Source organism: Pseudomonas sp. S3_B11, assembly GCF_054667715.1.
This window is the reverse complement of the sequence record NZ_CP162749.1, coordinates 2,691,597-2,749,267: the sequence shown is the minus strand read 5'-3', so window position 1 is coordinate 2,749,267 and position 57,671 is coordinate 2,691,597. Positions and strand designations below refer to the sequence as shown.

Annotated in this window: 46 protein-coding genes and 1 pseudogene (1 of these 47 only partly in view); 36 read left to right on the top strand and 11 right to left on the bottom strand. The window is 61.7% G+C overall.

The annotated features are described in order from the left end of the window. Positions 1–26: 26 nt before the first annotated feature. The 3 genes from AB4O22_RS12545 to AB4O22_RS12535 all read left to right on the top strand — a co-directional run bounded on the left by AB4O22_RS12545 (position 27) and on the right by AB4O22_RS12535 (position 2,936). Positions 27–1,214 (top strand): XylR family transcriptional regulator, encoded by a 1,188-nt coding sequence (locus AB4O22_RS12545; protein ID WP_003201321.1) that lies wholly within the window; start codon positions 27–29, stop codon positions 1,212–1,214. 96 nt (positions 1,215–1,310) lie between these two features. Continuing rightward, positions 1,311–2,438, top strand: a complete 1,128-nt coding sequence (locus AB4O22_RS12540; protein WP_003201323.1) for a saccharopine dehydrogenase family protein — start codon at positions 1,311–1,313, stop codon at positions 2,436–2,438. A gap of 3 nt (positions 2,439–2,441) precedes the next feature. Next, positions 2,442–2,936 (top strand): DUF2269 family protein, encoded by a 495-nt coding sequence (locus tag AB4O22_RS12535; protein ID WP_003201326.1) that lies wholly within the window; start codon positions 2,442–2,444, stop codon positions 2,934–2,936. Here the strand turns inward: AB4O22_RS12535 and AB4O22_RS12530 are convergent. Continuing rightward, positions 2,933–3,418, bottom strand: coding sequence for a thiol-disulfide oxidoreductase DCC family protein (locus AB4O22_RS12530; protein WP_149632318.1), 486 nt, complete (start codon positions 3,416–3,418; stop codon positions 2,933–2,935). The two genes, AB4O22_RS12535 and AB4O22_RS12530, sit on opposite strands and share 4 nt — an antisense overlap. 112 nt (positions 3,419–3,530) lie before the next feature. On the opposite strand from AB4O22_RS12530, the gene AB4O22_RS12525 reads away from it, so the two are divergent. Next, entirely contained in the window at positions 3,531–4,442 is a 912-nt protein-coding gene (locus AB4O22_RS12525; protein WP_223472642.1) for a hypothetical protein, read from the top strand. A gap of 157 nt (positions 4,443–4,599) precedes the next feature. Here AB4O22_RS12525 and AB4O22_RS12520 read toward each other — a convergent pair whose 3' ends face one another. Both AB4O22_RS12520 and AB4O22_RS12515 read right to left on the bottom strand, forming a co-directional pair. Next, positions 4,600–5,988 (bottom strand): hypothetical protein, encoded by a 1,389-nt coding sequence (locus AB4O22_RS12520; RefSeq protein WP_223472643.1) that lies wholly within the window; start codon positions 5,986–5,988, stop codon positions 4,600–4,602. 283 nt (positions 5,989–6,271) lie between these two features. Then, positions 6,272–6,508: a hypothetical protein gene (locus AB4O22_RS12515; RefSeq protein WP_003201330.1), complete on the bottom strand. Its 237-nt coding sequence runs from the start codon at positions 6,506–6,508 to the stop codon at positions 6,272–6,274. A gap of 149 nt (positions 6,509–6,657) precedes the next feature. On the opposite strand from AB4O22_RS12515, the gene AB4O22_RS12510 reads away from it, so the two are divergent. The 5 genes and pseudogenes from AB4O22_RS12510 to AB4O22_RS12490 all read left to right on the top strand — a co-directional run bounded on the left by AB4O22_RS12510 (position 6,658) and on the right by AB4O22_RS12490 (position 10,207). Beyond that, complete coding sequence (locus AB4O22_RS12510; protein WP_223472644.1) at positions 6,658–6,999, top strand: hypothetical protein; 342 nt, start codon at positions 6,658–6,660, stop codon at positions 6,997–6,999. Between the two features lie 182 nt (positions 7,000–7,181). Then, positions 7,182–7,532, top strand: a pseudogene (locus tag AB4O22_RS12505) (aldo/keto reductase); the annotation flags it as partial. 111 nt (positions 7,533–7,643) lie between these two features. Continuing rightward, positions 7,644–8,438, top strand: a complete 795-nt coding sequence (locus tag AB4O22_RS12500; protein WP_003201338.1) for a DeoR/GlpR family DNA-binding transcription regulator — start codon at positions 7,644–7,646, stop codon at positions 8,436–8,438. Between the two features lie 131 nt (positions 8,439–8,569). Next, positions 8,570–9,496 (top strand): Gfo/Idh/MocA family protein, encoded by a 927-nt coding sequence (locus AB4O22_RS12495; protein WP_003201340.1) that lies wholly within the window; start codon positions 8,570–8,572, stop codon positions 9,494–9,496. A 15-nt stretch (positions 9,497–9,511) separates the two neighbouring features. Beyond that, the gene (locus tag AB4O22_RS12490) at positions 9,512–10,207 is read left to right on the top strand and encodes a tRNA (adenine(22)-N(1))-methyltransferase (RefSeq protein ID WP_013693223.1); all 696 of its coding nucleotides are present in this window, start codon (positions 9,512–9,514) and stop codon (positions 10,205–10,207) included. Positions 10,208–10,254: 47 nt separating this feature from the next. Here AB4O22_RS12490 and AB4O22_RS12485 read toward each other — a convergent pair whose 3' ends face one another. Then, positions 10,255–10,632: a hypothetical protein gene (locus AB4O22_RS12485; RefSeq protein ID WP_003201346.1), complete on the bottom strand. Its 378-nt coding sequence runs from the start codon at positions 10,630–10,632 to the stop codon at positions 10,255–10,257. Positions 10,633–10,746: 114 nt separating this feature from the next. Between AB4O22_RS12485 and AB4O22_RS12480 the strand changes: the two genes are divergently transcribed. Beyond that, positions 10,747–11,373, top strand: coding sequence for a hypothetical protein (locus AB4O22_RS12480; RefSeq protein ID WP_003201348.1), 627 nt, complete (start codon positions 10,747–10,749; stop codon positions 11,371–11,373). A 25-nt stretch (positions 11,374–11,398) separates the two neighbouring features. On the opposite strand, the gene AB4O22_RS12475 is transcribed toward AB4O22_RS12480, so the two are convergent. Continuing rightward, positions 11,399–11,764, bottom strand: coding sequence for a CPBP family intramembrane glutamic endopeptidase (locus tag AB4O22_RS12475; protein WP_223528722.1), 366 nt, complete (start codon positions 11,762–11,764; stop codon positions 11,399–11,401). Positions 11,765–11,866: 102 nt separating this feature from the next. Here AB4O22_RS12475 and AB4O22_RS12470 point away from each other — a divergent pair, with 102 nt between their 5' ends. Then, entirely contained in the window at positions 11,867–12,079 is a 213-nt protein-coding gene (locus AB4O22_RS12470; RefSeq protein ID WP_223524342.1) for a hypothetical protein, read from the top strand. Between the two features lie 135 nt (positions 12,080–12,214). On the opposite strand, the gene AB4O22_RS12465 is transcribed toward AB4O22_RS12470, so the two are convergent. Further along, positions 12,215–12,985: a class I SAM-dependent methyltransferase gene (locus AB4O22_RS12465; RefSeq protein WP_003201352.1), complete on the bottom strand. Its 771-nt coding sequence runs from the start codon at positions 12,983–12,985 to the stop codon at positions 12,215–12,217. A gap of 187 nt (positions 12,986–13,172) precedes the next feature. Continuing rightward, positions 13,173–14,417 carry an acyl-CoA dehydrogenase family protein gene (locus AB4O22_RS12460; RefSeq protein WP_028237226.1) on the bottom strand — a complete coding sequence of 415 codons (1,245 nt, stop codon included), beginning with the start codon at positions 14,415–14,417 and terminating at the stop codon, positions 13,173–13,175. Positions 14,418–14,794: 377 nt separating this feature from the next. On the opposite strand from AB4O22_RS12460, the gene msuE reads away from it, so the two are divergent. The 8 genes from msuE (at position 14,795) to AB4O22_RS12420 (ending at position 22,718) form a co-directional block, all read left to right on the top strand. Next, a complete protein-coding gene (gene msuE / locus AB4O22_RS12455; RefSeq protein WP_013693227.1) occupies positions 14,795–15,358 on the top strand; it encodes an FMN reductase in 564 nt (187 codons plus the stop codon). 40 nt (positions 15,359–15,398) lie between these two features. After that, positions 15,399–16,496, top strand: coding sequence for a dimethylsulfone monooxygenase SfnG (gene sfnG / locus AB4O22_RS12450; protein WP_003201358.1), 1,098 nt, complete (start codon positions 15,399–15,401; stop codon positions 16,494–16,496). 14 nt (positions 16,497–16,510) lie between these two features. After that, the gene (locus AB4O22_RS12445; RefSeq protein ID WP_431093296.1) at positions 16,511–17,671 is read left to right on the top strand and encodes an AMP-binding protein; all 1,161 of its coding nucleotides are present in this window, start codon (positions 16,511–16,513) and stop codon (positions 17,669–17,671) included. Positions 17,672–17,684: 13 nt separating this feature from the next. Then, entirely contained in the window at positions 17,685–18,467 is a 783-nt protein-coding gene (locus AB4O22_RS12440) for an ABC transporter ATP-binding protein (RefSeq protein WP_003201361.1), read from the top strand. A 67-nt stretch (positions 18,468–18,534) separates the two neighbouring features. Continuing rightward, positions 18,535–19,416: a branched-chain amino acid ABC transporter permease gene (locus AB4O22_RS12435; protein WP_003201363.1), complete on the top strand. Its 882-nt coding sequence runs from the start codon at positions 18,535–18,537 to the stop codon at positions 19,414–19,416. Between the two features lie 11 nt (positions 19,417–19,427). Beyond that, complete coding sequence (locus AB4O22_RS12430; protein ID WP_460097817.1) at positions 19,428–20,495, top strand: branched-chain amino acid ABC transporter permease; 1,068 nt, start codon at positions 19,428–19,430, stop codon at positions 20,493–20,495. Between the two features lie 72 nt (positions 20,496–20,567). Then, positions 20,568–21,893: an ABC transporter substrate-binding protein gene (locus AB4O22_RS12425; RefSeq protein WP_003201366.1), complete on the top strand. Its 1,326-nt coding sequence runs from the start codon at positions 20,568–20,570 to the stop codon at positions 21,891–21,893. 57 nt (positions 21,894–21,950) lie between these two features. After that, positions 21,951–22,718 carry an ABC transporter ATP-binding protein gene (locus AB4O22_RS12420; RefSeq protein WP_027911749.1) on the top strand — a complete coding sequence of 256 codons (768 nt, stop codon included), beginning with the start codon at positions 21,951–21,953 and terminating at the stop codon, positions 22,716–22,718. 62 nt (positions 22,719–22,780) lie between these two features. Here the strand turns inward: AB4O22_RS12420 and AB4O22_RS12415 are convergent, their stop codons facing one another. Further along, positions 22,781–23,884, bottom strand: coding sequence for a sigma-54 interaction domain-containing protein (locus AB4O22_RS12415; RefSeq protein ID WP_003201370.1), 1,104 nt, complete (start codon positions 23,882–23,884; stop codon positions 22,781–22,783). 305 nt (positions 23,885–24,189) lie between these two features. On the opposite strand from AB4O22_RS12415, the gene AB4O22_RS12410 reads away from it, so the two are divergent. From AB4O22_RS12410 to AB4O22_RS12400, 3 genes are all read left to right on the top strand, one after another. Beyond that, positions 24,190–25,452, top strand: a complete 1,263-nt coding sequence (locus AB4O22_RS12410; protein WP_223471947.1) for a serine hydrolase domain-containing protein — start codon at positions 24,190–24,192, stop codon at positions 25,450–25,452. Positions 25,453–25,570: 118 nt separating this feature from the next. Beyond that, a complete protein-coding gene (locus AB4O22_RS12405; protein WP_223471946.1) occupies positions 25,571–26,908 on the top strand; it encodes an alginate export family protein in 1,338 nt (445 codons plus the stop codon). A gap of 39 nt (positions 26,909–26,947) precedes the next feature. Then, the gene (locus AB4O22_RS12400; RefSeq protein ID WP_460096400.1) at positions 26,948–28,051 is read left to right on the top strand and encodes a polyamine ABC transporter substrate-binding protein; all 1,104 of its coding nucleotides are present in this window, start codon (positions 26,948–26,950) and stop codon (positions 28,049–28,051) included. A gap of 51 nt (positions 28,052–28,102) precedes the next feature. Here AB4O22_RS12400 and AB4O22_RS12395 read toward each other — a convergent pair whose 3' ends face one another. Beyond that, on the bottom strand, positions 28,103–28,714 hold the full coding sequence (locus AB4O22_RS12395) for a TetR/AcrR family transcriptional regulator (protein WP_223471944.1): 612 nt from the start codon (positions 28,712–28,714) through the stop codon (positions 28,103–28,105). 459 nt (positions 28,715–29,173) lie between these two features. On the opposite strand from AB4O22_RS12395, the gene gabP reads away from it, so the two are divergent. The 4 genes from gabP to AB4O22_RS12375 all read left to right on the top strand — a co-directional run bounded on the left by gabP (position 29,174) and on the right by AB4O22_RS12375 (position 35,319). Beyond that, a complete protein-coding gene (gene gabP, locus AB4O22_RS12390) occupies positions 29,174–30,574 on the top strand; it encodes a GABA permease (protein WP_003201391.1) in 1,401 nt (466 codons plus the stop codon). Between the two features lie 308 nt (positions 30,575–30,882). Next, entirely contained in the window at positions 30,883–32,604 is a 1,722-nt protein-coding gene (locus tag AB4O22_RS12385; protein ID WP_003201392.1) for a type I secretion system permease/ATPase, read from the top strand. Continuing rightward, entirely contained in the window at positions 32,597–33,967 is a 1,371-nt protein-coding gene (locus AB4O22_RS12380) for an HlyD family type I secretion periplasmic adaptor subunit (RefSeq protein WP_003201394.1), read from the top strand. The genes AB4O22_RS12385 and AB4O22_RS12380 overlap by 8 nt, the downstream gene beginning before the upstream one ends. A 2-nt stretch (positions 33,968–33,969) precedes the next feature. Continuing rightward, on the top strand, positions 33,970–35,319 hold the full coding sequence (locus AB4O22_RS12375) for a TolC family outer membrane protein (RefSeq protein ID WP_043042843.1): 1,350 nt from the start codon (positions 33,970–33,972) through the stop codon (positions 35,317–35,319). Between the two features lie 799 nt (positions 35,320–36,118). Here the strand turns inward: AB4O22_RS12375 and AB4O22_RS12370 are convergent. Continuing rightward, positions 36,119–41,731, bottom strand: coding sequence for a putative Ig domain-containing protein (locus AB4O22_RS12370; RefSeq protein ID WP_460096399.1), 5,613 nt, complete (start codon positions 41,729–41,731; stop codon positions 36,119–36,121). 402 nt (positions 41,732–42,133) lie between these two features. Here AB4O22_RS12370 and AB4O22_RS12365 point away from each other — a divergent pair, with 402 nt between their 5' ends. The 3 genes from AB4O22_RS12365 to hemN all read left to right on the top strand — a co-directional run bounded on the left by AB4O22_RS12365 (position 42,134) and on the right by hemN (position 45,431). Continuing rightward, complete coding sequence (locus AB4O22_RS12365; protein WP_100263992.1) at positions 42,134–42,577, top strand: CopD family copper resistance protein; 444 nt, start codon at positions 42,134–42,136, stop codon at positions 42,575–42,577. Positions 42,578–42,672: 95 nt separating this feature from the next. Beyond that, on the top strand, positions 42,673–44,046 hold the full coding sequence (locus tag AB4O22_RS12360) for an oxygen-independent coproporphyrinogen III oxidase (RefSeq protein WP_013693244.1): 1,374 nt from the start codon (positions 42,673–42,675) through the stop codon (positions 44,044–44,046). Beyond that, positions 44,043–45,431 carry an oxygen-independent coproporphyrinogen III oxidase gene (hemN, locus tag AB4O22_RS12355; RefSeq protein ID WP_460096398.1) on the top strand — a complete coding sequence of 463 codons (1,389 nt, stop codon included), beginning with the start codon at positions 44,043–44,045 and terminating at the stop codon, positions 45,429–45,431. The genes AB4O22_RS12360 and hemN overlap by 4 nt, the downstream gene beginning before the upstream one ends. Before the next feature lie 199 nt (positions 45,432–45,630). Here hemN and AB4O22_RS12350 read toward each other — a convergent pair whose 3' ends face one another. Then, complete coding sequence (locus AB4O22_RS12350) at positions 45,631–48,288, bottom strand: excinuclease ABC subunit UvrA (protein WP_460096397.1); 2,658 nt, start codon at positions 48,286–48,288, stop codon at positions 45,631–45,633. 195 nt (positions 48,289–48,483) lie between these two features. Here AB4O22_RS12350 and AB4O22_RS12345 point away from each other — a divergent pair, with 195 nt between their 5' ends. From AB4O22_RS12345 to AB4O22_RS12315, 7 genes are all read left to right on the top strand, one after another. Continuing rightward, positions 48,484–49,962: a hypothetical protein gene (locus tag AB4O22_RS12345; protein WP_460096396.1), complete on the top strand. Its 1,479-nt coding sequence runs from the start codon at positions 48,484–48,486 to the stop codon at positions 49,960–49,962. Between the two features lie 263 nt (positions 49,963–50,225). Continuing rightward, the gene (nosR, locus tag AB4O22_RS12340; RefSeq protein ID WP_223471940.1) at positions 50,226–52,394 is read left to right on the top strand and encodes a transcriptional regulator NosR; all 2,169 of its coding nucleotides are present in this window, start codon (positions 50,226–50,228) and stop codon (positions 52,392–52,394) included. Between the two features lie 53 nt (positions 52,395–52,447). Next, the gene (gene nosZ, locus AB4O22_RS12335; protein ID WP_003201412.1) at positions 52,448–54,367 is read left to right on the top strand and encodes a TAT-dependent nitrous-oxide reductase; all 1,920 of its coding nucleotides are present in this window, start codon (positions 52,448–52,450) and stop codon (positions 54,365–54,367) included. 26 nt (positions 54,368–54,393) lie between these two features. Beyond that, on the top strand, positions 54,394–55,713 hold the full coding sequence (locus tag AB4O22_RS12330) for a nitrous oxide reductase family maturation protein NosD (RefSeq protein WP_003201414.1): 1,320 nt from the start codon (positions 54,394–54,396) through the stop codon (positions 55,711–55,713). Next, complete coding sequence (locus AB4O22_RS12325; protein ID WP_460096394.1) at positions 55,710–56,627, top strand: ABC transporter ATP-binding protein; 918 nt, start codon at positions 55,710–55,712, stop codon at positions 56,625–56,627. The genes AB4O22_RS12330 and AB4O22_RS12325 overlap by 4 nt, the downstream gene beginning before the upstream one ends. Beyond that, positions 56,624–57,454 (top strand): ABC transporter permease, encoded by an 831-nt coding sequence (locus AB4O22_RS12320; RefSeq protein WP_003201419.1) that lies wholly within the window; start codon positions 56,624–56,626, stop codon positions 57,452–57,454. Before AB4O22_RS12325 ends, AB4O22_RS12320 begins: the two co-directional genes overlap by 4 nt. A gap of 30 nt (positions 57,455–57,484) precedes the next feature. Next, positions 57,485–57,671 carry the beginning of a nitrous oxide reductase accessory protein NosL gene (locus AB4O22_RS12315; protein ID WP_013693250.1) on the top strand. Its footprint extends 341 nt past the window's final position, so only the first 187 of its 528 coding nucleotides appear in the window; its start codon is at positions 57,485–57,487; the stop codon falls past the right edge of the window.

Genomic DNA, 57,671 nt, shown 5'->3' with positions numbered 1-57,671 from the left:
GTGTGCATCGGCCCAGGGTTAAACCAATGAAAACCGTCCCGCCCGTTCACCGCATTGCACTGTTGTTCAACGGCAGCAAGATCTACGACCGCGGCATCATCAGCGGCATCGGCAACTACCTGAGCAGCACGCGCGCGTCCTGGGACTTGTTCCTCGAGGAAGATTTTCTCTGTCGCTTGAAAGGGATCGAGCGCTGGCAGGGCGACGGGATCATCGCCGACTTCGACGACCCGCTGATCGGCGAGGCGCTGGCCGGGATCAAGCTGCCGGTGGTGGCGGTGGGCGGCTCTTATCAGGATGAACGCGCCTACCCCAAGGGCATTCCCTATGTCGCCACCGACAATGATGCGTTGATGACGTTGGCCTACGAGCACCTGATCGAGGCCGGGCTAACCCGTTTTGCCTGTTTCAGCCTGCCTGAAGCACAAGCCAATCGCTGGGCCCAGGAACGGGAAAAAGCCTTTCGCCGGCTGGTGCAGCGCGATGGCCTGCACGCCGAGGTCTATCGCGGCATGGGCACCAGCGCACCGCTGTGGGACAGCGCCGTCGAACAACAGATCGCCTGGCTGCAAAGCCTGCCCAAACCCATCGGCATCATCGCCGTCAGCGACGCCCGCGCCCGGCAGTTGCTGCAAGCTTGCCTGACCGCCGGGATCGCCGTGCCCGAGCAGGTGGCGTTGATCGGCATCGACAACGACCCCCTGACCCGCAGCCTGACGCGGGTGCCGCTGAGCTCGGTGATCCAGGGCACCGAAACCATGGGCCGCACCGCCGCACGCCTGCTCCATCAAATGCTGCACGGCATGCCGTCCACCGGCACACAGATTCTGATACCGCCGGATGCGATCAATGTGCAGGTGTCGAGCCTGCATCAACCGTTGGGCAACCCTTATGTCATGCAGGCACTGCTCTTCATCCGCCAATACGCCTGCCAGGGCATCAAGACGGCCCAGGTGGCGGCCTATGTGGGAGTGTCGCGCTCATCGCTGGAATCGCACTTTCGCAAGGAGCGCGGATGTAGCGTCCACGACGAAATCCTGCGCTTCAAACTGGCCGCCGCCGCCAACGGATTGGAAAACACCAACTCGCCGATTGCCGACATCGCCCAGAATTGCGGCTTCAAATCGGCGCAATACCTGCACACCGTGTTTCGCCGCGAGTTCGGCTGCACCCCTCGGGAGTATCAACAGGGAACTAATGCGGCCACTCACTGACCTCCTGCCGAACCGCTCTTGTGGCGAGGGGGTACACCACCGAGTCGTCCTTGTGGCAAGGTTGCTGGCTTTATCGAATATTCAGGGAAGGATGGAATGACGCTCAGGGTGATGGTGGTCGGCGGGTATGGAAACTTCGGCAGTATCGTTTCCAGGCACCTGGTGGTGATGCCAGGTGTACAGCTAGTGATTTCGGGGCGTGACGCCCAAAAACTGCAGCTCAAAGTCGAGGAGTTGAACGCTCAATCGGGCACGGTGTGTGAAAGTTGGTGCGGCGACGCCATGGGAGCGGGCTTCAAATCCATCCTTGGATTGATGAACATCCAATGGGTCATCCATACCGGTGGCCCATTCCAAGGGCAATCCTATGCCGTGGCCGAAAGTTGCATCGACGCGGGTGTGAACTACTGTGACCTGTCCGATTCCAGAGACTTCGTCACCGGCATTGGCGCACTCGACGCCCGGGCAAAACAAGCAGGCGTGGCGATCCTCAGTGGTTGCAGCTCAGTGCCGACGCTCTCGGCCGCACTCATTGATCAGCAGCGGCATCGCTTTAAACGTATCGACACGATCGAACATGGTATTTCCTCTTCGGCCAAGATGCCGGGGTTGTCCACCGTCGAAGGCGTTCTGGCCTATGCAGGCAAGCCGATCAAGCAACTCAGGAATGGCCGAGTGCATGAGGTCCTGGGATGGCAGGATCTGACACTTCGCAGAATGCGCCATATGGGAACCCGGGTATTGGCCAATGTCGACGTGCCGGACATGGATATCTTCGCCAGCCGCTACGGTGCCCAGACCCTGACCTTCAAGGCCGGCTCAGGCTTGAAGCTCGGCGGCATTGCCAACTACCTGCTGGCCCAGGCAATGAGGATGGGGGTGGTGCGTGACCATGTTACTTGGGCCGCCAGGCTTCATCGGTGGGGGCTCTGGTTCGAACGATTTGGCGATGGCAAAAGCGCAATGTACATCGACGTCCATGGCATGGGGGCCAATGGCGAACCGTTGTCGATGAACGTGCAGCTCACCGCCATGAACGACAAGGGCCCGGAGATTCCCAGCTGTGCAGCCGTTGCCTTGGCGGCAAAAGTCGCCCAAGGGTATCTCCCCGAATCCGGTGCTCGGGCCTGCGTGGGTGAAATCACCGTTGACGAATACATGGCTGCCATCAACGACCCCGAAAACTTGAGCCTGTCCGTTCACTTCTCTGACGAGCAGGGCTGACAGATGCTCTATCTTTGCCTGAAGTACCTCCACATCATTGCTGCCATTTTCCTGTTCGGCTTCGGCATGGGGTCCTACCTCTACCTGATCGCGGCCAGCCGCACCGCCAACCCTCAGATCATTGCCCACGTGGCCAGGACGGTCGTCCAGTTCGACACTTGGATTACCACGCCGGCGGGCTTTATTCAGATTGGGACGGGCTATCTGTTAATGAGACTGGCCGGACTTCCCCTGACCACGGAATGGATAATGACGTCGTTGATCATTTTCTTTTGCGTGGGGGCGCTGTGGCTTCCTGTGCTGGTGCTCCAGAAGCGTTTATACGTGATGGCTTCGAGCGCGCTTGGGGACGGGCGGGTGCTCGGTGATCGATACTCATCCGTGTATCAAAAGTGGTTCTGGATGGGGGTTTTTGGCTTTTTGGGGATGTTTGTCATTGTGCTGATCATGGTGACGAAGATGACGCCACCTCAGTGGATCGAGCTACTGAAGGGCTAAGTACCGATCCGTTCCACCGGATGGCTCCCAGGCGTTGGAGCCGTCAAGAAACGCCGCTCATGATCCGGGCTCGGTAAAAGGCACACGTCGTATTTGCCAAACAGCCGATAACGATTCAGGGCAATGCGATCATAAGCCCAATCCCGAAGCTTGCGGGGGACGTAGCGCAGCAGTTTCACCGGGCGCCAGGGCCAGGGCAGCAGGGCTACGACTTCAAAAATTGCATCCGAACGCACCCAGTAATGCTGATCGCGAACCACGGCCATGGTGTCGAACTGCTGCAAGGGCAGGCCCGCCCAGGCAAGCAAGGCTTGTCCTTCGGGCGACTGTACGGAGGCCAACCGCACGCGGCGGGCGTGGTCATGGCGGATCAGGAACGTCGCCCAGCCATTGCACAGTTTGCAAACGCCGTCGAACAGGACCACTGTCTCGCCTGGCTTGAGCAAGGGCGCGGGTGAGGGACGAGTTTGGGAGATCGGCATGAATGGGTGTCTACATGGCGCCTGGTTATCCGGATAATACGCCTGTTCCAGCGTCAAGGGGCGACCCGGAGGGTTGCTCGACCATGATGACTTCAAGGGCATGATCCGATCCATGAGTGATGACACCTACAGCCTGTATATACGCTTCCAGACCCCCGATCCTGACATCGGCCCACGGGAGCGGGTGCCGATGCTGGAGCAGGAGCTGGCCTGGGCGCGGGAGCACGCAACCATGCATCGCTTCAGCTGGATCATGGTGCTGGTGCCGCCTCTGTGCCTGGGGCCGGTGCTGCCGGGCATCGCGTTTTCGCTGGGGCTGCTGGTCTATCAAGGGTTATCCGCCCCAGGCGTCAACCTTGACCGGATCGTCGAGGCCTCCCTTGACTGGCTTGTACTCGCTACCTTGCTGTTCATGGCTGCCTGGGTCCTGCATAACTACTTGCGCGATAAGCGCGACCCGACCAAGCGTTATTGGCAATCGATGCCCGATCAAGGACTGGTCGAGCTCGAACACCATACCCTGGTCTCCGGCATCAGCCTGTGGTCCAACGACTATGACCCGGACTGCAACACCCTCATGCAATGGACCGACGGCAAGTTGAAGTGCGTGCAAGACAGCGGTGTATCGCAATGGATTCTGGCCAAGACCGCGGCGGGGCACTGGCTGGTGCTCAAGGAGCAATTTTCGGGCGACTTCAGCTACGGACGGGAAGGGCAAATGCCTGCACCGGACAAGCTGTTGCAACCTCGCCAGCAACTGGCGATCGCTTTCGCCCCTGGCACAAACCTGCAACTGGGCCGGCGTTTCGATGGGCCGCCGATGCCATTGGTGGATACGCCGTACTGGCTGTCTGCCGATGAGCTCAAGCGCCTTGTCGAGGCCGCCCATCACTGGAATTTTCTACCGCCGAACCGCTATGGGGTGATCAATGACCAGGATGCCGCGTGGGTGCAACGGCTGGTGGACCGGGCGCAAGCCAGCGTCGGGCCGCGGCCGGCGCGCTGCACTTCGGCGGTGGTTTAGATGAGGGTTGGAGGGGGAAACGTGTTCCGTCATCTTCGATGCACCCCACCACTGCTCCAAAGCAAGCATGGGCGGGGCGCCTCGATCTGAGGAAGGAAGCCGCCCCAAAGTCCAGACCATGCTGGTGTGGACGAGGCGGGTCGCTAAGGATTGCCCGTTATTCCGCAGCCTTGAGTTTTTTGACTTGGACCAGCAGCATGGACCTTTCGGCGGTTTCTACGAACAGGTCATAGGCCTCCAGGTAGAGGTAGGTGCTACTGGACTTCAGTCCATTGTCTGCGCTGCACGTCACATTACGCGCCAGCCCCTGCAGCGAGGCGACGTGTTGTGCGGCAGGAGCGGATTCACCTACCGAGCATTCGAACTTCTGCACGAAAGGTTTGCCCGTGCTGGGAGTCAACGTTTTGCTGTAGCCCAGAGCATTTCCAGGCTTGAGATTTTGCCAATCCCCAACCAGATCGATGTTCGTCAGGCGACTTGCTTGGGCGGGCTTGCCATCGAGCCCTGTGTCGCTCGTCGTGGCCAGCTCGATCAACCCGCGCCAGCGGACGCTCACCTGTGGGCTGCCCAATGCGCCAGTTGCCTGCTCGCGCCATATGCCGCGAGCGGGACCTGGTTGCAGGTACAAATCCATTGGCGTGTCTTTGATCACAGCACTTGGCGCCATTGGAGAGGTCGCGTCGTACGTGAGTTGCAAATGGCTGAGGGTGTTGGTCGGTTGTCCTTGAGGCAGTGCGCTCACCTGCGCCAACAGCGCTGCCGCTACCTGCGGCGTCGGCAGGTTTGGCGGTAGCTTTTTCCGGAGCGGGCCGGGCGTGGCGAGTTTCGTCAAGTGGGAGGGCTCGGCACACACCGCGTCAATCAGCCGAGTGCGTTGCGCTGCGTCGAATGCACTGTCGAGTGGCTGGCCGGGTGGCGGCAGCAGGCCTTGGTCGCTTAAACGATAAGTCAGGCGGGTGCTGGCTTGGCGGGTTGCGCAATTGATTTCTACACGCTCGAACTGGCGATCATAGGGCTTGTTTTCGTTTTCATCCAGGCGCAGGCGCGCATAGTCGATGCCTGCCCAGATCGAGCGTTGGGCGCTGTTCAGGCCCAGGGTGCCCGGATCCAGCAATACGGTGTCCTCGCCGTCGGCGGGTAGTTGCCGCCAACCGCTGTCCTGGACCGTTTGGCACATTTGCCGAGCCATGGCTTGTGCCGTCTGGTTTGGGTCCGCAGGCAGTACAAAAGGACTGCTCCAGCCCTTTGCCTGACGATAGTCCATGGCTAATGTCAGTGAACTGCAGTTGGCGAAAAGCCGAGCCTGGGTCTCCGGCTCGATGCCTGCGGCGGGCACGTTGACCAACAGCACCGCGCTCGACCCAAGTCGCAGAGTGGTATCCAACGGCAATGGCTGGGATTGCACACGGGTCGTCATGGCACCGTTTTGTGCCTGGTGCTCGGCAATGATGCGCTTACGGTATTCGGCCATTTCGTTGCCAGGCAGCGCACAACCGGCGAGGGCCAGAACGAATACGGTACCCGTGAGGCGTGTCAGGGAGTTCACAGCAAACAGCTCCTTAGCGCGCCCGGGGTTCATTACGATAAGGCGCGCGCTTTAATAATCGGCACAAGAACCGACTGTTTTTGACTGGGCCTGGCGCCGGTCGGGGAGGGTTTCACTCCGGCAGCCTTCCATCAGTCTTGTCCTTTGGTTTGATCACGGCAGGGTGTGGGGTTTATCAAGGCCCGCCCGACGCAACCGTGTTTACGGCGCGCAGACTAAGAGGTTCAGTGGGATTTGGCTAGCCAGAGATGAAGGCCACCCAGAGTCGGGGATCAGCGTGCCACTAAAGCCACGTATTCACCACCCGCCGATCCAGCTCTTCCCAATCCGCCATGCCCAGTACCCGAGTGGTGTTCAACCCGCGCAAATATCCGCGCAGTTGATTGGCCGTGGCGCGCCTGAGCTCCGGGTCGGGTTCGGTGCTGCTCAACAGCACGCTTTCGTACTGGATCAGGTAATCAGCCACCCGCTCACGGAAGTCGGGCAATACCGCGTCGCGAATCAGATCAAACGTTCTCATGGCTATACCTCATCAATCTTTCTCGGCTTGCAACTATTGCTAGGAGTAATAGTGACCATTACGAAATGCAAGTTCTGCTTTGCCGGCAATCATTGGAAAATCAGCGCCATCGAACACGCAGCCCATTTTTTATTTTCAGGACCCCGCCCATGCGCCCTTTATTTTTGCTTCCCCTGGCGTTTTCCCCGTTGTTGCTGGCCGGTTGTGCCTCGGCACCGAACGATCCGACGCTGACCTTGCAGACCAGCAAGACACCGGCCCAATACGCTGAATGCGTCATACCGAAATTGCAAGGCAGTGCCTTGAACCCGATGGTCTCGCAGACCCAGCGCAGCTACCGCATCGTGGTGCCGAGCAAAGTCTCGGCGGACAACGTGCTGGAAGCCTACAAGGCCGGCAGCGGCGGCAAGGTGTTCATCTACGAGCGACATTTGCTGGCTTCCAACCTCCTGCCTTCGAGTTTTGAACGCGCCGCGCAGGAATGCATCTGACCGGCCCGTAAACGTCTTTCACTGTGCTCCTTTGGTTGGCCGCAACCAACCAATTTCCTTGCCCCGCACCGTATTCGGTCGCGGGGCTTTTTTTGTCTGCCGGTTTCAGGTTGGTCAATCATCTGCCCGGATGAACTCGATGAACGCTTTCAGGGCCGGTGGTACGTGACGCCGGCTGGGAGGGCCTGCTTTCCGGGAGCATGACGCGCGAGCGCATCGCCCAATTGCCCGATGACGATTGGCGCAAGGCCCGCAGCGCGGACTTCCAGGAGCCGCGCTTGAGTGCGAACCTGGCGCTGGTCGAGGTTTTGGCCGGTATCGGTGAACGGCACAGGGTGAGCGCGGCGGCAGTCGCCATCGCCTGGGTACTGCGCAAGCCGGTGGTGACCGGCGCCATCGTCGGTGCCCGCCGTTCCGCGCAGGTCGATGGGCTGATTGCCGGCGCACAGCTGCGCCTCAGTGCCGAGGAAATCGATGAGATTCAACCTTTCCTGCCCTTGGGTATGGGCACGAATGTCCCTGGGGCCGCTTGATCTTTAACGTTTGACAGCCCGCTTGACGAGCGGGTTTGACGCCTCGCTGCATAAGCGGCACTATTTGCTCGTTTGTGATCATTAGTGCTCGTTTATGCAGGTTGTACTGTCATGACTTCTCCTCACGAAGCGTTCCCCGGCGAACGCCAGCAATTGATCAGCCAGCGTCTTGCCCGGTATGGCCGGGTGATCGCGGCCGACTTGGCCAGCGAATTCAATGTGTCCGAGCATTCGATACGGCGTGACCTGGGCGCGTTGGCAGCGGCGGGGGTGTGCAAGCGCGTTTATGGCGGCGCGATACTCTTGCCCGCTCCCGAAGGGCCGATGGAGGTACGCGTGCGCAAAGACCCGGCGCGCAAGGGCAGTCTCGGCCAAGCGGCCGCTGCACTGCTGCGCGCGGGCCAGCACGTCTTCATCGACGCCGGGTCGACCAATCTGGCCGTGGCCTGCGCCATCGATCCGCAACTGCAGCTGACCCTCACCACCAATTCGCCGCTGATTGCGGTTCAGTTGATGAAGCTGCCCCGCGCTGAGGTCATCCTGCTGGGTGGCCGCTTGAGTCCTAACGCGGGTGGTGTGATCGGGCTGACGGCTGTCCAGCAATTGCGTCAGTTCAGTTTTGACGTGTGCTTCCTCGGTGCCTGCGCCATCGATCCGGACAATGGCGTCACGGCGTTCGGCCTGGATGACGCGGAGTTCAAGCGCGCGGTGGTCGCGGCAAGCGGGCAGGTGATCGCGGCGGTGACCAATGAGAAACTCTCCAGCGTTGCCCACTATCAGGTGGCCGCCTGCGAAGAGGTCGCCACCCTGGTGGTGGAGCACGATGCGCCGCGTGAGCGACTCGAACCCTTCTTCGGCCGGGTGACCAACGTCGTGACTGCAGCCAGTGAGCTACGGCACAGCTGAGGTCTTTGCGGCACTGCTGTTACCCAATTGCGCAGGACCATCGTATAGATACTGCACGGCCCCCATTGTCCGCCGGGCGATTTGCGTCTAGTTTGCTGGCCGATCACAAGTACAAAAATCAGGAGTCATCGATGCAACCGATTCGTCTCGGGCTGGTGGGCTACGGCAAGATTGCCCAGGATCAACACGTTCCAGCCATCCACGCCAACCCCGCGTTCCAACTGGTGGCTGTCGCCACGCAAGGGCTGCCTTGCGCCGGGGTGGATAACTTCCGGTCCCTGGGCGAACTGCTCGAAAACGGTCCGCAGGTCGATGCCATTGCGTTTTGCACACCGCCACAAGGTCGATTTGCCCTGGTGCAACAGGCGCTGGCGGCTGGCAAACACGTGCTGGTGGAAAAACCGCCGTGCGCCACGCTGGGAGAAGCCATGGCGTTGGTGGAGCAGGTCCGCGAGCAAGGCGTCAGCGGCCTGTTCGCCTGGCATTCGCGTTACGCGCCGGGCATCGCAGCCGCCCGTGACTGGCTGGCGAGTCGCACCTTGCAGAGCGTGCAGATCGACTGGAAGGAAGACGTGCGCAAGTGGCACCCCGGCCAGGCGTGGATCTGGCAACCCGGTGGCCTGGGCGTCTTCGATCCGGGTATCAATGCCTTGTCGATTGTGACCCATCTGCTGGCGTTGCCGCTGTTCGTGGAGTCCGCCGAGTTGCGCGTGCCGGACAACTGCCAGTCGCCGATTGCCGCCAGCATCAAGATGGCCGACGCGCGCCACCTCGATGTTCGTGCGGAGTTCGATTTCGACCATGGGCATGACGAGCTCTGGAGCATCGAGATTCGCTGCGCCGAAGGCGTCCTGCGTCTGGACAATGGCGGTGCGCTGTTGAGCATCGACGGCGTGGGCCAGGCTGTTTCCGAGGAAGGCGAGTACGCGGCGGTGTATCGACATTTTCAACAACTGATTGCCGACAAAACCAGCGACATGGACCTGCAGCCGCTGCGGTTGGTCGCGGACAGCTTTTTTGTCGGCAGTCGGACGGCGGTTGAGCCGTTCTACGATTAATCCAGGGAACTGCAGTTGAACGAACAGACCTTGTCCATGCGCCTGGAGCGCGTGGCGGCGCATATGCCGGCAGGTGCGCGCCTGGCCGACATCGGCTCGGATCACGCTTACCTGCCGGTGGCCTTGCTGCGCCGTGGCGCCATCGCGATGGCGGTGGCTGGCGAGGTGGCGCTGACGCCGTTTCGCGCCGCCGAACGCACCGTTGGGGAGAATGGCCTGGAACAGCAGATCAGCGTGCGCCTGGCCAATGGCCTGGCGGCGATCGAGCCGGAAGACGGGATCACGGCGATCAGCCTCTGTGGCATGGGCGGCGAGACGATCCGCGACATCCTGGACAGCGGCAAAGCGCGGTTGAGCGGCCAGGAGCGCCTGATCCTGCAACCCAACGGCGGCGAGCAACCGCTGCGCCAATGGCTGATGGAGAACGACTACCGCATCCTCTGCGAGGAAGTGCTGCGGGAAAACCGTTTCTACTACGAGATCATCGTCGCCGAGCGCGCCGGGCCGGTGACGTACACCGCCGAGGAGCTGTACTTCGGCCCGCTGCAGCTGCAAGCCCGCACCCCGATCTTCCTGGCCAAGTGGCAGCGCCTGCTGTGCCAGAAGCAAAAGACCCTCACCAGCTTCGCCAAGGCGCGGCAAGCCGTGCCGGAAGAGAAGCTGCAAGACATAGCCCGGCAGGCCCGTTGGATCACTGAGCTGTTGGCTTGAGTTGCATTGAGGTCATCAGCTAAATGCCACGGTCCCCAGGTGACTGATTATCGACCCACCACCGGGTAGTGCTTGATACGACACGCATAGGAGTTGCCGTCGCCTTTACAAACGCCATCGAGGTAGCGGTAGTCCACCCGTACCGACTGCCCTTTGCCGGGCCATTGTCGGCGGGGCAGCGTGGCTTGGTAGTCTGGGGTTTCCGGGGTGAAGGTGAGCGATGAGCCTTGCGCGGGGCACTCCACCGAGGCGGATTTCGGCCTGGCTTTCACGATCTGCGCCTGAAGCTGTGGGTAGGGTTGTTTCAAGACCTCGACGATACGCAGCTCCAGGTGGCAGATCTGCCACGTCGAGGCCTGGACGGGCCCACTCAGGAAGGCGAGCGTCAAGGCAGACAGTCCGAGGCACGCTGCGTGAGAGTTCATGGTTGCCCTTGTTTGAGGTACTGACGTTTGCGAAATCATAGCGTGGCATTGTAGCCAGCAGGAGGGTGATGGCACTATGCCAAAAATCTTCAGGCCGATACAAGGAAGTGACCCATGCCCGGAATCCCTGACGTCGCATCCGCGTTTCGCGACTTCATGCAATCGTGGAAGGAGGACCGCAAATACCTGCCGTCATCCATCAGTGCCCTGGCCAACGGTTTCGAGGGCTGGCTGAAATTCGAGTTCTATTTCTGGTTGATCCACGCCCGTGGGCTTCGTGGCCCCGACCGCGAGCTGGCCGATGTGGGTGTCGAGTACAAGGTGGCGCTTGATCAGCGTTGGTCGCAGATGGATATCGTCTCCAAGCAATGCGACCTGTGGATCCGCGACCAGGATGAAAAGCGCTTTCACTTCATTGAACTCAAGACCCCCTTCGCCAATGCCAACCAGGGCAAGATGTTCGACAGTGCGGCCAGAGACTATTGGTACATGACCCGCTTGAAAGCCCAGGCGGAAAAGGTGGCCACGGGCAGCGTCATTATCTTTGGCGTGAACTTTGATCAGGCGCGCTGGGAAAAGCATCTCCAGTACGTCGAGGAATATGCCGGCTACGTCGAGCATTCATCCAAGGCCTCCGACACCGTGCCAGGCGTGGAGGGGCTGAGGTGGGCGGTCCTGACCATGCATTACTCACCGCTGGGCGAGCTTCCTCTGCCGCAAGTCGAGGTTCAGGCGCCATAAAGGGCTCTGGCCTGGCACCGCTGGCTTAGCCGTAAAGCCCCATCAGCGAGAAAGACTTATCAGTGGTCAGTGCAACCATTTCGGCCAGCGAATGCAGGAGCACCGGAACCAGCAGGCCACCGCTGACCACTCTTGCGATAGCGAATATGCCCCCACAGGCGAAGATCAGCACGACGGTGATCCAGTTCCCGTATTGGATGTGCATGGCGGCGAAGATGGCCGACGTAACGATGACCGCGATCCATGTCCAGGCACGGCTGTTCTCGTAGGGGAACAGTCGGAGCATGTAATGGCGGAAAAACAACTCTTCGGCGATGGGTGGCAGCACGATCAGCGAGGCGATCTTGATCGTGGCCTGCCAGCTGTTGAGCCCGTCCAGAAGCTCGGCCATGAACACTTCTCGTGGCAACCCCAGCACGAGGGTGGCAACCCCGAAAAACAGGTAGGCGCCAACGATGCCAAGCGCACCCCACCGCAGGGGGGTGCCTATGTAATGACCACGCCATTGAGTGCGCGCATCGGCGCGGTACTGCAGGGCGAAGAGAGCGAGGAGAACGAGCGCGGTGATACCCGAGGTGGTCGTGAACGTCAGGTAGGCCTGCATGTCTGCGGGTATGAACAGGACTTCGGGCACTGCTGCCAGGAAGACTACCAGGGTCGCAAGTACAAACATCCCGAGCCGGGGAAAGAGGCGGTAGGGCGGTAAAGTGGCGGCGGGAGCAAACTCAGGGGCGGCACAAAGATTCGTCACAGTCACTCCATGAGTGCAAGGAAAAAGGCATGATGCCAGTGTTTTGGGGGCGTCAGGTACGAGTTCCTGCCGGGTTGATGGCGTCGTGATTCAATCCAGGCGGCGACATGAATAAGCGTGGGTCTGATAAGGGAACTCAATGTGCTTGCGCCCGCGCAGCGCCGGATGGGTCTGAATCAAGGCCCGTAGTTGATCCGCTACCTGTTTTTTCTCTGCGTCAGGCAGCGCTGCGATGAAGCTCACGGACAGAAAGCGATCCAGGATGACCGTCTCGGGGCTGCCTGCGTGGCTGTAACTAAAACAGGTCAGTTCGGGCTCCGAGAAGTAACGTCCGTTGAAGGGGCGTCGCCAGTTTCCGGTATGAAAGCGTGGGGTATCGCCTTCGAAGGGGGTGATGATTTTGGTGATGTCGGCCACCCAGTCCACTGACTCATCACGCACGTTCCAGATCAGACCGAGCCGGCCGCCCGGTTTGAGTACTCGGTGAATCTCTTGGAGCGCGGTTTCATTCGCGAACCAGTGGAAGGCTTGAGCACATACGAGCGCCTGCGCCGCCCCTGCCTCGAGGGGAATGGATTCGGCCGTTCCCTCCAGAATCCTGGTGTTCGGCAGATGCTTGGCAAACTCGATTCGCATCGCCTCGACCGGTTCGATGGCGATGGTATTGATCGTCATTGAGTCCAGCAGGCGAGTGAACTTACCGGTACCGGCTCCTAATTCAATGACTGTCGATCCTGGGCTGATTTCCAGTGCACTGCTGAGCCAGGCCTGTATTTCGCTTGGGTAGTCTGGGCGCCCTTGGGTATAGGTGCGGGCTTCTGCTGAGTATCCTATCTGAGCGGCCTTATGGATAACTGTCATCTTCAGCGACCCTTCGGGTGGATGGGGGTAGATCGATTATGCGGTGTGTTTGGGTCGTCAGCTAGTTGATCCTTTTTGTGCTTGGTCTTGTCTGTTTGTATTGGGGTAAGTCGCTTGTTGGGTTTTTTTGGGGGAGGGGGTGTATATCCGTTCCTGCGGTAACGGATATACACACCAACCCACCTACTCAACGCTGCTTGGACCCCCCGCCAATCTGCCAGACATACGGCGGTTCCGTACCATTGATTTCCCAATCACCAATAATGCGCTCCTTGTAGATCAACGGATTGTGCGAAGCGGCGGTTCGGGCATTGCGCCAGTGACGGTCGAGGGCCTTGCTGGTGCTGGTGGCCGAGGCACCAAGGGCATTGAACAGGTCGCTGGTGGCGCGTAGCACCAGGTCGGAGATGACCACCTGGGCCTGGGCCGATTCCAGTTCAGCGGCGATGTTGGCGGTGTGTTCGGTCTCGGTGTTCTGACTGAAGCGGCTTTCGTAGGCGCGTTGGGAGGCGCTTGCGGCTCGCAGGGCAGTGGCTTCGGCGGCATAGACCTGGGCCGAGGCCCTGCCGACCACTTGCTGCACCTGCACGTCCTGGCTCACTTCGCTGGCATTGCCGGTGCTGAAGACCCGCGTGCGTTTGCGCACTTGCTCGGTAATGTCATGAACCGCAGCGCGGCCGGCACCGGTCAGCACGGCCAGCAAGACCAGTTGATAAAACGCGGTCTGGTATTTGAAGCGGGTGGAGAAGTCGATGAGGTTCTGCGCCTCGACCAACGCATTCTCGAACAGCGACGTGCCGCTGCCGGTAGTGCGTTGGCCAAAACCGTCCCAGTCATCGCTTTGCTTGACGCCCGACTGGTGCACGCGCACGGCGGCAATCACGTCGGCGCCGTTGTCGTCGCGTTGGGCATACACGTCGATCCAGTCGGCGAAGATACTGCCGGTGCTGTAGTACTTGGTGCCGTTGACGACCCATTGATCACCCAGGCGGGAAACCCGGGTGCCGACGTCGCCGATTTTCACGGCGCCGACTTCCGTCCAGGCATTGCCCACCAGTTCACCCTCGACGAAGCGCTTGAACCAGATGTCTTGTGGGCTGCTGGCGTGGGCGTTGAGGCGGTCCTCGACAAATGCAAAGTGCCCGCGAAGCGCCTGGGGCAGGTTGGAATCGGCTTCAGCCAGTTCGATCAGCAGTTGCAACAGTTGCGGCAACGACGCCCCGGCGCCGCCATATTCGACCGGTACGCGAATGGCACCAAAGCCTGCTTCCTTCAGCCATTTCACCTGTTCAAAGGGCAAGCTGCGCGTCTGCTCACGCTCCAGGGCGCCGGCCTGGATGCGTGTAAAGATCGGCCGAAAACGTTCGGCCAAGGGCTCATAGTCGGTGCCGGTGGAAAGGATCGGCGGCAGGTGTTGTTGCTGTGCGGTCATGGTGATGTTCCTTCTTATGACGAATAGGTGGGCAGGGGGAGAAACCTGCCGGTGCCAGTGGCTATTGCACAGTCCATGCCCGAGGCCCAACGCCTGTAAATACGGGGCTTGTACAGCGTTCATCAGGGAAAGGGCTGCCCTCGCTGCGAACAATCTGTTGCGCAAGTGTGTGCCCGGCAACAGTTGCTGCCACAAACATCGACGCAGCGAATGTTCGTCAGGCAACAGTGGATCAACAGCTTGTCCGTCAAGCGACAGTGACATGATCCGGCTAAGATCCTAAGTAGTTGATTAATAAATGAATATTTAACTGGCACGGTTGCTGCTCTACACCTTGTGCAGACGCTGAGGTGGCGTCTCCAGGCATGGGGTAAGCGATGAGCAAGCAATTCAAAGTGGTGGCGGTGTCAGGCAGCGTGCAGCACCCGTCACGCACGCTGGTCCTGCTCCAGGCATTGGTGGACAGGCTCGGGCAGCAACTGCCGATCGAGCTGCGTTTGATCGAACTGGCCAAGGTCGGTCCACAGTTCGCCGGGGTCTTGCGTCGCGAGGCGTTGCCGGCTGCCGTGCAGGATGACCTGCTGGCCATTGAGTCGGCTGATCTGTTGATCGCCGCCAGCCCGGTGTATCGGGCCTCGTATACCGGTCTGTTCAAGCATCTGTTCGATTTCGTTCATCACGAAGCCCTCAAGAATGTACCGGTACTGCTGGCCGCGACGGGGGGCTCGGATCGCCATGCCTTGATCATCGATCACCAACTGCGACCCCTGTTCGGCTTCTTCCAGGCCCTGAGCCTGCCGGTGGGGGTCTATGCCAGCGAAACCGATTTCACCCAATACCGGATCTCCAGCGCACAGGTATTGGAGCGTATCGAACGCGCCGTCGAGTCGGCGTTGCTGAGCCTGGTACCGAGCGTTCGACGCGACGCCAGTGCCGCTTGATCAATTTCTTCCTTTCAAAACGAGCCGTGGAGTACATGCAATGAGCCAGGACACGATCAAATTTGCCTACTGGGTGCCCAACGTCAGTGGCGGGCTGGTGGTCAGCAAAATCGAGCAACGCACCGACTGGGGCATCGACTACAACCGCAAGCTGGCCCAGATCGCTGAAGCGGCCGGCTTCGACTACGCCCTGTCCCAAGTGCGCTTTACCGCCGGTTACGGCGCCGAATACCAGCATGAGTCCGTGGCGTTCAGTCATGCCTTGCTGGCCGCCACCACGCGCCTGAAAGTCATTGCAGCGGTTCTGCCGGGGCCGTGGACGCCGTCGGTGTTGGCCAAGCAGGTCGCAACCATCGATCACCTGACAGGCGGCCGGGTGGCGGTCAACATCGTGTCGGGCTGGTTCAAGGGCGAGTTCACCGCCATTGGCGAGCCATGGTTGGAGCACGATGAGCGCTATCGCCGTTCCGAAGAATTTATCACCGCGCTGAAGGGCATCTGGACCACCGACAACTTCACCTTGCGCGGTGACTTCTACCGCTTCCACGACTACACCCTCAAGCCAAAACCACTGCAGCAGCACCCGGAGATTTTCCAGGGCGGCAGCTCGCGGGCGGCACGGGACATGGCCGCCCGGGTATCGGACTGGTACTTCACCAATGGCAATACCGTGGAAGGCGTCAAGGCGCAGATCGATGACCTCCAGGCAAAAGCCGCAGCCAATAATCACAAGGTCAAGGTCGGTGTAAACGCCTTTGTCATTGCTCGAGACACCGAAGAAGAGGCGCGGGCGGTCCTTGCCCAGATCATCGACCAGGCCGACCCCGAGGCCGTCAATGCCTTCGGCGATGCGGCGAAACAGGCCGGCAAATCAAGCCCGGAAGGCGAGGGCAACTGGGCCAAGTCCAGCTTCGAGGACCTGGTGCAGTACAACGATGGCTTCAAGACCAACCTGATCGGCACACCGCAGCAGATCGCCGAACGCATCGTCGCGCTCAAGGCCGTGGGTGTGGATCTGGTGCTAGCCGGCTTTCTGCACTTCCAGGAAGAGGTCGAGTATTTCGGCCGCAAGGTGCTGCCGCTGGTGCGTGAGCTGGAGCAACGCAAAGTGGCAGCCAAAACGGCGGCAGTCGCTTAGGCGCGGGAGGCAGTATGGGCACGTTCACCGACACTCTCGACACGGCACCGGCCAGCTTGCCCCAGTGGTTGCGGCAACAGGCGCATTGGCATGGCGCGGATGTCGCGTTGCGCCATAAGCACCTGGGTGTCTGGCAGGAGCGGAGCTGGGCGCAAGTGGCCGATGAGGTGCGCCGTTTGGCGAGTGCCCTGCAAGCCCGCGGTTTTTCAGCGGGCGCGACCCTGACGATCATCAGCCGACCCAGACCACAGGCGCTGCTTGCAGCCTTGGCCGCGCAGTCGCTGGGGGGCGTGGCGAGTCTGTTCGATCCACTGGAGGTGGCGGCCGAACAGGTGCAACTGCTCGGCACGCTGCAGCCGGATTTCGTCCTGGTGGAAGGGTTGGAAGAGATGCTGCGTCTGCGTGCGGCGCAGGTGGCTGCGCGTGTGCTGGTTTATCTCGACAAGCGTGGCCTGGCGGATTCGACGCCATTTGTTCAAGCGCTGGATTACGCCGCGCTGGTTGCCGAGCAGCCAATCAATGAACGGGCACCGCAAGGGCGAGTGCTGCAAACGGCCTTTGTGTTTTATCGCGGGGCTGGGCAGGCGATTGAAGAGCAACGCGTCAGCCACGCCGAGCTGCTGCAGGAGGGCCAGCGGTTGGTGACGCGCGAAGGTCTGGGACGGCAGGAAGAGGCATTGGCCGCGCGGGCGTTCGCCTCGGGCGGACAAGCCCGCTATCTGCTGGCGCCCTGGTTGATAGCCGGTTTTCGCCTGAATTTTCCGGAGAATCTGGCGACCCGTGATCGCGACCGCCGCGAGCTGGGCCCGACGCTGGTGGCCGGGACGCGGGAAACTTATGAGCGTTTGTACCGTTATGCGCTGGAGCGTTTGCCGGCGCCGGGCAGTTGGTCGCGTGGGCTGGTGGACTGGGCGTTGGCGGCCCATCCCGACGTCCTGCAACGGCATCTGGGGGATTGGCTGGTGCGCCGGCCTTTGCGCGATGTGCTGGGGTTTTCCCGGACCCGCGCACCGCTGCTGGTGGGCGATGCGTTACCGCCCGAAACCCAGGCGTTTTTCCAGGCATTGGGTATCCGGGTTCGCCAGTGGAGCGATGCGGCCCACTGGGAAGCGTCGACGCATCTTGTGCAGCAAACCACCGATGACTGGAGCGGGCTCCAGTCGCAACTGGCCTGAGAGGAGACGCCTCATGACCCAGACGGCCGCCACGCATTTGCTGGAGCTGGACCATATTTCACTGTCATTCAAAGGCGTCAAAGCGGTCACGGACATCAGCTTTCGCGTCGCCACCGGAGAGATCTGCGCCTTGATCGGCCCCAACGGCGCCGGCAAGAGTTCGCTGCTGAATGTCATCAGCGGCGTGTATCAGGCCCAGGAGGGGCGTATCCGTTTTGATCGACAGGAGCGGCGCCGGATGCGCCCCCACGACGTGGCGGTACGCGGCATCGCCCGCACGTTCCAGAACATCGCGCTGTTCAAGGGCATGAGCGTGCTCGACAACGTGCTCACCGGACGCAACCTCAAGCGGCGCAGCACTTGGATCGAGCAGGCGCTGCGCATCGGTCGCGCCCGGGCCGAGGATGACCGCCAGCGCGAATCGGCCGAGCGCGTTATCGCGTTCCTGCATTTGCAGCCCTGGCGCGACACCCTGGTGGGCACGTTGCCCTATGGCTTGCAGAAGCGGGTGGAGCTGGCCCGGGCGCTGGCGGCGGAGCCTCGGCTATTGCTGCTGGACGAACCCATGGCCGGGATGAACGCCGACGAGAAGCAGCAGATGAGTCGCTTCATCGTCGACATCAATCGTGAGCTGGGCACCACCGTGGTGTTGATCGAGCACGATATCGGCGTGGTCATGGACATCAGTGATCACGTGGTGGTGCTCGATTACGGTCGCAAGATCGGCGATGGCTCGCCTGAAGACGTACGGCAGAACCCCGAGGTCATTTCGGCCTACCTGGGCACTCGCCACTGACACTGGATATTCGACGCCTTCCCACCAGGGAGGGCAGGCAAGTTGCGCCCGCAGAACAGGAACAGCGATGGAATTTTTCTTTGAAGTATTGATTGGCGGGTTGTTGGCGGGGGTGATGTACGCCTTGGTGGCCATCGGTTTTGTGCTGATCTACAAGGCCTCCGGGGTATTCAATTTCGCCCAGGGCGCGATGGTCCTGTTCTCGGCGCTGACCTTCGTCAGCCTGCTGGAACGCGGTGTGCCGTTCTGGCTGGCGTTCCTCATCAGCCTGGCGGCGATGCTGCTGATCGCCGTGGCCGTGGAGCGTGTGGTACTGCGCCCTTTGGTCAACCGTTCGCCGATCACGTTGTTCATGGCCACCCTTGGCCTGTCCTACGTCATCGAAGGCTTCGCCCAGGCGCTGTGGGGCGCCCAGGTGCATGGCCTGGAGCTGGGCATCAGTGACGAACCGCTGGAGCTGGGCGGGATGTTGTTGTCGCAGTTCGACATTTTTGCCGCGTTGACGGCAGCGCTCCTGGTGCTGCTGCTGTCCTGGCTGTTCAACAAGACCAGGCTCGGATTGTCGTTGCGGGCGGTGGCCGATGACCCGCTGGCGGCACTGGCCGTGGGCATCCGCTTGCAGCGAGTGTGGGTGGTGGTGTGGGCGGTGGCGGGGTTTGTCGGGTTGGTCGCCGGGCTGCTCTGGGGCGCTCGCCTCGGTGTGCAGTTCTCGCTCTCGCTGGTGGTACTCAAGGCCTTGCCGGTGCTGATCATCGGCGGCTTCACCTCCATCAGCGGCGCGATTGTCGGCGGCTTGATCATCGGCGCCTCGGAGAAGCTGGCGGAGGTTTACCTCGGGCCCTTCATCGGCAGCGGCATCGAGAACTGGTTTCCCTACGTGCTGGCGCTGCTGTTTCTGCTGGTGCGTCCGGCGGGGTTGTTTGGCGAACGGGCCATTGAACGGGTTTAGGGGAACGCATGATGTTTTATCGAGAAGCAGGCCAGTTCAACACCCGCTATGCCCAGGACCGCCGGGTCTTCGCGCTGCGCCAGGACCGTCACGGACTCGTCGCGTTGCTGCTGTTTGCCTTTGTCGTGGTGCCCTGGTTGGGCAATGACTATTGGTTCAGCGCGATCCTGATACCGTTCCTGGTGCTGTCCCTGGCCGGGTTGGGGCTCAATTTGCTCACCGGCTATGCCGGGCAACTGTCCCTTGGTTCAGCGGCGTTCATGGCGGTGGGCGCCTTTGCCACTTACAACCTCGAAGTACGGGTCGTCGGTTTGCCGTTGCTGGTCAGTATCGCCTTGGGCGGATTGGCGGCGGCGTTGGTGGCGGTGCTGTTCGGCCTGCCGAGTTTGCGCATCAAGGGCTTCTATCTGCTGGTCTCGACCCTGGCGGCGCAGTTCTTCGTGACCTGGGCGCTGACCCGGTTCAGTTGGTTTTCCAATAACAGCGCCTCGGGCGTGATCAGCGCGCCGCGCCTGGAGGTATTGGGGGTGAACCTCGACGCGCCGGCCGGCCGCTATCTGCTGACCCTGAGCGTGGTGGTGGCGCTGTTCTGGCTGGGCAAGAACCTGGTGCGCAGCGAGTTGGGGCGCAACTGGATGGCGGTGCGCGACATGGACACCGCCGCCGCGGTCATCGGCATTGCGTTGGCAAAAACCAAGTTGCTGGCGTTCGCCATCAGCGGTTTTTTCCTCGGGGTGGCCGGCGCGCTCTGGGCCTTCGCTTACCTGGGCACGGTGGAGCCCCACGGTTTCGACCTCAATCGGTCGTTCCAGATCCTGTTCATCATCATTATCGGCGGCCTCGGCAGCCTGCAGGGCAACTTCCTCGGCGCGGCCTTCATCGTGCTGTTTCCGGTGTTGCTCTCGAACCTGGTGTCGCTGCTGCCCGGCGGGCTGGTTGACGCCGGCCAGGTGGAGAACCTGCAGAAGATGATATTCGGCGCCCTGATCATTCTGTTCCTGATCAAGGAGCCAGAGGGCCTTGCGCGCCTCTGGCAGAGATTTCGCCAGCGCACACGGCTGTGGCCATTGCGCTACTGAGCGATGCGCACGGCGCGGGTTTGCAGTTGCATTTTGTTGGCTTACCTATGGCTTCATAACAAGGAAAATCCGATGTTCAAACGATCACTCGCCAGCAGCCTGGCACTGTCCCTGAGCCTCACCGCCGCGGCCTTCACCGTCCAGGCGGACAACGAACAATATTTCCCGCTGCAAAGCTATCGCGTCGGCCCTTATGCGGCCGGCGGCACCGGTTTTTTCGGCGGCTTCATCGACTACCTCAAGTACGTCAACGCCAACGGCGGCGTGAACGGCGTCAAGTTGACCTGGAGCGAGTGCGAGACCGAATACGTGGTCGAAAAGGGCGTCGAGTGCTACGAGCGCCTGAAGAAAGGTTTGAATGGCGCGCCGGCGGCGGCCACCAACCCGCTGTCGGTGGGCATCGCCTACGCCACGCTGGAGCGTTCGACGGCCGACAAACTGCCGCTGATCACCATCAACCACGGTCGCACGGACTCCACCGATGGCAGCGTGTTTCCCTACGTCTTCCCGTTGCAGTTGAACCCGTATTCCGAAGTGTCGGCGATCATCAACTACATCGGCCAAAGGGCCGGGGGGCTGGACAAACTCAAGGGCCTGAAGATCGTCACCCTGTATCACGGCTCGCCCTATGGCAAGGAAACCAACGAGGTGCTGCAGACCCTGGCCGACAAGTACGGTTTTGCGCTGACCTTGCTGGAGGTGCCGCACCCGGGCAACGAACAACAATCGCAATGGCTGAATATCCGTCGGGAAAAACCCGACTGGGTGATCCTGCGCGGATGGGGCGTGATGAACCCGGTGGCATTGAAAACCGCGCAGAAAGTCGGTTTCCCGGCCGACCACATCATCGGCAACATCTGGAGCAATTCCGAGGATGACGCCGCGCCGGCCGGTGCTGCGGCCAAGGGCTTCATCGCTATCACCACGCACCCTTCGGGCACCGATTTCCCGGTGTTGCAGGGCATCAAGAAACAAGTGGTCGACGCCGGCCATGGCGACCTGGCCGATCCCAAGCGTTTCGGCACGGTGTATTACAACCTCGGCGTGGTCAACGGCATTCTCAACGTAGAGGCGCTGCGCATTGCCCAGCAGAAATTCGGCAAGCAACCCCTGACCGGCGAGCAAGTGCGCTGGGGCTTCGAGAACCTCAAGCTCGACGACGCCCGGCTCAAGGAACTGGGGGCGTTGGGCCTGGTGCAGCCGTTGCAGTTGTCGTGCTCGGACCATGAAGGCGGTGGTGCGGTGCGCTTCCAGCAATGGGACGGTACGCAGTGGAAGCTGATCAGTGACTGGGTACAGGCCGACCGCGCCCTGCTACGGCCGATCATCGAAGCATCTTCGCATCAGTACGCCCGGGAAAAAGGCATTACCCCGCGTGATTGCAGCAAGGAATCCTGAGGCATCGCGGCGGCCGGACGCATGCGTCCGGCCGCTGCCTGAAAAGGCGAAACTAGCATGACGACGAACGTGCCGATCCTGCAGGTCGACGATATTGAAGTCCTCTACGAACAGACCATCCTGGCCGTGCGCAGCGTGTCGCTGGAGGTCGCAAAAGGGCAGGTCGTGGTGCTGCTGGGCGCCAACGGCGCGGGTAAAAGCACCACGTTGAAAGCGGCCTCCAACCTGGTGCGCGCAGAACGGGGCGAAGTGGTGCGGGGGCGGATCGTCTACCAGGGACGGGAGGTGACCCACTGCGCGCCTCACACCTTGGCTGCGAACGGTTTGGTGCAAGTACTCGAAGGTCGGCATTGTTTCGCCCAGTTGACCGTGGAGGAAAATCTTCTGGCCGGCGCCCTGGCGCGCCAGGTGCCGCGGCGCCAGTTGCTGGCTGACCTGGAGTTGGTCTATGGCCATTTTCCGCGGCTGAAACTGCGGCGCAAAAGCCTGGCCGGCTACACCTCGGGCGGTGAGCAACAGATGATCGCGATAGGCCGTGCGCTGATGGCCAAGCCGCAACTGGTCTTGCTTGACGAACCGTCGATGGGCCTGGCGCCGCAAATCGTCGAGGAAATCTTCGAGATCGTGCGCCAACTCAATCAGCGCGATGGCGTCAGTTTCCTGATTGCCGAACAGAATATAAACATCGCCCTGGGCTACGCCCACTATGGTTACGTGTTGGAAAGCGGTCGCGTGGTCAGTGAAGGCAGCGCCGAACAACTGGCGGCTCGCGGTGATCTGCAGGATTTCTACCTGGGAACGCGGAGGAGAGGCCAGGAAGCATGATCATTCCCACGCTCCAGCGTGGGAACGATCAAAGATCCCAGGGCCCTGCAGGAGCCTTGGACTCAGGTCGACAGGTTGACCACCCGGCCATCCTGGGTGTCCAGTGCCGGGCGGCGTCGGTTGACCACCAGTTCGCCGATCCTGATCAGCAACGTGCGGGTGACATTGCGGCTCAGGCCCAGCAGGCTGGCGGTGTGGACCTGATTGCAATTGGCGTAGCGGTAGGCGGCGCGCAACAACTCGGCCTCGACCTTTTCATACAAGTCGCCATGCTCTTGCTCGAGCAGTTTCTCGAAGGCTTTTTGTAAAAGCGCCTCTGCGCTTTGAGGGGGCGCCTGCGGCGGGTTGTCCTGGCGTTCGATACGCAAGTTAGACAGGTGCAGGTCCTGCACGCCGATCACGTTGTTGCGGCAAATCAACAGGGTGTGGTGGATGACATTTTCCAGCTCGCGAATGTTCCCCGGCCAGGAATAGTCGAGCAATTTGCGCTGCGCCTGGGCATCCAGCGTCACCTCGCCGTGACCGAGCCTGCGGCTGTACTCGGCAATGAAGTGGCGGATCAGCGGCAGGATGTCACCGGGGCGTTCGCGCAGCGGTTTGAGCACCAGGCTGACCACGTTCAGACGGTAATAGAGATCTTCGCGAAAGTGCCCGGCATTGATGGCTTTTTCCAACTGTACGTTGGTGGCCGCCAACACGCGCACATTGATTTTGATGCTCTTGCGCGAACCCAGCCGGACCACCTCGCGCTCCTGTAGCACCCGGAGCAACTTGACCTGGATCGGCAACGGCAAATCACCGATTTCATCCAGGAACAACGTCCCGCCGTCAGCTTCCTCGAACCAGCCGGCCTTGGCCGTCAGTGCGCCGGTGAACGCGCCTTTTTCATGGCCGAACAGCTCGGCCTCCACCAGGGTTTCGGAAAACGCCCCGCAGTTGACCGCAACAAACGGTTTGTGGCGACGGGCGCTGAGGTTGTGTACGTGGCGCGCCACCAGTTCCTTGCCGGTCCCGGTCTGGCCGATGATCAGCACGCTGGCGTCACTGGGCGCGACTTGTTGCAGATGCGCCAGTAAAGCGCGGGAGGTGGGGTCTTCGAAGACCTGGGCCGTGGCACGAATCGAGGTGGCCAGGCCGGGGGAGGGAGGAAGCGTTAGAAGCTGCATGACGGTGGCCCGTTAATGAGATTGCCGTGACTGAAAATGGGTAAATGCCAACGTTCTTGAGGCAGTACCGCGAAGCCATTGGGCTTAAGGCTTAATCTAAATGATATAAAAAATAGACACCAAATAACTTCTAGTTATTTGCTTAAGGCTTTCGTCCCAGAATTCAGCACAGATCTATTGGTGTTGTCGCCGTTAATCGAATGAATTGAATTGACGGTAAAAAGTTTTATTGACTAAAAAATTACATCGGGTAATTATTTCTCTGCATCTGCTTTCACGCAGAGTCATTTTGCAGGGGCAACCCGATGAATCTGAACACCGTGCCTTCACTGGCCAGTCTTTACGTCGAGACTCACGAATCGCCATTTGACGCACGCCTGGCGCCTTCACTCATGCAAGGCTTTCCCGCCGAACCCCAGCGCCGCGTCACCTGGCACAACTGGATGAGCCCACCGTTCAACCAATGGGGTTTCCGCAACCTGGCGCGCTTGCGTCCTTCCATCGATGTGCAGGCCGGCAGCGGTCCGGTCAGCGCGTTCAGGCAGGCGCTCCAGGCGCTGGATGAGCTGCACTTCGACAGCGAGTGTGGCTTGAGCATCAGCGTGATCGATCACCTGGTCGCCAGCCAGACCGATGCTTTCCTGGTCTTGCAGGGCGACACCGTACTGTTTGAGCGCTACTTCAACGGCCAGCGTCCCCAGGACCGACACATCATGTTTTCGGTGACCAAGTCGCTGATCGGTGCCTTGGGCGAGCAACTGGTCTGCGAAGGCCTGCTGGACCCTACGTTGACGGCCACCCATTACGTACCGGAACTGGCGGGCAGCGCGTTTGCCGATGCTACCGTGCGCCAGTTGTTCGACATGGCGGTGGCCGTCGATTACAGCGAGGTCTATGAGGACCCGGATTCAGAGAGTTCCCAATACGGTTACGCCTGCGGTTTCCAGCCGGCGCCAGCGCAGTACGCGACCTTCGAATCCCTGTATCAGTACTTGCCCTCACTGAGGAAACGCGGCAGTCACGGCGGCTTTTTCCATTACGTGACGGCCACCACCGAGGCGTTGGCCTGGGTCATGGAGCGGGCATCAGGCAAGGCCTGCCATCAGTTGCTCCAAGAGATCTGGAGCCAGTTGGGCTGTGAACGTGACGGCTACTTCCTGGCGGACCCCTGGGGCCGCAGCGTCGCCGGTGCCGGTTTCAGTGCGACCTTGCGTGACATGGCGCGCTTCGGCCGTCTGCTGGCCAACGATGGCCGCCAGGGTGGGTCACAACTGCTCTCGGCCGAGGCGCTGGCCGGTATCGCCGCCGGAGCCGACCCCGCGATCTACGCTGCATCCCCTGACTTTTCGAGCTGGACCCCAGGCGCGTCCTACCGCAGCCAATGGTATGTCTTCAACGACCACAGCCAGGCGCTCATGGCCGGTGGCATCCATGGTCAATACCTGTTCATCGACAAACCGTCCGGCGTGGTGATCGTCAAGCAGTCGTCCCTGGGCGAGGCCGTCAGCCCATTCGACGGCGACAGCGTGCGCATGCTGCGTGCCATCGCGGCGCACCTGACGCCCTGACTTCATCCGATAAACACAAGAATTTTGCGTTCCGCTCACCTGGCCCCACCAGGTGTTGGCGCGGTTTTGCGCCGCCATTTACTGCCCTGTAACAACAATAATCACACAGGAGCTCCATATGGTTTCCATGATGCGTTTGTCCCGAACGTTCCTCGTGCTCGGGTTACCCTTGACCGCCCAGGTTGCCTGGGCGGGCTACACCTTCGAGGAGGGCAACCTCAAGGGCGAGGTCAACTTCAGTGCCGGTGGCGCAGTCCTTTCTACCCGCAACGTCAACTTTGGCGGCGGCGTGGTGGACATGCGCAGCGGCAAGAATCGCGGCACGAAAATCGACTGGCAGGAGTTCTACGTCAAGCCGGGCGTCAAGTTGGAGTACACCGTGCAGCCGGATTTCAGCCTGTTGGCTGGCGGCTCCCTGGTGGGCGCGACCACCTTCGGTGATGGTGATGCCGGTGGCTTTACCCGTAGCTCCGACGGCAAGCTGTCGACCGAAGAGTTTTATGGCGGTTTCCGGGCCGGGGAGTGGACGGTCACCGGCGGTCGCCAGAACTACATGATCGGCAACGGTTTCATCGTGATGGATGGCAACCTCGACCAGTTGAACGACGGCGCCTACTGGCTCGCCCCACGCACTGCCTTCAAGGATTCGGCGGTGGTCGCCTGGGATCATGGCGCGTTGAAGGTCCAGGGCTTCAGCCTGGGCACCGACAGCGACCTGGGTGACTTTCGCATGAGCGGCGTGAACCTGGACTACAACCTCGACGACCAGGTGACGCTGGGCGCCACCGCGTTGAAGGTCAAGGCCATGGGCCCCAAGGGCAGCACGTTGCCGCGTCGCCGCGATGGCATGCTGGTGTACAACGTCAGGGCGTTGAACGCCAGGCTCCCGGGCATCGCGGACCTGACCCTCAATGCCGAATATGCCCTTGAGCGAGGCAGCGGCGAAGGCGTGGATTACGACGCCAAGGCCTGGTATGGCCAGGCGGATTACACCTTCAGCACGCTGCCGTTGACCCCGGTGATCGGCTACCGCTACGCGAGCTTTTCCGGCGACGACAACCTCACGGACAACCGACAGAAAGCCTGGGATCCGTTGAGCAAGGGCTTCGTCGACTGGAGCACCTGGCTGATCGGTGATGTCGTCGGCAACTACCTGCTGTTCAACAGCAACGAAAACGTCCAGCAGTTCTCACTCAAGACCCACCTCAACGAAACCCTTACGCTCGGTGCGATCCACTACCAGTTCTGGCTCGACGAAAAAAACTACATGGGCACCGCCGTCAGCGACAAACGGTTTGCCGACGAGAGTGTAGTCTTCCTGGATTGGGCGCCTTCGAAGTCGCTGTCTACCTCGCTGTCCTATAACTGGGTCAAGCCCATGGCAGCGGCCAAGCAAGTCTTCGGCGACGACCGGAAATTCAGCGCGCTGGAACTCTACTTCACCTACCGCTATTAAGTGCCGCGAGCCTTCGCGGCTGCGCTGGAGTGTTTGATCATGCGTACATCTTTGCGTAATACCTTGCTGAGTGCTGTCGTTTCGATGCTGGTCAGTGGCGCAAGCCTGGCCGAAGAGCGGACGGTGCGAATCTACAATTGGATCGAATACCTGCCGCCTGAAATCCTCAAGAGTTTCCAGGAGGAAACCGGCATCCGTCCCATCTACGACGTCTTCGACAGCGTCGAGACCTTGGAGTCCAAACTCCTGACCGGCAACTCCGGGTATGACGTGGTCTACCCGAGCAGTTCCAACGTCAGCCACCTGATTGCCGCCGGTGCCGTCCAACCCCTGGACCGCAGCCAATTACCGAACTGGCAGCATCTGGACCCCGAGTTCATGAAGTCCCTGGAGGCGGTGGGTGATCCGGGTAACCGCTATGCGGCGCCGTACCTGTGGGGCACGACGCTGATCGGCTACAACGTCGACAAGGTGCGCCAGGTGCTGGGCGCCGATGTGCAGATGAACACCTGGGACATCCTTTTCAAGGAAGAGAACATGGCCAAGCTGGCCAGTTGCGGCGTGGGATTGCTCGACGCCGCCAACGAGATCGTGCCCATCGCCTTGCACTACGAAGGGCTCGACCCCAACAGCCAGAAACGTGAGGACTACGCAAAGGCGCAGGCGGCCATGCTCAAGGTTCGTCCCTACATCACCTACTTCAATTCGTCACGCTATGGCATGGACCTGGCCAACGGCGAGATCTGCGTAGGGGTAGGTTGGTCCGGTGGGGTGGCCCTGGCCAAACGACTGGCCCAGGACGCAGGGAAGGGGGTCAAGGTGGAAATGGCGCTGCCCAAGGAGGGCGCGCCGATGTGGTCGGACGTCATGATGGTGCCCACCAACGCCCCTCATACCCAAGAGGCCTACGCGTTCATCAACTACATCTTGCGTCCCGATGTCATTGCCCGGATCAGCAACAAGATCGGTTACCCCAACCCGAACAAGGACTCCACGACGCTGGTCAACGCCGATATCCGCAACAACCCCGCCATGTATGTGCCGGACGAGGCGCGCAAGACCCTGTTCGCGTTGGAGCCGGTGCCGGCGGCGGTGGAGCGGATCCGCACTCGCACCTGGACCAGCATCAAGACGCATCGCTGATCAGCGTGACCCGGTGTTGCGGCGCCGGGTCCGTATCGGTGGGGTGTTCGCTCAGGCGCGCATGCCCAGGAAGAGCAATTCGGTGATACGCCGGACCTGGGTGGAGTGTGCCTCGATGTCCGGCTGTTCCTGGTTGACCAACCGGAACAGCTGCAAGTGCGAATAGTCGTTCAACAGGAAGGCGGCGAGGTCGACGTCGAGGTCGGCGCGCAGCTTTCCGGCCTGTTGCAATTCCCTGATCAGCCCACTGATTTCGGCCCTGAGCGCATCGTTCATGGCGCGATAACCCTCCGGCAGCCCGTTGTCGCCACCAAACAGAATCAGCGGCAGCAACTCGCGCCAAAGGCTCGGATGCATGACCTCCAGCGCGTAACCGGTCAACAGCCGCTCCAGATAACACAGTGCTTCGACCGGGTCTTCGATTTCAGGGATCTGGCTGCGGGTGTCCGTGAGTGCGCGCTGGTCGGCGTCGTGCAGGATCTCCAGGATGATCTCCTGCTTGTTGCCGAAGTACTTGAAGACGGTAGGCGCCGATACGCCGGCCTGGCTGGCGATCTGTTCGATGGTGGTGTTCTGGAAACCCTGGCGCTCGAACAGTTCGACCGCCGCCTTGCTGATGGCTTGGCGGCGTTCGGCTTTTTGACGTTCACGCAGTCCGCTCACGGGAGGTCCTTGTCGTTGAAATAATAAAGGGCGAACGGCGTAATGCCAGCCAGTTGGAGATCAACCTGTGGGAGCGAGCCTGCTCGCTCCCACAGGAACTGACAGGCATGCAATAGCGCCCAGTGCATCACGCAAAATACTTAACCCAGTAAATTTTTTAAAGGACTTATTTCAACGCCAACCCTCAGCACGTTGGCTGAATACCGCGATCCAGACACCTGGCAAGCGGCAAAACGCCATGCCCCACTTGGCGAAATCAGGCACGGGGATGGCGCGTTCAGGTAACTAACTCGGGAGGGAAGGCAGGTAACGTGGCGCGACTTTTCACCGCAAGTGCGCACGTTCGCCCAGGGTGGATCAACCCGACCAAGAGGTACCGCTTCCAGGAGGGGCGGGAATACCAGAAGCACCGACTGTCCCTGCGCGCGTCTCAATGTTCGATCACAAGAGAATAAAAAAATGACCAGCCCCAGCTTCAAGGATTCGAACGGCCATTTGGCACAGGGCTTCAAGCCTCGTCACGTCACCATGCTGTCCATCGCCGGAATCATCGGTGCGGGTCTGTTCGTGGGATCGGGCCATGCCATTGCCGCCGCCGGCCCGGCCGTCATGCTGGCCTACCTGTTTTCCGGGCTGTTGGTGGTCCTGGTCATGCGCATGCTGGGCGAGATGGCGGTCTCCAATCCGGACACCGGCTCCTTCTCCACCTATGCCGACCAGGCCATCGGACGCTGGGCAGGCTTCACCATCGGTTGGCTCTACTGGTGGTTCTGGGTGTTGGTGATTCCCATCGAAGCGTTGGCCGCCGGCCATGTGTTGAACCAGTGGTTTCCCGCCGTCGATGCCTGGTTGTTCGCCTCGGTGTCGATCGTGCTGCTGGCGGTGACGAATCTGTTCAGTGTGTCCAAATACGGCGAGTTCGAGTTCTGGTTCGCCATGGCCAAGGTGGTGGCGATCATCGGCTTCATCTCCCTGGGTTTCGCGGTGCTGATGGGGTGGATTCCCGAGCGCGAAGCCAGCGGCCTGAGTCGCTTGATGGAGGAGCATGGCGGGTTCGCCCCCAACGGTCTGTCGGCGGTGGTGGGCGCGTTCATTACCATCATGTTCAGTTTCATCGGTACGGAGGCGGTGACCATCGCAGCCGCCGAATCCGACAACCCTGCGCAGAACATTGCCAAGGCCACCCGTTCGGTGATCTGGCGCATCGGTGTGTTTTACCTGCTGTCGATCTTCGTGGTCATTTCCGTCGTGCCTTGGAACGATCCACTCCTGGCTTCAGTGGGTTCCTACCAGCGAGCGCTGGAGCTGATGAACATTCCCCACGCCAAATTCCTGGTGGATGTGGTGGTGCTGATCGCCGTGGCCAGTTGCATGAACTCCTCGATCTATATCGCCTCGCGAATGTTGTACTCCCTGGGGCGTCGCGGCGATGCGCCAAAGGCCTTGAAGGTCACGTCTTCGGCCGGTGTCCCAAGGTCTGCGGTGATTGCCAGTACCGTGCTCGGCGCGGGCGTCACCTTGTTCAGTTACTTCATGCCCGCCGGCCTGTTCCAGTTCCTGCTCGCCAGCTCCGGCGCCATCGCGTTGCTGGTGTATCTGGTGATCGCCATCTCGCAGCTGCGCATGCGCCGGATGTTGCAACGGCAGAATATCGAGCTGCCTTTTCGCATGTGGCTGTTCCCCTGGCTGACCTGGTTGGTCATCGTGTTCATCTCGGCGGCGCTGGCGGTCATGATGATCACGCCCGAGCACCGCAGCGAGGTTAGTACCACCCTGGGCCTGGCGCTGGTCATTTCCTTTGTCGGCCTGGTGACGTCGCGGCATTCGCCCCAGCCTGAACGGGTCGTTTCCCTCGGCTAGCCGTGCTGTTTTCATCCTGTTGACGCCACGTTACTGGCGTCAACAAAACCGCTTTTTTGGCCCATTCGAGAGGCAATAAGCTTCGTCTCGAAGCGCGGCCCGTCCGCCTGTCACCCACTTGCAAGCACACCCCTGCAAACCGGCACTAACCCGCGGCTGCGTTGTCAGTAATTGGCGCCTGTAGGGATGAGGATCGCCCCTGATAACAGCGCGCCAGCTGGATAGTTTTTTCTCGATCACTCTCGGGAAAAAGAGCCTTGCGATGGATTGCGTCCTGGACCGACCATTTCTCTTGCAGGCGATTTCCCATGGGGTTTCTACTCGATCCGCGTCATGACATTGATGCTGCCTTATTGAGCTACCGCCGGGTGTTCTGGGCGCTGGCATTGTTCAGTGGCGTGATCAATCTGTTGGTGCTGGTGCCGTCGCTCTACATGATGCAGGTCTACGACCGGGTCCTGACCAGCCGCAACGAAACCACCTTGTTCATGCTCACCTTGATGGCCCTGGGACTGTTCATGTTCAGTGCCCTGATCGAGTGGGTCCGTGGCGAGGTGATGATTCGCATGAGCGCAGGGCTGGACGAAGCCCTGGGCGAGCGGATTTTCGACGCCGCTTTTGCCCGCAGCCTGCGTGAGCACAACGCCAACCCGGCGCAGGTGCTCACCGACCTGGCGACGCTGCGCCAGTTGATTACCGGGCAGGGCCTGATCGCCTTGCTCGATGCACCCTGGCTGCCGATCTTCCTGCTGGTGGCGTTCATCTTTCACCCCTGGTTCGGCGTGCTGACACTGGTGTTGGCCTTGGTGCTGATCGGCCTGGCGTTGTGGGGAGAACTGGCGACGCGAGCGCGCCTGGGGGAGGCCAATCGGCTGGGGGTGCAGTCGTCGATCTATGTAAACAGCACACTGCACAATGCCGAAGTCATCCAGGCCCTGGGCATGCTCGGGCCGCTGCGTCAGCGCTGGAGCCTGTTGCAGCAACGGATCATTGCCGCCCAGGCCCATGCCAGCGACCGCAGCGCGCGTATCACCTCGACGACCCGTTTCGTACGTATCTCCGGGCAGTCCCTGGCGTTGGGGCTGGGCGCTTTGCTGGTGCTTGAAGGCCAACTGTCGGCGGGCATGATGATTGCGATGTCGCTGTTGCTGGGGCGAGCCCTGGCGCCCGTGGAAATCGCCATCGGCTCGTGGAAGCAATTCAACGCCGGACGCCAGAGCTACCAGCGCCTGAGCCAATTGCTGGCCCAACATCCGCGCGAGCGTCTGCGCATGCCGTTGCCGCCACCCACCGGCGCGGTGCGCCTGGAACAGCTGTATGTCGGTCCGCCAGGTGCTTCGCAGCCGATCCTGCGCGGGATCAATTTCAGCCTCGCCAAGGGCGATGTGCTTGCCGTGGTCGGGCCCAGCGCCAGTGGTAAGTCGACACTGGCGCGCGCCTTGGTTGGGGTCTGGCCGGCCATGGGCGGGTCGGTGCGCCTGGACGATGCCGAGATCAGCCAATGGTCCCACGACGCCTTGGGGCCGTACCTTGGATACCTGCCACAGGACATCGAGTTGTTCGATGGCACGGTTGCCGACAACATCGCCCGCTTCGGTGAGCAGGACGCCGACAAGATCATCGCCGCCGGGCGTCATGCCGGCATCCACGAAATGATCCTGCGCTTTCCCAAGGGCTACGACACGCCGTTGGGCCCTGGTGGGCTTGGCTTGTCCGGTGGGCAAAAACAACGCCTGGGCCTGGCTCGCGCGCTCTACGGACGGCCATCGCTGATCGTGCTCGATGAGCCCAACTCCAATCTCGATGACGCCGGTGAGCTGGCGCTGGTGCAGGCTATCAGTGCGCTCAAGGCGGCCGGCAGCACCGTGGTGTTGATTACTCACCGCCCCAGTGTGCTGGCGGTGGTCGATCACATCCTGGTGCTCAAGGACGGTACTCAACAAGCGTTCGGCCCACGGGACCGGGTGCTCAAGGCATTGATGCCGGGGCCCAGGCCGGCCGCGGTCAGGGAGGCGGGCGGCGATGCGTGATCTGACTCCAGGGGCACAAGCGTACAGCGAGCAAGGGTTGAGCGTGCGCAGCACCACGACGCTGCCCAGCGCCAGTACCGACGCCGGAAGCGCGGCTCGTTATGGCGTGGGATTCCTGGTCCTGACGCTGGGCGGTTTCCTGCTCTGGGCCTGCCTGGCGCCGCTCGACCAAGGGGTGGTAGGCAGCGGCACCGTGGTGGTGGCAGGGGAGCGCAAGGCCGTGCAGTCGCTGGTCGGCGGGGTGGTGGAAAAGCTGCTGGTCAGCGATGGCGACCGCGTCACCCAAGGGCAATTGCTCGTGCAGCTCAATACGGTGCAGGCGCAATCGCAACTGGACGTGACCCTGGGCAAGCTGCTCAATGATCGCAGCATCGAGGCGCGCTTGATTGCCGAGCGTCTGGGCAATGCCGAGATCCAATGGCCCGCGGAACTGCTGGCCCACGCCGACGAACCGCGAGTCAAGGCGGCCATGGCCTTGCAGAGCCAGTTGTTCATCACCCGCCGCGCGGAGCTGGGCAGCCGCTTGCAGATCATCGAGCACGAAGCCGCGGCCTTGCAGCAGCAATTGCTTGGCTACGAAGGCGTCAAGCGCAACTACGATGCGCAGATGCGCTTCCAGCAGCAGGAGCTTGAAGGCCTGCGCGATTTGGCCCGGGAAGGCTACGTTCCGCGCAACAAACTCTTCGAGGCCGAGCGCAACGCGGCCCAGTTGGCGGGGCAGATCGCCTCTGGGGTGGGTGATGTCGGCAGGACTCGCCAGGCGATCAATGAAAGCCGGCTCAAGGCCTTGCAGGCGCAGCAGGAGTTCCGCCGTGATGCCGAAACCCAGCTCAGCGAAGTCTCGGCCGAGGCCGCCGGTTATGCCGACCAGATTCGCGCCTTGCAGTTTGAAGTCGACAACGGTGCGATCCGTGCGCCAGTGGCCGGGCAGGTCATGGACGTGAGCATTCATACCGTCGGCGGCGTTGCGCAGGCCGGCCAGACCCTGATGCAGGTCGTGCCGCTGGATGCACCGATGGCGATCACCGCGCGTTTCGAGCCGCTGATGGCCAACAAGCTGCGTCCGGGCCTGCCGGTGCATGTGCATTTCACGGCGCTGCAACGGGTGGATACGCCGACGGTCACCGGCACGGTGACGACGGTGTCGGCGGACCAGTTGATCAATGAGCAGACACATCAACCGTACTTCTCCGCCAAGGTCGAGATTCCCGCCGACACCGTGGTTGCGTTGCAGAGCGCCGGCCTGCTGGTGCGCCCGGGCATGCTCGCCGATGTCACGGTGGTGACGGGCGAGCGCACCTTGATGAATTACCTGATGAAGCCTTTGCGTGAACGCTTGCTTGCAGCCTTCAAGGAGGAATGAGCATGGTCGATCGTTGCCGCTACCGTTTGCGTGTATTGCTGAGCCTGTGTGCGGGTTGGGCGGCGCTCAATCCGGTGTGGGCCGCCGAGGGGGGCCTGAGCCTGACCGCCGCTTATGATGCCTCGCGCCTCAACGATCCGACCGTTCAGTCGGCTGCCCACGCTTTTGAAGCTTCGCGGCATGAAGAGGACATCGGGCGTGGCGGCCTTTACCCGCAAGTGTCGCTGACCTCGCGCTACGGCTACGGCGGGCGGACCGATGGCGGTGACGACAGCACCTACGTCAACAGCAATGATTACCAGGCGAACAACGTGACCCTGGCGGCGCAACAGCCGCTCTACGACAAGGCACGCTGGGCGGCCTATCAGGAGGGCAAGGCGCGCGGTCAACTGGGCACCCAGGTGTTCGATGTGGCCGGCCAGACCCTGTATGACCGGGTGGCGAAGGGGTATTTCGACGTCGCCCGGGCCGAGAACGAGATCAAGTTGATCGTCCAGCAGAAGAGCGCGATCCAAGGCTTGGTCGTTCAAAGTAAAAAGCTTTATGAAGGCGGCCAAGGTGCGATCACCGATATCGACGAAGCCCAGGCGCGGCTCGATCTGGTGCAAGCCCAAGAGGCTGAAGCCCAGGCCCGCCGCATGGCGGCGTTGCGGGCCTTGTCCGGGCGCGCCAGCGTGCCCATCGATGACATCCAGCCGATGCGCGAAGAATTGGCCGCCGGTAGCCCGATCCCGCCTGAGCAGGACTTGCCTTACTGGACGGCGATTGCCCGTGAAGCCAGCCCCGAGCTGGCCGCTCGGCTGGCGGCGGTGAAAGTGGCCGAGGCCCAGGCCGACAGCCAGCGTGCCGGGCATTATCCAACCTTGTCGCTGACCACCCAGTTGACCCGCCGGGAAACCCGTCAATACCAGGAACTCGACCCGCGCCAGGACACCTACTACGTGGGTGTGCAATTGGATATTCCGTTGTATCGCGGCGGGGCGGTACGGGCCTCGGTGGCCAAGGCCGAAGCGCAACTGGCCGGTGCCCAGTCCGACTACGACGTGCAACGCCAGCAACTGGCCGAAGATATCGAGACCGATTACCTGGGCGTCGTGGCCGGGTTTGCCAAGAGCAAGGCGATGCAGCGGGCGGTGGAGTCCAATCAGCGTGCGCTGACCTCGACGGAAAAAGGCTTCCAGGGCGGCGTGCGTTCCACGGTGGATATTCTTGACGCCCAGCAGCGGCTGTTCCAGGCCCGCCGAGACCTGCTTAATACCAAGCTCGACATGCTGCAAAGCTATGTGAGCCTGCACACCCACACCGGCCAGATGAACCGCGCGGTACTGGAGCAGGTGCAGAGTTTGTTCTAGACAATCCAGGGTTCAAGTTTGCAACTTATCCCTGTGTGCGGGCTTGCTTGCGATAGCAGTGTGTCAGTCTGCCTTGATGTTGGATGTGCCGCCGTCATCGCGAGCAAGCTTTGCTCCCACGGTTTGGATCGGTGCCAGCCTGCGATTTCTTTGCCAACAAAAAAATCCCCCGTGGGAGCAAAGCTTGCTCGCGATAGCGGTGTGTCAGTCTGCCTTGATGTTGGATGTGCCGCCGTCATCGCGAGCAAGCTTTGCTCCCACAGTTTGGATCGGTGCCAGCCTGCGATTTCCCTGCCAACAAAAATCCCAGTGGGAGCAAAGCTTGCTCGCGATAGCAGCGTGTCAGTCTGCCTTGATGTTGGATGTCCGCCGTCATCGCAAGCAAGCTTTGGCCCCACAGTTTGGATCGGTGCCAGCCTGCGATTTCCCTGCCAACAAAAATCCCCTGTGGGAGCAAGGCTTGCTCGCGATAGCGGTGTGTCAGTCTGCCTTGATGTTGGATGTGCCGCCGTCATCGCGAGCAAGCTTTGCTCCCACAGTTTGGATCGGTGCCAGCCTGCGATTTCCCTGCCAACAAAAATCCCAGTGGGAGCAAAGCTTGCTCGCGATAGCGGTGTGTCAGTCTGCCTTGATGTTGGATGTCCGCCGTCATCGCGAGCAAGCTTTGCTCCCACGGTTTGGATCGGTGCCAGCCTGCGATTTCCCTGCCAACAAAAATCCCCTGTGGGAGCAAAGCTTGCTCGCGATAGCGGTGGGTCGGTCAGCATCCATGCTGTATTGCGGGCAAGCCAGGGGGCAATCAGGCGGTGAAGTCGCTGGCGTGCAGCTCCTTGACGCCGACCAGTTCGAATTCGAACTCGGGGGTGGTGTCGGCGTTGGTGCTGCCGGAGAGGATGCCATCGACGAAGCGCAGTTGGCCGGTGGCGTTGGTGGGGTCGAAGGCGTTGCTGCCGATGAACGTGAAGGCATCGACTGTGGCGGTCAGCGGGTTGGCGTCCAGGCCGGTGAGGTCCAACTTGTCGAACTCCGCGCTCTTGAAGCCGTTGATCACATCGCGCAGGGCTCCGACGCCCATGTCCGACAGCGCACCAAACGCGTAGGTGTCCGCACCCGTGCCTCCGGTGAGGTTGTCGGTGCCTGCACCGCCGATCAACCGGTCATCGCCCGAACCACCCACCAGCGTATCGTTGCCGGCCCCTCCGTCGAGGACGTTCGCCGCGCTGTTGCCCGACAGTGTGTCGGCGTAGGCGCTTCCCTTCAGGTTCTCGATGAACTTCAAAGTGTCGAGCCCAGACCCCACGGTGTTCTGTTGCGCCGACGTCGAGAGGTTGACGGTCACGCTGGACAGCGCCCGTTCAAAGCTCGCCGTGTCAATGCCATCGCGTCCATCCAGTACATTGTTGCCGGCCCCGGCGAACAGCGTATTGTCCAGCGCGTTGCCGGTGCCATTGGCGGCGCCGGTGCTATCGACATACAGGTTCTCGACGTTGTTGCCCAAGGTATAGGCCGCGAGGCTGCTGTGCACGCTGTCGATCCCGCCGGTCACGGTATTGCTGTTGGTCTCGATCACGCTGTCGTCGGCGTTGTCGACAAAGTAGCTGTCGTTGCCGTCGCCACCGCTCATGCTGTCGGCCCCTGCGGCACCGTCCAGCGCGTTATGGGCGGCATTGCCGGTGATGAAATTGCGCCGTTCATTGCCGGTGCCGTCGATGTCCGACACGCCGGTGAGCACCAGGTTTTCCAGATTGGCGCCCAGGGTCCAACTGACCGAGGCTTGCACCGTGTCGATCTGCGAGAGCGAGGTGTTGGTTTCCACCACGCTGTCGAAGGCATTGTCGACCACGTAGATGTCGTTGCCGTCGCCACCGGTGAGGGTGTCGGCGCCCAGGTCGCCGTTCAGCGTGTCGTTGCCCGAACTGCCCACCAGGGTGTCGTCCTGGTCGGTACCGGAGATCATGCCGCCCTGGTTCTGGGCGTTGTCGAAAATGTCCTGCACGCTGTTGTTGTCGTTGGGATTGCCCTGGAAGCCCAGGTCATCGGCAATGTAGTCCGCCAGGCGTTGGCCGACGATCTCCGCCGACTCCTCGTGCAGGTGCCAGACGTCATCGGGGTACACCAGCGGGTCGACTTCGTAGCGCAAGGGCAGGTCGGTGTAGTCCACCGCCAGCTTGACGTCGGCGCGCTCGGCGGCGATGGCTTCCTGGGCGGCGCGGACATAACCGACGCCCTCGACGATGGACGCGATTTTCTCTTCCGAATAACCCCGGGCCCGGGCCGCATCCTGCTCGTAGTGACCGGTTTCCATCAGGTACACGCTGAAGTTGCCGAATTGGGCGTGCAAGTAGTCGAACACCTTCAGGGTCGCGGCCTTGTAGGCCGCTGCCGCCGCTGCCTTGTCAGTGGCACGGGCGATTTCCTGGGCGGCTTCCTCGCCCTGGCCCCAGATGATGCCCATGGTGACGTTATCGATCGCCTGCAGTTCGGTGCGCTGGTCGCGCAGCAATGTCACCGCCCGCAACAGTGCCGGTCCGGGTTGGTTGGTGTCGGTCAGCCACCAGCACAGCTGGAGCTCCTCGGGGCTGAGTGTGGACAGGCCGTTGACCGTGCTGCCGCCCACCGCGATGTCGATGCCATTGCCGTCGGCATCGGTGAACTGGCTGCGCACGTCATAGGTGGTGTAGCGGTCCAGGTCATTGACCAGCATCGAGGTGCCGGACTGGTTGTCGTCCTCGGTCATGCGCAGCAGGCGGGCATTGGATTGGCCGAGGGTCGGCAGGTAGAGAATGTCTTGCTGGGCGCGCTCGCCGAAGACGAAGTCGCTGGCGGTGAGGGTGTTGAGGTAGTTGCCATTGAGGGCGATCTCGAAGCGATTGCCGTCGGCATCGGCTTCGGCGGACTTGATGTAGGTCTTGTCGCCGGCCGAGTTCAGGGTCATGTACAGCGTGTCGTTGCTGCCGTCGCCGAGGCCGAGAAAGCCCAGCCCCGAGAGATCGATTTTGTCGACGCCGACGGTGAAGTCATAAATCGTGTCGGTGGCCGTCACACCCCCGGTGTCGTAGTCGCGGTAGCTGTCGGAGAGGTTGCTGTAGCGGAACGTGTCGGCACCGTCACCGCCGTACAGCGAATCGCGTCCGGCACCACCGTCGACGATGTCCGCGCCGGTGCCGGCCTTGATCGTGTCGTTGCCGCCCAGGCCAAGGATCAGGTCCGCGCCGGTCGTGCCGTTGAGGGTTTCGGCATTGTTGGTACCGGTGATGGTGTTGGCGGGCGCATCGGCCACCACCAGGGCGAAGTTGTCACTGACCGAGGCGCCCGAGGGGTCGGTGGCCTTGACCAGCACGTCGTAGTTGCCTGCCGCAGTGCTGGTCGGGGTACCGCTGAAGGTCAGGCTGGTGGCATTGAAACTCAGCCAGGCGGGCAGGGCGTTGCCGTTGGCGAGGGTCGCGGTGTAGGTCAGCACATCCTGGTTGGCGTCGGTGAAACTGTTGCTGGCCACGGTGTAACTGAACGGCGTGCTTTCACTGGCGTTCTGGTCCAGCAGTGGGGTAGCGACGACCGGCGCCACATTGGCGGGGTTGGTCTGGTCGGCGAAGACAAAGTGACTGGCCGTCAGGCTGCTGAGGAAGTTGCCTGCTATCGAGACCTCAAACCGGTTGCCGTTGGCATCGACCGTCAGGTCCTTGAGGTAGGTGCGGTTGGTCGACGAACTGTAAGTGACCTGCAGGGTGCCGTTGAGCCCGTTGCCCAGGCCGGTATAGCCAAGCGCCGAGACATCGATCTTGTCCGCAGTCAGGTCGAAGTCGAGGATCTGGTCACTGGCGCTGGTGGAGCTGGTGCGGTAGCTGTCGAGTTTCGAGGTGTAGCGGAATACATCGGCCCCCGTGCCGCCGGTGAGCTTGTCGACCCCGGTGCCGCCGACCAGGATGTCGTTGCCGGCGCCGCCATTGAGGGTGTCGTTGCCCGCGCCACCGAACAATTGCTCATTGGCTGCGGTGCCGGTCAGCGTGTCGTTGTTCGGCGTGCCATTGATCACAATGGCGGTGGGAACGTCCTGCACGGCGAGGGTAAAGCTGTCGCTGACGGTGGCGTTGCTGCCGTCGCTCGCGGTGACCTGGATGGCGTAGGTGCCCGACGCGGTGTCGGGTGGCGTACCGCTGAAGGTGCGGGTGGCGGCATCGAAGACCAGCCAGCTGGGCAGGGCGCTGCCATTGGCGAGTTTGGCGATGTAGCTCAGGCTGTCGTTATCCGGATCGGTGAAACTGGTGGCCGGCACCACGTAGCTGAACGGGGTGTTTTCGGTCGCGTTCTGGTCCAGCAGCGGCGTCGCCAGTACCGGCGCCTGGTTGGTCGGCGAGGTGGTGGCGAAGACGAAGTTGGCGCTGGTCAGGGTGTTGAGGTAATTGCCATCCAGCGCCACTTCGAAGCGGTTGCCATTGGCATCGGCTTCCAGGGACTTGATGTAGGTCTTGGTGCCGGCACTGTTGAGCACCAGGTACACGGTGTTGTTCTTGCCGTCCCCCAGGCCGGTGAAGCCCATGGCCGAGAGGTCGATCTTGTCGGCGCTGATGTCGAAGTCGGTGATCAGGTCGCCGAGGTTGGCGCCGCCGGTGTTGTAGTTGCGGTAGCTGTCCAGGCGGTTGGAGAACACGAAGGTGTCCGCCCCGGCGCCACCGGTGAGGGTGTCCATGCCAGCACCGCCGTCGAGCTTGTCGTCGCCGGCGCCACCACTGAGGCTGTCGTTGCCCGCCAGACCGAGCAGGGTATCGGCCGCATCGCTACCCAACAGCGAGTCGCTGCCGCTGGTGCCGGTGACCACCCGGTTGAAGATGAAGTTGCTGGCGGTCAGGGTACTGGCCAGGTTGCCCGAGAGGATCAGCTCGAAGCGATTGCCGCTGGCATCGGCGTCGAAGTCCTTGATGTAGGTGCGGTTGTTGCTGGCGCTGTAGCTGACCTGCAGGGTGCCGCCACGGCCATTGCCCAGGCCGGTGAATCCGAGGCCGGCGAGGTCGATCTTGTCCTGGGTGACGTCGAAGTCGGTGATGGTGTCATCGAAGCTGGTGGTCGCGTTGCGGTAACTGTCCGACTGGGCGACGAACCGGAACGTATCGGCCCCGGTGCCCCCGGTGAGTTTGTCGATGCCGGCGCCACCGACGAGGATGTCGCTACCGGCCGCGCCATTGATCGTGTCGTTGCCTGCGCCGCCGTAGAAAATCTCGTTGGCGGCGCTGCCGAGCAGGGTGTCGTTGCCAGCCGTACCTTGCACGGTGGTCATGGGCACCGTGGCACTGACGTAGCTGCCGTCGCCATAGACCAGCGTGGCGCCATTACTGGTGTGGCTGATGGTGTTGGCGATGATCGCGTTGCGGTCGGTGCCGTCCTCGTTGCGCTCTGCCACGCCATAGGTCGACAGGTTGCTGCCGCTGATGATGTTGCCCTGGATGAGGTTGTCGCTGCCGTTGAAGTACTTGCCGGACACGCCCAGGGTGTCGTCGTAGGACTGGATGATGATTTCCGGTACGGCACCGCCCAGGGAATTGTTGTTGAGGGTGTTGTCGATGATTTCGACGTGGTTGCTGCCGTAGATGCGGATCCCGGCGCTGCTGTTGTCGTGGATGTCGACGCCGGTGACGGTCACTTCGCTGGAGAGCTTGATCAGCACCCCTTCGGCGCCGTTGCCATACACCTCGCCGCCGGTGATGGTGATGTTGTTGGGCGAGGGGATGTCTTCGCTACCGCGCTGGACCACGATGCCATTGCCGCCGTTGTCGTAGGCGACGTTGTTGGTCATGGTGAAGTCGTGGGTGCTGGTGACGACGTTGAAACCGTGGCGGTCGTTGTCGTAGGCGACGTTGTTTTCGAAGGTGCTGTCGCTGAGGAAGTCGGCGACAAAACCGTCCAGGCCGTTGCCGTGGGACACGCTGTTCTTGATGACCATGTTGACGGTTTGCTCGTGGGGGTCGAAACCGTACCCGGAGCAATCCTTGATCTCGACGCTGTCGAGGGTGACGTTGGAGTCGTAGCCTTCTTGGCCGGGAATGTAGCCGTTGAACCAGCCGTCGACCTTGCCGGTGGTGCTGTCGCGGTTGCCGTCGATGGTGAGGTTGCTGACGCCGAAGTCGTGGGTTTCCTCGCCGTAGGCCGAGCGGATGATGCCGGTGATCTTGGTGTCGGAGCCGTCGACCAGCTTGACCGTGGTCTCGCCCATGCCGTCGCCGTACAGGTAGACGTTGCTCTTGAGCATCAGGCAGCCATCGGAAGGTTCCACTCCTCCCGAAACGATGTAGGTACCGGTCGGCATGTACACCTGCCCACCGCCGGCCGCGGCCGCCGCATCAATCGCACTCTGGATGGCTGCCGTGTCGTCGGTGATGCCATCTCCTTTGGCGCCAAAATTTTGTACGTTGAAAATCATGAGCTTATCTCCGTATCAGGCTTGAACCTCGGTAGACGTCAACATTCCATCGACGACCTTCGTGTTATGACCCAGCGGAGCGCAAAAGTTGTGACCGCATATCGGGGAAAGTGTCAAAAAGCCGGACTAACTGATCAGCGGTTGTGTAGGGATTGCGCAGGAGTAACGTTCTGTTGACGCTTTCTCAACGCCGACGATGCCCTTTCCTGTGGGAGCGAGCTTGCTCGCGATAGCGGTGCGCCAGTCAACATCGATGCAGCTGAACCGACGTTATCGCGAGCAAGCTCGTTCCCACAGGGGACACCGTGCGGTTTCCTTGATTGGCATCAACCCCACTTTCGGGATGGCGCGATAACCTCGAATAAACCATCGCCCCGCTGAAGAGGGCGACCGAGGAAGCTCATGATTTATCCGCTGTTTCTGACCTTGCACCTGTTTGCCGCGCTGGTTTTCATCGGCACGGTTTTCTTCGAAGTCCTGTTCCTGGAGAGCATTCGCAAGCAACTGCCCACCAAGGTCATGGTGCTGCTGGAGCAAGGCATTAGCCAACGCGCCCGGCAGTTGATGCCGTGGGTGCTGCTGGTGCTGTTCGGCGCGGGCATCGGCATGGTCTGGCTGCGCTATTGGCCGGTGCTGTCGTCGCCGTTGCAGTCATCCTTCGGTTTGCTGCTGGGGCTCAAGATCCTGTTGGCGGGCAGTGTGCTGGGGCATTTCCTCTGGGCCATGTGGCTGTTCAGGAGCGGACGCATGAACGCCCGCTACGTGCACATCATCCATACCAGCGTGTTCCTGCACATGGTCGCGATCGTGCTGCTGGCCAAGGCCATGTTCTACCTCACCTGGTAAGCACTGGCGCGTGGTTCCAAGGCGCTTGATACAGGTCAAGGTGGCCCGGCGGGTTACCCCGCAAACTGCTTGCGCACAGCCACTCGGAGATTGTCATGTTCGACCCGTTCCATACCCTCGGTGAGCGACCTTCGGGCCGTGCGCCTGTGGTGGCTGATTTCGATTGTCCGGTCGGTACACGCAGATTCCACACAGGCATCGGTTCGCTCGACCTGCTTCGAGGGTTGCGCAGCAGCCGTCAGAAACGACGGCCCTTGTCCCTGGCGGTGCACTTGCCTTCGCGCCTGCGGCTGGCGTCCTGTTCGCCTCTGGCCAGCGACTGCCGCTGCGGTGAGATCGAGGGCTACCTGCAACGCCTGACCTATGAGTTGGGGTTGGTCGGTTGCCACCTGGGCGCAGGGCGGCGCGTCGAGCAGTTTTGCCTGACCGGTGGCACTCCGGTAATCGCTCATTTGCAGAAGCTGATGAGTGACCTGCGCAAGCGCTTTGACTTCAGTGAATACGACGGTGGCGACCACAGCATCGAGGTGGACTTGCACCACACCGACTGGTCGACCATGGGCCTGATCCGCGACCAGGGTTTCACTCATGTCAGCATCGGCGTCCCCGACATTGGCGTCGACAGCGACCTGTCGGTCGATTGCTACCAGAATCCGGCTCCGATCCATTCGTTGATCGATGCGGCGCGCACGTTTGGTTTTCGCTCCATCAACATTGACTTGGGTTACGGCCATGCCTGGCAGACGCCCAGCAGTTTCGCCCTGAAGCTGGCGACGCTGATCGAACTGGAACCGGACCGGTTGCACGCTTTCGACTATGCTCGCGCGCCTTATCGTTACCGCTCGAAGAACGCCGGGTTGGCCGGCGACTTTTGCAGCCCGGCCGACAAGGACGCCATGCGGCGGATCTGCTGCGAGCAACTGATTGGCGCCGGTTATCACTACATCGGCCTGGGCCAGTTCGTCAGGGCCGACGATGACCTGGCGGTGGCCCAGGAGCACGGTCGCCTGCATCGCAATTGCCAGGGTTTTACTCGTCACGGTTGCTGTGATCACGTGGGCTTCGGTCTATCGGCCATCACTCAGATCGAGCACCTGTACGTACAGAACACCGACGACCTGCATCAGTATTGCCAACAGCTGGATGCCGGGCAGTTGCCGGTCCATCGCGGTTGGCGCTGTGAAGCGCAGGATCAGGTCAAGGCATGTGTGACCGAGCAGCTTTCCTGTGACCTTGAACTCGATATCCCGGCCATCGAGGCACGCTTCGGCCTGGTGTTTCGCGAGTATTTCGCGTCTCTCTGGCCGTCGCTGGAAGCTTTGCATGACCAGGGATTGATCGAACTGTCGAGCCGGTTTATCGGCATCCTGCCTGCCGGGCGCTTGAGCGTCGATGCGATCTGCAATCTGTTCGACCCAGGACTGGATGACGCAGGCCCACACCTTTTTGAAAAGTTGAATCCATCATGAATGCTGTATCCGGTTTCAATCGTGCCCTGGTGGAGAAATACGACCGCCCGGGGCCGCGCTACACCTCCTATCCGACGGCGCCGCAGTTCCACCAGGCCTTTGCCATGGATGAATACCAGCAGGCTGCCCAACGCAGTAACCAGGCACCGCTGCCCAAGTCGTTATCGGTGTACATCCACATCCCGTTCTGCCAGAGCCTCTGCTATTACTGCGCGTGCAACAAGATCATCACGCGCAAGACCCATCGTGCCGTCGAATACCTGACCTACCTCAAGCGCGAAATTGCCCTGCAGGCGACCTTGTTCGACCGCTCGCGCAAACTCACCCAGCTGCACCTGGGCGGGGGAACGCCGACTTACCTGACCCATGAGCAACTGGCCGACCTGATGGACTGCCTGCACCAGTCCTTCGACATGGACGACAGCGACGCCCATGAGTTTTCCATCGAGGTCGACCCGCGGACCATCGATGCGCAACAGATCCAGGGCCTGCGCCAGTTGGGGTTCAACCGCCTGAGCTTTGGCGTCCAGGATTTCGATGCCCAGGTGCAGATTGCCGTCAACCGAGTGCAAAGCGAAGCCCAGGTCGTCGAGCTGGTGGAAGCCGCGCGCCTGGCGCGCTTCAAGTCGGTCAGTGTCGATCTGATCTATGGCCTGCCCTTGCAGACCATCGCCAGTTTTGATGTCACCTTGAGCAAGATCATCGCCCTGCGTCCGGACCGGATCGCGGCCTACAGCTACGCCCACCTGCCGCAACGGGTGCGGGCGCAGCGGATGATCCGGCCAGAAGACATGCCGCCGCCAGAGCGCAAGCTGGAGTTGCTGGAACTGACCATCAATCGCCTGACTGAAGCCGGCTACGTCTACATCGGCATGGACCACTTTGCCTTGCCGGATGACGAACTGGTACGCGCCCGCGCCCAGGGCAACCTGCAGCGCAATTTCCAGGGTTATTCCACCCACGCCGATTGCGACCTGATTGGCCTGGGGGTGTCCTCGATCGGCAAGGTGGGCGACAGCTACAACCAGAACGTCAAGGAGCTTTCCCAGTATTACGCGCGGCTGGATCAAGGCCTGCTGGCGGTACAGCGTGGTTATCGGCTGAGCGACGATGACCGGCTGCGGCGCGAGGTCATCAGCGAACTGATGTGTCACGCACGCATCGATTTCGGCCAGATCGAGAGCGCCCACGGCATTCGGTTTAGCGAGTACTTCGCCGATGCCCTGGACCGGCTCCAGGAGCTGGTGCGCGACGGGTTGCTGGACCTTCGCGACGACGAGCTGGTGTTGTTGCCCCAGGGACAATTGATGATGCGCAACGTGGCCATGGCCTTCGACGCGTACCTGGGGGCGGACCAGACGGTTCAGTATTCGCGTACGGTCTGAAAACTCAAGCTCGCGCTGGGTCTGTAGGAGCTGGCGAAGCCTGCGATCTTTTGATCGTTCCCACGCTCTGCGTGGGAATGCATCCCGTGACGCTCTGCGTCACCTTCCAGAAACGGAACGCGGAGCGTCCCTGGCGACATTCCCACGCAGGAGCGTGGGAACGATCGACGGGGGGCGTGGGCGGGATTTGGGCCAGGTTTTATCTTCCAGGTTGCAAAGCCCTTTTCAGAAACTCCGCCGTCCGGCTTTCCCGGCAGGCCGCGACTTCTTCCGGAGCCCCGCAGGCCACGACGTTCCCACCTTGGGAACCTGCGCCCGGACCGATGTCGATGACCCAGTCGCTCTGCGCCACAACGCGCATGTCATGTTCCACCACAACCACCGTGTGACCTTCCTCCACCAGGCGATTCAACTGCACCAGCAAGCGGTCGACGTCCTGGGGGTGCAGCCCGTTGGTGGGCTCATCCAACACATACAATGTCGCCCCCCGGGCCTTGCGCTGCAGTTCTGTCGCCAGCTTGATCCGCTGGGCTTCACCGCCGGACAGTTCCGTGGCCGGTTGGCCCAGGCGCAGGTAGCCCAACCCGATATCCTGCAGCACCTGCAATGAGCGCCTGGCCGCCGCTTGCTCGGCAAACACCTCAAGGGCCTGGTTCACGGTCAGTTGCAGCACCTGGGAAATGTCCAGGCCTTGCCAGCTCACCGCCAGGGTCTGCGGGTTGTAGCGCGCACCATGGCAGGTGGGGCAGGGCGCGTACACGCTGGGCATGAACAACAACTCCACGCTGACGAAACCTTCACCTTCGCAGGTCTCGCAACGGCCCTTGGCGACGTTGAAGGAAAACCGTCCGGCATCGAATCCCAGTGCTTGCGCCTGCTCTGTCGCGGCGAACAGTTTGCGCACGTGATCGAACAGCCCGGTGTAGGTGGCGAGGTTGGAGCGCGGGGTGCGGCCGATGGGTTTCTGGTCCACCTGGACCAGCCGCTTGACTGCTTCAAGCCCAGCGGTAACGCGCCCGCCGCTGGTTTGCACGGGTTCGTCTTCCAGGCCTTGCTCATCGGGTTCGGCGTTGGGGCTGGCCTGGCCCAGGTGCGCGCCGACCAGATCCAGCAGGGCCTGGCTGACGAGGCTGGATTTGCCTGAGCCGGAGATGCCGGTCACGGCGGTGAAGCAACCCAAGGGGAAGGCCGCGCTCAAGTTGTCGAGGTTGTTGCGGGTAATGCCTTCCAGGCGCAGCCAATCCTTGGGTACTCGGGGGCTGCGTGCCGTGACGTGTTCTTCGGCAAAGAGGTAGGCGCGGGTGCGTGATTCCGACACCTGGCCAAGGCCTGCCGGCGGACCGCTGTAGAGGACTTTCCCGCCTTGTTCGCCGGCGTCCGGGCCGACGTCGATGAGCCAGTCGGCGCGGCGCATGGTATCGAGGTCGTGTTCGACCACAAACACCGAGTTGCCGGCAGCCTTGAGGCGTTGCAAGGCGCCAAACAACGCTTCGCTGTCGGCCGGATGCAGGCCGGCGGAGGGTTCGTCCAGCACGTAGATCACCCCGAACAACTGGGAATTGAGCTGGGTCGCCAGGCGCAGGCGTTGCAGTTCGCCGGACGAAAGCGTCGGTGTGCTGCGTTCCAGGGCGAGGTAGCCCAGGCCGAGGTCGATCAGGGTGACGATCCGTTCCAGCAGCTCGGCGGCGATGCGTTGGGCGGCCAGGCGCTTCTCCAGGGAGAGGTTGGGGGTGTGGCGCGCGTCGGGCCCACCCGCGTGCGCGTTGTCGCCCCTGGCGGCGCGTTGCTCGCGGGCTTCTCGGGTTTGCTGGTGGCTGAGGACGTCTCCGGTTTCTTCGGCCTGTTCCAGGTAGTCGGGCGCCAGGACGCGCTTGAGCACGTCGGCCAGTTCAAGCAACGGCAGGTGCGACAGCTCGGCGATGTCCAGGCCGGCAAAGGTCACGGTCAGCGCCTGGCGTTTGAGGCGCTTGCCCTCGCACACGGGACAGGGGCTGGCGCGCATGTATTGCGCCACGCGTTTGCGCATCTGCGCGCTTTGGGAGTGCATGAAGGTGTGCAGCAGGTAGCGTCGGGCGCCGCTGAACGTACCCTGGTAGCTCGGTTCGAGCTTGCGTTTGAGAGCAGCGCGGGTCTGGGCCGGGGTGAGCCCGGCGTATACGGGAACGGTAGGGGTTTCTTCGGTGAAGAGAATCCAGTCCCGCTGCTTCTTCGGCAGGTCGCGCCAGGGGATGTCGACGTCATAGCCCAGTGTCACCAGGATGTCCCGCAGGTTCTGGCCCTGCCAGGCCATGGGCCAGGCGGCCACGGCGCGCTCGCGGATGGTCAGCGACGGGTCCGGCACCATGGACGCTTCGGTGACCTCATAGACTCGGCCCAGGCCATGGCATTGCTGGCAGGCACCCTGTGGCGTGTTGGGCGAGAAGTCTTCGGCATAGAGCATCGGTTGGTCGGCCGGGTAGCTGCCGGCGCGAGAGTAGAGCATGCGAATCAGGCTCGACAGGGTGGTGACGCTGCCCACCGATGAGCGTGCGCTGGGGGTACCGCGCTGTTGCTGCAAGGCGACTGCCGGCGGCAGGCCCTCGATGCTGTCCACGTCCGGCACGCCGACCTGGTCGATCAGGCGCCGCGCGTAGGGTGCGACGGATTCGAAGTAGCGCCGCTGGGCTTCTGCGTAAAGCGTGGAGAAGGCCAGCGACGACTTGCCGGAGCCCGACACGCCGGTAAACACCACCAGGGCATCGCGGGGGATGTCCACGTCGACATTCTTGAGGTTGTGTTCGCGGGCGCCACGCACCCGGACGAAACCGGTGCCTTGCGGCAAGTCAGCGGTTGAAGCGGGGGCGGAGCGTGGGGGCATCGGGCATTCCTTGTGGACGTTGCTGCAACGCTTCAGGGCGTTGTGGCGTTGCATTATGGCGATGGCAGAGTGGACTGGATCACAGCGCTGACAATTATGCGACCGGGTTCAACCGTTCGCGTGCGATAAAAATTTACTCCGGGCGCAAGAGATGAGAAAAGCTCTGCAGATTTTTCCCATGGATACGGACGCCTCATGCCTCGATCGAAGTTGTTCTCCACGCTGTTTGTCGCGCTGCTGGCCGGTGCCGCGCTCTGGTACATCTGGATGATTGCCAGCGCCAAGCTGGAATTGGGTGGCGGCAGTCCCGATGAGCAACAAGTCGGCGCGGTGAAGGATACCCGGTTGCGAGCGATGTCCTCGTATTGCACAGGCGTGACGGTGACGCCACAGGGAACCTGGCTGGTGGCGCGCCTGGAGAGGGAGGCCCGGGAGCTCGAACCGTCCGCTGGCGTGTTGGACCTGGATGCGCTGGTCTATGGCCAGCCGAAGCAACCCAATGAAGCGGAAGAGTCTGGAACCTTTGCCGGCTTGTTTTCTCATGGTGACAAGGAAACCACCTTCATTTCCCGCCTGGACGCCCAAGGGCAATTTCAGCTCGTGGCACATGTCAGCGGCAGCGCTTGTATGGTAGCCAGCCCCGACGGGACCAGTGTGTTCCTGCTCACGGGCCTTCGTCGGCCTGAAACGGCGAATACCCATGATCCCGATCAGACCGTGGTCTTTCGCACTGATGATCAAGGCCAGCGCTGGACCTGGTTGACCAAGGGTTGGTTTCCCGAGGCCGAATCGTTGGCCTGGAGCTTGGCTCCCTATTTCCACGGCTCGAATGAAGTCTGGGCCGCAGGCACGCCGGACGCGGTGGATGAAGACAGCGATGAAGAGAAGCCGACTGCCGTTTCCACCGGCGTCTTCTACTCGGCTGATCGGGGGGCGAACAGCGCGTCGATAATGGCGCCCGAGTCGCTGCTGGTGTCCGCCAAATACGCCCACGGCAAACGTGCTGACATCACTGACTGGGGCACGAATACAGATGAGCATGGGGAAATCCAGACCAATGTCCTGCAGCTGGATGCACAGACGGCCTTTATCTGGGTGTCCCAACGCTTCTGGGGCGCCCATCCGGATGGCGTCAGCGACAATATCGCGATCAACGTCACGACACGGGCCCGGCTGCAAGCCAAGGCCGGGCAGTGGCAGGTGGTCGAGGTACAGCGTGACGACAAGCTGTTTGTGAGCAAGCTGATACAGAATGACGCCGGGCGGGTGATTGGGCTGATTGACCAGGGTGATCGCGGGCGAGAGGTTGTCGCCGAACTGGACACCGCCGCACTGACCTGGACGACCATGGGTGACCTGCCCAGTGTGTTTGCCCCCCTGGCATCGCAGACCCAGGTGCGTGGCGACAGTCTCTGGTTGGGCCAGAACACCCTTCTGATCAACACGACCAGCGACCACCATCCACCGCGGTGGCTCTACTGGTGGTCGGACGCAAACATCTCCGCCGATGGGGTGTTCTATTCCAAGGATTGGGGGCGCTCCTGGCAGCACCTCGCCATCGACGGTTACCTGGGCATTCTTGGTTTCCAACCGGCGCAGGACCGGGTGTTCTGGGCCAATGGCAACTGGTACGACAACAATGACGGCCGTATCTATTCCTATGGGTTGCGCTGAGCACTGTGGGAACGATCGGGGTGCGGCGACGGTGGAAGATCGTTCTCACGCTCTGCGTGGGAATGCCGCCAGGGACGCTCCGCGTTCCGCTTCTGGAAGGTGACGCAGAGCGTCCCTGGCGGCATTCCCACGCGGAGCGTGGGAACGATCAACACCTTTGGGGCAAGGCTTAAGTTTTTCCCAAGTTGATTTCAATCAAGGGCCGAAGAAGGGGCCGGCCCCTACCATGATCGCCAAGATCCTGTCTTTAAGCCCTGGCGTCCATGACCCCTCACTTTGTGATGCTGCACCTATCCCGCTTCTGGCTCCACGGGCTGTTCGTTCTCCTGCTGTTGTTCACGGGCCTGGTCCAGGCCAAGGACTACGGTGACGTCCCGCAACAGCGCATCCACCATGTCCTGAATCAGACCGACTCGATCTCCGAGCCCGAAGGGCGGTTCAAGGTGCGCAAGCTGTCCGCTGCCGGCAAGGTTGTGGGCTATGTGTTCCAGAGCCTGGACGTGGTGGACATTCCCGCCTATTCCGGCAAGCCGATCAACGTCCAGGTCATTCTCGATCCGGCCGGTGTGATTCTCGATGCCTATGTGCTCGAACACCATGAGCCGATCCTGCTGATCGGCATCGCCGAAGAAAAACTCCACGCGTTCAGCGCGCGCTACAGCGGTATCAAGGTCAACCAACGGGTGGTGGTGGGGCATTCCAGCGATCCGAATGCCGTGACCGTGGATGCCATCGCCGGGGCTACCGTGACGGCGATGGTGGTCAACGAAGTCATCATGCGTGCCGCCCACGATGTCGCGGTGTCCCTGGGCCTGGTCAAGGGTGATGCGGGGTTGGCCGTGGCGCCGGCGCGTGTGCGTGAGGACATCTACGAGCCCGCCGACTGGAAGACCCTGACCGGTAACGGCGCTATCCGCCGTCTGCTCCTGACCCGTGGCCAGGTTGACGCTTCCTTCAAAGGCACTGAGGCCGAACAGGTCGAAACCGCCAGCGGCGAGCAGGTGAACGACACCTTCATCGACCTCTATGCCACCCACCTCAACCCGCCCACCATCGGTCGCAACCTGCTGGGTGAGGCGCAATACCGCACACTGATGGCCGAGCTCAAGCCGGGCGAGCAGGCCATCGCGGTGATGGGCAGCGGTCGTTATTCCTTCAAGGGTTCGGGATACGTGCGTGGCGGCATCTTCGACCGGGTGCAACTGCGTCAGTCCGGCGACACCATCAGCTTTCGCGACTTGGATTTTCAGCGCCTGAATGATGTGGCCCTCGACGACATGCCGGACTTCGATGAAATGGCGATTTTCATCATCCGTGCCTCCCACCGTTTCGACCCTGGTTCACCCTGGACCCTGGAACTGCTGGTGCGCCGCCAGACCGGACCGGTCAGCGGCACCTTCAGCAGTTTCGAGTTGGCCTATCAACTGCCCGAACCTTACCTGGAACGGCCATTGCCTACCGCCGAGCAACTGGCGGCCGCCGAAGAAGCCAGCCGGCCGATGTGGCTGACGCTCTGGTATCAGAAAAGTGTCGAAATCAGCGTGCTTGGCGTAGCCCTGCTGGTGCTGACGGCGATCCTGTTTTTCCAGGACTCACTGGCCCGGCGGCCGACGCTGTTGCATTGGCTGCGCCGCGGTTATCTGGTCTTCACCGTGGTGTTTCTCGGCGGCTACGCCTTGGCCCAGTTGTCGGTGGTCAACGTGCTGACCTTCGTCCACGCCTTGTTCGAAGGCTTTCGCTGGGAGCTGTTCCTCACCGATCCGCTGATATTCATTCTCTGGGTGTTCACCGCCGGCAGCATTCTGCTGTGGGGGCGTGGGGTGTTCTGCGGCTGGCTGTGTCCGTTCGGCGCGTTGCAGGAGTTGATCAACGAACTGGCGCGCAAGCTCAAGGTGCCCCAATACGAGTTGCCGTTCGCCGTGCATGAGCGGCTCTGGGCGATCAAGTACATCATTTTGCTGGTGCTGTTCGGCGTTTCGCTGGAGTCGATGGCCACCGCCGAACGGCTGGCCGAAGTGGAACCCTTCAAGACCGCCATCACCCTCAGGTTCGACCGCCAGTGGTGGTTCGTGGCGTACGCAGTGGGCCTGCTGGTGATCAACCTGTTTACCCGCAAGGTCTATTGCCGCTACGTCTGCCCGCTGGGCGCGGCCCTGGCGATGCCGACCCGGCTGCGGCTGTTCGACTGGCTCAAGCGCCGCAAGGAGTGTGGCAACCCCTGCCAACTGTGCGCCAAGGAATGCGAGATCCAGGCGATTCATCCCGATGGTCGGATCAATGCCAACGAATGCCATTACTGCCTCGACTGCCAGATGACCTGGCACAACGAAAACAAATGCCCGCCGCTGATCAACAAGCGCAAGAAGCGCGGCAAGGCGACCGTGAGCGATCCGCAACTGATTCCCGTGGTGCAGGTGAACCCGGCGCCTTGAGGCACCCCAATGGCCTGTCCCTTGACCCTTTCATTCTTCATGGAGCACACAGCATGAGCGATAAAAAAAACCAAACCCCGGGCTCGGTGGAAGAACCCAGGGGTGTCAGCCGGCGCAGTTTTCTCGGCACTGGCGCGGTAACCGGTGCCGTACTGGCCGGCGCGACGGCGCTGGGGGCCGGGACGTTCACCCGTGAGTCCTGGGCTGCGGCGGCCAAGGAGGCCAAATCCAAGATCCACGTCGGGCCCGGGGAGCTGGACGAATACTACGGTTTCTGGAGCGGCGGCCACCAGGGCGAGGTGCGGGTGCTGGGCGTGCCGTCGATGCGTGAGCTGATGCGCATCCCGGTGTTCAACGTCGATTCGGCCACTGGCTGGGGCCTGACCAACGAAAGCAAACGCATCCTGGGCGACAGCGCCAAGTACCAGAACGGCGATTGCCACCACCCGCACATCTCCATGACCGACGGCAAGTACGACGGCAAATACCTGTTCATCAACGACAAGGCCAACTCGCGGGTCGCGCGCATTCGCCTGGACATCATGAAGTGCGACAAGATCCTCACCGTGCCCAACGTGCAAGCCATCCACGGCCTGCGCCTGCAAAAGGTGCCGTACACCAAGTACGTGTTCGCCAACGCTGAGTTCGTGATCCCGCACCCCAACGACGGCCACACCTTCGACCTGCAGGATAAGAACAGCTTCACGATGTTCAACGCCATCGATGCCGAGAAAATGGAAATGGCGTTCCAGGTGATCGTCGACGGCAACCTGGACAACTCCGATGCCGACTACACCGGCAAATACGCCGCCAGCACCTGCTACAACTCCGAGAAGGCCTACGACCTGGGCGGCATGATGCGCAACGAGCGCGACTGGGTGGTGGTGTTCAACATCCCGCGTATCGAGGCGGCGATCAAGGCCGGCAAGTTCATCAACCTGGACGGCTCCAAGGTGCCGGTGGTCGATGGCCGCAAGACCGATGGCAAGGACTCCGAATTCACTCGCTACATTCCCGTGCCGAAGAACCCCCACGGGCTCAACACTTCGTCGGACGGCAAATACTTCATCGCCAACGGCAAGCTGTCGCCCACGGTTTCGATGATCGCCATCGACCGCCTGGACGATTTGTTCGCCGACCGCTTCAAGGACCCACGCGAAGTGATTGTCGCCGAGCCGGAACTGGGGCTTGGGCCGCTGCACACCACGTTCGACGGGCGCGGCAATGCCTATACGACCTTGTTCATCGACAGCCAGGTGGTGAAGTGGAACATGGACGAGGCCATCCGCGCCTACAAGGGCGAGAAGGTCAATTACATCAAGCAGAAACTCGACGTCCAGTACCAGCCCGGCCACAACCATGCGTCCCTCACCGAAACCAGCGAGGCGGACGGCAAGTGGCTGGTGGTGTTGTGCAAATTCTCCAAGGACCGCTTCCTGCCCACCGGCCCATTGCACCCGGAGAACGATCAGTTGATCGACATTTCCGGTGAAGAAATGAAGCTGGTCCACGACGGCCCGGCCTTCGCCGAACCCCATGACTGCATTCTCGCCCGGCGCGACCAGATCAAGACCCAGAAAATCTGGAACCGCAACGATCCGTTTTTCGCCGACACCGTGGCCCGGGCGAAGAAGGACGGCATCAACCTGGAAACCGACAACAAGGTCATCCGCGACGGCAACAAGGTGCGGGTGTACATGACGTCGATGGCGCCGGCCTATGGCCTGACGGAATTCACCGTCAAGCAAGGCAACGAGGTGACGGTGACTATCACCAACATCGACCAGATCGAAGACGTCACCCATGGTTTTGTCATGACCAACCACGGCGCGAGCATGGAGATCAGCCCGCAACAGACCTCTTCGATCACTTTCACCGCCGACAAGGCCGGCTTGCATTGGTACTACTGCAGCTGGTTCTGCCACGCCCTGCACATGGAAATGGTCGGGCGCATGCTGGTTGAAAAGGCCTGAGACGGCTCGTCAAGGAGACAGCTTCAATGACCGGGAAAACGCCACAACCTGCGGGTTACGCTCGCCAACCGGTCATTGCGCTGGTGCTTTGCCTGTTATCGGGCGGCGCGCTCGGCGCGCCGCAGCCGATCACCAATTTGCCTTTGCAGGCCGAGGGCGACCAGCAATGGCGCCTGCCTGCGGGCCAGTACCGGGGCTCGTTCAGCATTGACCAGCCCATGACCCTCACCTGTGCGCCGGAGGCGGTATTCCAGGGCCAGGGCGAGGGCAATGGCGTGATCATTCGCGCCCCGAACGTGCGGATCCAGGGGTGTACGTTCCTGGACTGGGGCCACGACCTGACGGCCATGAACGCCGCCGTGTTCATCCAACCGGTCGCCCAAGGGGCCGTGGTGCGTGGCAACCGGATGCAGGGCCAGGGCTTCGGTATCTGGGTCGATGGCACGCGGGACGTCAGCCTGATCGACAACCGCATCCAGGGCGACCCCAGCCTGCGCTCCCAGGACCGTGGCAATGGCATCCATTTGTATGCCGTACACGGCGCCCGGGTCATCGGTAACCAGGTACACGAAACCCGCGACGGCATCTACATTGACACCTCCAGCGGCAACCTGCTCCAGGGCAATGTCCTGGAGGACCTGCGCTACGGCGTGCATTACATGTTCGCCAACGATAACCGCCTGCTGGATAACGTTACCCGGCGCACCCGCACCGGTTATGCCCTGATGCAAAGCCGCCAGCTGACGGTCACCGGCAATCGCTCCGAACAGGATCAGAACTACGGGATCCTGATGAACTACATCACCTATTCGACCCTGCGCGACAATTTCGTCACCGACGTGCGCGACGGGTCCACCGGCGACACCATGATCACCGGCGCCGAGGGCAAGGCCCTGTTCATCTACAACTCATTGTTCAACCGCATCGAAGGCAACCATTTCGAGCGCAGCGCCGTGGGCATCCACCTGACGGCCGGCTCGGAGGATAACCGCATCGCCGGCAATGCCTTCGTCCACAACCAGCGCCAGGTCAAGTACGTTGCCACCCGATTGCAGGAATGGTCGGCGGACGGTCGCGGCAATTACTGGAGCGACTACCTGGGCTGGGATCGCAACGGCGATGGCTTGGGCGATGTCGCCTATGAGCCCAACGACAACGTCGATCGCCTGCTGTGGCTGTATCCCCAGGTGCGCTTGTTGATGAACAGCCCGGGAATCGAACTGCTGCGTTGGGTGCAGCGAGCTTTCCCGGTGATGAAATCCCCCGGGGTGATGGACAGTCATCCGCTGATGGAAACGCCTGTCCAGCCCCCGCCACGCAACAGTGCCCAGGAGGACGCGTCTTGAACGTCGTCGAGATCGAAGGCGTCAGCCAGTACTATGGCGATGTCGCCGTGCTGCGCGGGCTGGACTTGAATCTGGCCCAGGGCGAAGTGCTCGGCCTGTTCGGGCATAACGGTGCGGGCAAGACCACCACCATGAAGCTGATCCTCGGTTTGCTGCGGGCCAACGAGGGGCAGGTGCGTGTCTTCGGCCGAGCGCCCAGCGACCCGAGCGTGCGGCAGATGCTCGGTTATCTGCCCGAGAACGTGATGTTCTATCCGCAGTTGAGCGGGCTGGAAACCTTGCGCCATTTTGCCCGGCTCAAAGGTGCTGCACCGGAGCAAGTGCAGCGTTTGCTGGAAGAGGTCGGGCTGGCGGGTGCCGCGACACGGCGGGTGAAAACGTATTCCAAGGGCATGCGCCAGCGTCTTGGTCTGGCCCAGGCGCTGCTCGGCCAACCGCGCCTGTTATTGCTGGATGAACCGACCGTGGGCCTGGACCCTATTGCCACCCAGGACCTCTATCAGTTGCTCGACCGCCTGCGTTGGCAGGGCACCAGCATCATTCTCTGTTCTCACGTCCTGCCTGGCGTGGAAGCTCACATCAACCGCGCCGCGATTCTCACCAGAGGGCGCCTGTTGGCCTTGGGCAGCCTGGCCCGGCTGCGGGAGGACGCCGGGCTGCCGACGCTGATCCGCGCCTCGGGCCTGTCGCGGGCCGACTGGCTTCGCCAGCATTGGCGCAGCGAGGGGCACGCCACCCAAGGCTGGGGCGCAGAAGGGGTGCAAGTGTCCGCGCCGGATGGCAGCAAACTTAAATTGCTGCGCCAGTTACTGGCCCAGGATGACCCGTCGGATGTCGAGATCAAGCCGCCGTCGCTGGAGGACTTGTACCGTCATTACATGGTCCGTGCCGCAGCCGAGGAGACCAGCCTATGAATCCGGTCTGGAACATGGCCCGCAAGGAATTCAGCGATGGCCTGCGCAATCGCTGGTTGTTGGCGATCAGCCTGTTGTTCGCGGTGCTGGCGATCGGCATCGCCTGGCTCGGCGCGGCGGCGTCCGGTCAACTGGGGTTCACCTCGGTACCGGCCACGGTGGCGAGCCTGTCCAGCCTGGCGACCTTCCTGATGCCGCTGATTGCCTTGCTGCTGGCCTATGACGCGATTGTCGGCGAGGACGAGAGCGGCACCTTGCTGCTGTTGCTGACCTACCCGTTGGGCCGCGGCCAATTGCTGCTGGGCAAGTTTGTCGGCCATGGCTTGATCCTGGCCCTGGCCACTTTCATCGGTTTTGGCTGCGCGATGCTTGCCATCGCCCTGTTGGTGGACGATGTCCAGTTGAGCCTGCTGCTCTGGGCCTTCGGTCGGTTCATGGTGTCCAGCACGCTGCTGGGCTGGGTGTTCCTCGGGCTCGCCTATGTGCTGAGCAGCTTGTCGGCAGAAAAATCCACCGCAGCCGGATTGGCGCTGGGGGTGTGGTTTTTCTTCGTGCTGGTGTTCGACCTGGCCTTGCTGGCGTTGCTGGTGCTGAGCGAGGGGCGCTTCAGCCCGGAACTGTTGCCCTGGCTGCTGCTGTTCAACCCTACCGACGTGTATCGGCTGATCAACCTGTCCGGGTTCGATGCGGCGTCCAGCGGCGCCGCGGTGCTGACCTTGGGCAGCGACCTGCCGGTGTCGGCGCCTTTGCTCTGGCTGTGCCTGGGCTTGTGGATGGCGGTTCCGTTGTGGCTGGCCTATCGGTTGTTCAATCGCCGGTGTCCGTGAATTTCAATCTTGATAAGGGAGCATGCAACGATGAACAAGGTGTACCTCAAGGGGGGCCGCCTCTTGGCCGGGGTGTTGATGTGCCTGGCGCTGGCGGCCTGCGGCAAGGCCGAGCCACCTGCGGCCAGCGAGGCGGCGCTGGCGTTTCATCCCAGTGACGAGTGCCATGTGTGCGGCATGGTCATCACTGACTTCCCCGGGCCCAAGGGCGCGGCGG

Coding starts and splice junctions, on each gene's coding strand:
- AB4O22_RS12545 (WP_003201321.1), top strand. CDS start 27: ATGAAAACCGTCCCGCCCGTTCACCGCATTGCACTGTTGTTCAACGGC.
- AB4O22_RS12540 (WP_003201323.1), top strand. CDS start 1,311: ATGACGCTCAGGGTGATGGTGGTCGGCGGGTATGGAAACTTCGGCAGT.
- AB4O22_RS12535 (WP_003201326.1), top strand. CDS start 2,442: ATGCTCTATCTTTGCCTGAAGTACCTCCACATCATTGCTGCCATTTTC.
- AB4O22_RS12530 (WP_149632318.1), bottom strand. CDS start 3,418: ATGCCGATCTCCCAAACTCGTCCCTCACCCGCGCCCTTGCTCAAGCCA.
- AB4O22_RS12525 (WP_223472642.1), top strand. CDS start 3,531: ATGAGTGATGACACCTACAGCCTGTATATACGCTTCCAGACCCCCGAT.
- AB4O22_RS12515 (WP_003201330.1), bottom strand. CDS start 6,508: ATGAGAACGTTTGATCTGATTCGCGACGCGGTATTGCCCGACTTCCGT.
- AB4O22_RS12510 (WP_223472644.1), top strand. CDS start 6,658: ATGCGCCCTTTATTTTTGCTTCCCCTGGCGTTTTCCCCGTTGTTGCTG.
- AB4O22_RS12500 (WP_003201338.1), top strand. CDS start 7,644: ATGACTTCTCCTCACGAAGCGTTCCCCGGCGAACGCCAGCAATTGATC.
- AB4O22_RS12495 (WP_003201340.1), top strand. CDS start 8,570: ATGCAACCGATTCGTCTCGGGCTGGTGGGCTACGGCAAGATTGCCCAG.
- AB4O22_RS12485 (WP_003201346.1), bottom strand. CDS start 10,632: ATGAACTCTCACGCAGCGTGCCTCGGACTGTCTGCCTTGACGCTCGCC.
- AB4O22_RS12480 (WP_003201348.1), top strand. CDS start 10,747: ATGCCCGGAATCCCTGACGTCGCATCCGCGTTTCGCGACTTCATGCAA.
- AB4O22_RS12475 (WP_223528722.1), bottom strand. CDS start 11,764: ATGGCCGAGCTTCTGGACGGGCTCAACAGCTGGCAGGCCACGATCAAG.
- AB4O22_RS12470 (WP_223524342.1), top strand. CDS start 11,867: ATGACCACGCCATTGAGTGCGCGCATCGGCGCGGTACTGCAGGGCGAA.
- AB4O22_RS12465 (WP_003201352.1), bottom strand. CDS start 12,985: ATGACAGTTATCCATAAGGCCGCTCAGATAGGATACTCAGCAGAAGCC.
- AB4O22_RS12460 (WP_028237226.1), bottom strand. CDS start 14,417: ATGACCGCACAGCAACAACACCTGCCGCCGATCCTTTCCACCGGCACC.
- msuE (WP_013693227.1), top strand. CDS start 14,795: ATGAGCAAGCAATTCAAAGTGGTGGCGGTGTCAGGCAGCGTGCAGCAC.
- sfnG (WP_003201358.1), top strand. CDS start 15,399: ATGAGCCAGGACACGATCAAATTTGCCTACTGGGTGCCCAACGTCAGT.
- AB4O22_RS12445 (WP_431093296.1), top strand. CDS start 16,511: ATGGGCACGTTCACCGACACTCTCGACACGGCACCGGCCAGCTTGCCC.
- AB4O22_RS12440 (WP_003201361.1), top strand. CDS start 17,685: ATGACCCAGACGGCCGCCACGCATTTGCTGGAGCTGGACCATATTTCA.
- AB4O22_RS12435 (WP_003201363.1), top strand. CDS start 18,535: ATGGAATTTTTCTTTGAAGTATTGATTGGCGGGTTGTTGGCGGGGGTG.
- AB4O22_RS12430 (WP_460097817.1), top strand. CDS start 19,428: ATGTTTTATCGAGAAGCAGGCCAGTTCAACACCCGCTATGCCCAGGAC.
- AB4O22_RS12425 (WP_003201366.1), top strand. CDS start 20,568: ATGTTCAAACGATCACTCGCCAGCAGCCTGGCACTGTCCCTGAGCCTC.
- AB4O22_RS12420 (WP_027911749.1), top strand. CDS start 21,951: ATGACGACGAACGTGCCGATCCTGCAGGTCGACGATATTGAAGTCCTC.
- AB4O22_RS12415 (WP_003201370.1), bottom strand. CDS start 23,884: ATGCAGCTTCTAACGCTTCCTCCCTCCCCCGGCCTGGCCACCTCGATT.
- AB4O22_RS12410 (WP_223471947.1), top strand. CDS start 24,190: ATGAATCTGAACACCGTGCCTTCACTGGCCAGTCTTTACGTCGAGACT.
- AB4O22_RS12405 (WP_223471946.1), top strand. CDS start 25,571: ATGGTTTCCATGATGCGTTTGTCCCGAACGTTCCTCGTGCTCGGGTTA.
- AB4O22_RS12400 (WP_460096400.1), top strand. CDS start 26,948: ATGCGTACATCTTTGCGTAATACCTTGCTGAGTGCTGTCGTTTCGATG.
- gabP (WP_003201391.1), top strand. CDS start 29,174: ATGACCAGCCCCAGCTTCAAGGATTCGAACGGCCATTTGGCACAGGGC.
- AB4O22_RS12385 (WP_003201392.1), top strand. CDS start 30,883: ATGGGGTTTCTACTCGATCCGCGTCATGACATTGATGCTGCCTTATTG.
- AB4O22_RS12380 (WP_003201394.1), top strand. CDS start 32,597: ATGCGTGATCTGACTCCAGGGGCACAAGCGTACAGCGAGCAAGGGTTG.
- AB4O22_RS12375 (WP_043042843.1), top strand. CDS start 33,970: ATGGTCGATCGTTGCCGCTACCGTTTGCGTGTATTGCTGAGCCTGTGT.
- AB4O22_RS12370 (WP_460096399.1), bottom strand. CDS start 41,731: ATGATTTTCAACGTACAAAATTTTGGCGCCAAAGGAGATGGCATCACC.
- AB4O22_RS12365 (WP_100263992.1), top strand. CDS start 42,134: ATGATTTATCCGCTGTTTCTGACCTTGCACCTGTTTGCCGCGCTGGTT.
- AB4O22_RS12360 (WP_013693244.1), top strand. CDS start 42,673: ATGTTCGACCCGTTCCATACCCTCGGTGAGCGACCTTCGGGCCGTGCG.
- hemN (WP_460096398.1), top strand. CDS start 44,043: ATGAATGCTGTATCCGGTTTCAATCGTGCCCTGGTGGAGAAATACGAC.
- AB4O22_RS12350 (WP_460096397.1), bottom strand. CDS start 48,288: ATGCCCCCACGCTCCGCCCCCGCTTCAACCGCTGACTTGCCGCAAGGC.
- AB4O22_RS12345 (WP_460096396.1), top strand. CDS start 48,484: ATGCCTCGATCGAAGTTGTTCTCCACGCTGTTTGTCGCGCTGCTGGCC.
- nosR (WP_223471940.1), top strand. CDS start 50,226: ATGACCCCTCACTTTGTGATGCTGCACCTATCCCGCTTCTGGCTCCAC.
- nosZ (WP_003201412.1), top strand. CDS start 52,448: ATGAGCGATAAAAAAAACCAAACCCCGGGCTCGGTGGAAGAACCCAGG.
- AB4O22_RS12330 (WP_003201414.1), top strand. CDS start 54,394: ATGACCGGGAAAACGCCACAACCTGCGGGTTACGCTCGCCAACCGGTC.
- AB4O22_RS12320 (WP_003201419.1), top strand. CDS start 56,624: ATGAATCCGGTCTGGAACATGGCCCGCAAGGAATTCAGCGATGGCCTG.